The 57671-nt window shown below is 61.1% G+C and carries 46 protein-coding genes and 1 pseudogene (1 of these 47 running past the window's edge); 7 read left to right on the top strand and 40 right to left on the bottom strand.

The genetic code is table 11. From position 1 onward, the window contains the following. The 21 genes from yvcK to pyrR form a co-directional block, all read right to left on the bottom strand. Positions 1 to 413, bottom strand: the 5' end (the start) of a protein-coding gene (gene yvcK / locus NQ050_RS08005; RefSeq protein ID WP_257038767.1) for a uridine diphosphate-N-acetylglucosamine-binding protein YvcK. It extends 586 nt beyond the left edge of the window; 413 of the gene's 999 nt are visible here — the first part of the coding sequence; its start codon is at positions 411 to 413; its stop codon lies beyond the left edge, outside the window. Between the two features lie 13 nt (positions 414 to 426). Continuing rightward, on the bottom strand, positions 427 to 1338 hold the full coding sequence (gene rapZ / locus NQ050_RS08000) for an RNase adapter RapZ (protein WP_257038766.1): 912 nt from the start codon (positions 1336 to 1338) through the stop codon (positions 427 to 429). Between the two features lie 73 nt (positions 1339 to 1411). Next, the gene (uvrC, locus tag NQ050_RS07995) at positions 1412 to 3463 is read right to left on the bottom strand and encodes an excinuclease ABC subunit UvrC (protein ID WP_257038765.1); all 2052 of its coding nucleotides are present in this window, start codon (positions 3461 to 3463) and stop codon (positions 1412 to 1414) included. A gap of 66 nt (positions 3464 to 3529) precedes the next feature. After that, positions 3530 to 4105, bottom strand: a complete 576-nt coding sequence (locus NQ050_RS07990; RefSeq protein WP_257038764.1) for a PH domain-containing protein — start codon at positions 4103 to 4105, stop codon at positions 3530 to 3532. Positions 4106 to 4259: 154 nt separating this feature from the next. After that, positions 4260 to 4919: a ribulose-phosphate 3-epimerase gene (gene rpe / locus NQ050_RS07985; RefSeq protein ID WP_257038763.1), complete on the bottom strand. Its 660-nt coding sequence runs from the start codon at positions 4917 to 4919 to the stop codon at positions 4260 to 4262. A 96-nt stretch (positions 4920 to 5015) separates the two neighbouring features. Further along, complete coding sequence (locus NQ050_RS07980; protein WP_257038762.1) at positions 5016 to 6557, bottom strand: RsmB/NOP family class I SAM-dependent RNA methyltransferase; 1542 nt, start codon at positions 6555 to 6557, stop codon at positions 5016 to 5018. Further along, entirely contained in the window at positions 6554 to 7486 is a 933-nt protein-coding gene (fmt, locus tag NQ050_RS07975; protein ID WP_257038761.1) for a methionyl-tRNA formyltransferase, read from the bottom strand. Before fmt ends, NQ050_RS07980 begins: the two co-directional genes overlap by 4 nt. Before the next feature lie 40 nt (positions 7487 to 7526). Then, complete coding sequence (gene def / locus NQ050_RS07970; protein ID WP_257038760.1) at positions 7527 to 8033, bottom strand: peptide deformylase; 507 nt, start codon at positions 8031 to 8033, stop codon at positions 7527 to 7529. 112 nt (positions 8034 to 8145) lie between these two features. After that, positions 8146 to 10209, bottom strand: coding sequence for a primosomal protein N' (locus NQ050_RS07965; RefSeq protein ID WP_257038759.1), 2064 nt, complete (start codon positions 10207 to 10209; stop codon positions 8146 to 8148). Between the two features lie 65 nt (positions 10210 to 10274). Further along, positions 10275 to 10880 (bottom strand): riboflavin synthase, encoded by a 606-nt coding sequence (locus tag NQ050_RS07960; RefSeq protein ID WP_257038758.1) that lies wholly within the window; start codon positions 10878 to 10880, stop codon positions 10275 to 10277. A 110-nt stretch (positions 10881 to 10990) separates the two neighbouring features. After that, positions 10991 to 12217: a methionine adenosyltransferase gene (gene metK, locus NQ050_RS07955; protein ID WP_257061370.1), complete on the bottom strand. Its 1227-nt coding sequence runs from the start codon at positions 12215 to 12217 to the stop codon at positions 10991 to 10993. 69 nt (positions 12218 to 12286) lie between these two features. Then, positions 12287 to 13543, bottom strand: coding sequence for a bifunctional phosphopantothenoylcysteine decarboxylase/phosphopantothenate--cysteine ligase CoaBC (coaBC, locus tag NQ050_RS07950; protein WP_257038756.1), 1257 nt, complete (start codon positions 13541 to 13543; stop codon positions 12287 to 12289). A gap of 131 nt (positions 13544 to 13674) precedes the next feature. Then, on the bottom strand, positions 13675 to 13953 hold the full coding sequence (gene rpoZ, locus NQ050_RS07945) for a DNA-directed RNA polymerase subunit omega (RefSeq protein ID WP_257038755.1): 279 nt from the start codon (positions 13951 to 13953) through the stop codon (positions 13675 to 13677). A gap of 67 nt (positions 13954 to 14020) precedes the next feature. Next, entirely contained in the window at positions 14021 to 14599 is a 579-nt protein-coding gene (gene gmk / locus NQ050_RS07940; RefSeq protein WP_257038753.1) for a guanylate kinase, read from the bottom strand. A gap of 3 nt (positions 14600 to 14602) precedes the next feature. Next, a complete protein-coding gene (mihF, locus tag NQ050_RS07935; protein ID WP_257038752.1) occupies positions 14603 to 14926 on the bottom strand; it encodes an integration host factor, actinobacterial type in 324 nt (107 codons plus the stop codon). 572 nt (positions 14927 to 15498) lie between these two features. Continuing rightward, positions 15499 to 16341: an orotidine-5'-phosphate decarboxylase gene (gene pyrF / locus NQ050_RS07930; protein WP_257038751.1), complete on the bottom strand. Its 843-nt coding sequence runs from the start codon at positions 16339 to 16341 to the stop codon at positions 15499 to 15501. 5 nt (positions 16342 to 16346) lie between these two features. Next, complete coding sequence (gene carB, locus NQ050_RS07925; protein WP_257038750.1) at positions 16347 to 19700, bottom strand: carbamoyl-phosphate synthase large subunit; 3354 nt, start codon at positions 19698 to 19700, stop codon at positions 16347 to 16349. A gap of 26 nt (positions 19701 to 19726) precedes the next feature. Further along, complete coding sequence (carA, locus tag NQ050_RS07920; RefSeq protein WP_257038749.1) at positions 19727 to 20881, bottom strand: glutamine-hydrolyzing carbamoyl-phosphate synthase small subunit; 1155 nt, start codon at positions 20879 to 20881, stop codon at positions 19727 to 19729. A gap of 54 nt (positions 20882 to 20935) precedes the next feature. Then, positions 20936 to 22333, bottom strand: coding sequence for a dihydroorotase (locus NQ050_RS07915; RefSeq protein ID WP_257038748.1), 1398 nt, complete (start codon positions 22331 to 22333; stop codon positions 20936 to 20938). Positions 22334 to 22361: 28 nt separating this feature from the next. Beyond that, positions 22362 to 23303, bottom strand: a complete 942-nt coding sequence (locus tag NQ050_RS07910; RefSeq protein WP_257038747.1) for an aspartate carbamoyltransferase catalytic subunit — start codon at positions 23301 to 23303, stop codon at positions 22362 to 22364. A gap of 3 nt (positions 23304 to 23306) precedes the next feature. Further along, positions 23307 to 23897 (bottom strand): bifunctional pyr operon transcriptional regulator/uracil phosphoribosyltransferase PyrR, encoded by a 591-nt coding sequence (pyrR, locus tag NQ050_RS07905; RefSeq protein ID WP_257038746.1) that lies wholly within the window; start codon positions 23895 to 23897, stop codon positions 23307 to 23309. 427 nt (positions 23898 to 24324) lie between these two features. On the opposite strand from pyrR, the gene NQ050_RS07900 reads away from it, so the two are divergent. Genes NQ050_RS07900 through NQ050_RS07890 form a run of 3 tightly spaced genes read left to right on the top strand, consistent with a single transcriptional unit; the run spans position 24325 to position 26777 of the window. Continuing rightward, entirely contained in the window at positions 24325 to 25806 is a 1482-nt protein-coding gene (locus NQ050_RS07900) for a TIGR01777 family oxidoreductase (RefSeq protein WP_257038744.1), read from the top strand. 12 nt (positions 25807 to 25818) lie between these two features. Further along, a complete protein-coding gene (locus NQ050_RS07895) occupies positions 25819 to 26346 on the top strand; it encodes a YbjN domain-containing protein (RefSeq protein ID WP_257038743.1) in 528 nt (175 codons plus the stop codon). Beyond that, positions 26343 to 26777 (top strand): hypothetical protein, encoded by a 435-nt coding sequence (locus tag NQ050_RS07890; RefSeq protein WP_257038742.1) that lies wholly within the window; start codon positions 26343 to 26345, stop codon positions 26775 to 26777. Before NQ050_RS07895 ends, NQ050_RS07890 begins: the two co-directional genes overlap by 4 nt. A 285-nt stretch (positions 26778 to 27062) precedes the next feature. Here the strand turns inward: NQ050_RS07890 and nusB are convergent. From nusB to NQ050_RS07805, 17 genes and pseudogenes are all read right to left on the bottom strand, one after another. Further along, a pseudogene (gene nusB, locus NQ050_RS07885) lies at positions 27063 to 27656 on the bottom strand (transcription antitermination factor NusB); the annotation flags it as partial. Between the two features lie 83 nt (positions 27657 to 27739). Continuing rightward, complete coding sequence (efp, locus tag NQ050_RS07880) at positions 27740 to 28303, bottom strand: elongation factor P (RefSeq protein WP_257038741.1); 564 nt, start codon at positions 28301 to 28303, stop codon at positions 27740 to 27742. A gap of 169 nt (positions 28304 to 28472) precedes the next feature. Further along, a complete protein-coding gene (locus NQ050_RS07875) occupies positions 28473 to 29567 on the bottom strand; it encodes an aminopeptidase P family protein (protein ID WP_257038740.1) in 1095 nt (364 codons plus the stop codon). Positions 29568 to 29819: 252 nt separating this feature from the next. Then, positions 29820 to 30284: a type II 3-dehydroquinate dehydratase gene (aroQ, locus tag NQ050_RS07870; RefSeq protein ID WP_257038739.1), complete on the bottom strand. Its 465-nt coding sequence runs from the start codon at positions 30282 to 30284 to the stop codon at positions 29820 to 29822. Beyond that, positions 30265 to 31356 (bottom strand): 3-dehydroquinate synthase, encoded by a 1092-nt coding sequence (gene aroB, locus NQ050_RS07865; protein ID WP_257038738.1) that lies wholly within the window; start codon positions 31354 to 31356, stop codon positions 30265 to 30267. The genes aroQ and aroB overlap by 20 nt, the downstream gene beginning before the upstream one ends. Before the next feature lie 60 nt (positions 31357 to 31416). Further along, positions 31417 to 31983, bottom strand: a complete 567-nt coding sequence (locus NQ050_RS07860) for a shikimate kinase (RefSeq protein ID WP_373456411.1) — start codon at positions 31981 to 31983, stop codon at positions 31417 to 31419. Between the two features lie 297 nt (positions 31984 to 32280). Beyond that, positions 32281 to 33510: a chorismate synthase gene (aroC, locus tag NQ050_RS07855; protein ID WP_257038737.1), complete on the bottom strand. Its 1230-nt coding sequence runs from the start codon at positions 33508 to 33510 to the stop codon at positions 32281 to 32283. A gap of 28 nt (positions 33511 to 33538) precedes the next feature. Next, positions 33539 to 33967, bottom strand: coding sequence for an A24 family peptidase (locus tag NQ050_RS07850; RefSeq protein WP_257038736.1), 429 nt, complete (start codon positions 33965 to 33967; stop codon positions 33539 to 33541). A gap of 137 nt (positions 33968 to 34104) precedes the next feature. Further along, positions 34105 to 34947: a shikimate dehydrogenase gene (locus tag NQ050_RS07845; RefSeq protein WP_257038735.1), complete on the bottom strand. Its 843-nt coding sequence runs from the start codon at positions 34945 to 34947 to the stop codon at positions 34105 to 34107. 55 nt (positions 34948 to 35002) lie between these two features. Beyond that, the gene (mltG, locus tag NQ050_RS07840; RefSeq protein WP_257038734.1) at positions 35003 to 36151 is read right to left on the bottom strand and encodes an endolytic transglycosylase MltG; all 1149 of its coding nucleotides are present in this window, start codon (positions 36149 to 36151) and stop codon (positions 35003 to 35005) included. 261 nt (positions 36152 to 36412) lie between these two features. Then, entirely contained in the window at positions 36413 to 37003 is a 591-nt protein-coding gene (ruvX, locus tag NQ050_RS07835; RefSeq protein WP_257038733.1) for a Holliday junction resolvase RuvX, read from the bottom strand. Positions 37004 to 37086: 83 nt separating this feature from the next. After that, on the bottom strand, positions 37087 to 39753 hold the full coding sequence (alaS, locus tag NQ050_RS07830) for an alanine--tRNA ligase (RefSeq protein ID WP_257038732.1): 2667 nt from the start codon (positions 39751 to 39753) through the stop codon (positions 37087 to 37089). A 52-nt stretch (positions 39754 to 39805) separates the two neighbouring features. Beyond that, positions 39806 to 41119 (bottom strand): replication-associated recombination protein A, encoded by a 1314-nt coding sequence (locus NQ050_RS07825; protein WP_257038775.1) that lies wholly within the window; start codon positions 41117 to 41119, stop codon positions 39806 to 39808. A gap of 119 nt (positions 41120 to 41238) precedes the next feature. Further along, entirely contained in the window at positions 41239 to 42579 is a 1341-nt protein-coding gene (locus tag NQ050_RS07820) for a phosphotransferase (RefSeq protein ID WP_257038731.1), read from the bottom strand. A 353-nt stretch (positions 42580 to 42932) separates the two neighbouring features. Then, entirely contained in the window at positions 42933 to 44762 is a 1830-nt protein-coding gene (gene aspS, locus NQ050_RS07815; RefSeq protein ID WP_257038774.1) for an aspartate--tRNA ligase, read from the bottom strand. A gap of 291 nt (positions 44763 to 45053) precedes the next feature. Next, on the bottom strand, positions 45054 to 47141 hold the full coding sequence (locus tag NQ050_RS07810) for a bifunctional UDP-sugar hydrolase/5'-nucleotidase (RefSeq protein WP_257038730.1): 2088 nt from the start codon (positions 47139 to 47141) through the stop codon (positions 45054 to 45056). A 196-nt stretch (positions 47142 to 47337) separates the two neighbouring features. Continuing rightward, positions 47338 to 47865, bottom strand: coding sequence for a GNAT family N-acetyltransferase (locus NQ050_RS07805; RefSeq protein WP_257038729.1), 528 nt, complete (start codon positions 47863 to 47865; stop codon positions 47338 to 47340). A gap of 371 nt (positions 47866 to 48236) precedes the next feature. Here NQ050_RS07805 and NQ050_RS07800 point away from each other — a divergent pair, with 371 nt between their 5' ends. The 4 genes from NQ050_RS07800 (at position 48237) to NQ050_RS07790 (ending at position 52293) form a co-directional block, all read left to right on the top strand. Then, positions 48237 to 49127: a neutral zinc metallopeptidase gene (locus NQ050_RS07800; RefSeq protein ID WP_257038728.1), complete on the top strand. Its 891-nt coding sequence runs from the start codon at positions 48237 to 48239 to the stop codon at positions 49125 to 49127. Positions 49128 to 49479: 352 nt separating this feature from the next. Continuing rightward, the gene (locus tag NQ050_RS07795) at positions 49480 to 50691 is read left to right on the top strand and encodes an IS110 family transposase (protein ID WP_257038726.1); all 1212 of its coding nucleotides are present in this window, start codon (positions 49480 to 49482) and stop codon (positions 50689 to 50691) included. A 131-nt stretch (positions 50692 to 50822) separates the two neighbouring features. After that, entirely contained in the window at positions 50823 to 51056 is a 234-nt protein-coding gene (locus NQ050_RS11210; protein ID WP_306428369.1) for a hypothetical protein, read from the top strand. 235 nt (positions 51057 to 51291) lie between these two features. Continuing rightward, positions 51292 to 52293, top strand: a complete 1002-nt coding sequence (locus NQ050_RS07790; protein WP_368734668.1) for a GNAT family N-acetyltransferase — start codon at positions 51292 to 51294, stop codon at positions 52291 to 52293. A gap of 70 nt (positions 52294 to 52363) precedes the next feature. Here the strand turns inward: NQ050_RS07790 and NQ050_RS07785 are convergent, their stop codons facing one another. Together NQ050_RS07785 and NQ050_RS07780 are read right to left on the bottom strand one after the other, a co-directional pair. After that, on the bottom strand, positions 52364 to 54688 hold the full coding sequence (locus NQ050_RS07785) for a YhgE/Pip domain-containing protein (RefSeq protein WP_257038725.1): 2325 nt from the start codon (positions 54686 to 54688) through the stop codon (positions 52364 to 52366). After that, positions 54688 to 57345, bottom strand: a complete 2658-nt coding sequence (locus NQ050_RS07780; protein WP_257038724.1) for a YhgE/Pip domain-containing protein — start codon at positions 57343 to 57345, stop codon at positions 54688 to 54690. The genes NQ050_RS07785 and NQ050_RS07780 overlap by 1 nt, the downstream gene beginning before the upstream one ends. Positions 57346 to 57671 lie beyond the last annotated feature (326 nt).

The raw sequence follows: 57671 nt of genomic DNA, 5'->3' as shown, positions 1-57671 counted from the left end.
GCCTCGTTGCACACTGGTAGCACCCTGCCCTCAGTGCGCATGAGTTTGGCCACCATGTCCAGGGACTGCAGCTCGGAGCCGGTGATCTCCACCAGGCCGGCGATGAGCAGGTTGCCCACCGCGTGGCCGGCAAGCGCCCCGTGCCCGCTGAAACGATGCTGGAGAGCCTGCTCCCAAAGGGCGCCTTCTTCGTCGAAAGGCGCGAGAGCCGCGAGAGCCATTCGCAGGTCCCCTGGGGGGATTTGGCCGAGCTCGCGGCGGATGCGGCCGGAGGAGCCGCCGTCATCGGCAACGGTCACCACCGCGTTGATGGAGGCGGGTTTGAGCAGTCGCACAGCGCGCAGCGTTTGGAACAACCCGTGGCCACCGCCAAGGCTCACCACATTCGGCTGGGAACAATCTGTCTGGTTCATCTGCGCCCTTGCCTTAGTTCCGGGAAATGTCGCGGTGATTGACGGTGACGTCGAGGTCGCCGCGTTCCCGAAGGCGCGCGCCGATCTCCTCAGCGATTGCCACGCTGCGGTGATGCCCGCCGGTGCACCCCACGGACACGGTAATGAAGTTCTTGCCCTCATGGATAAAGCCCGAGCGCATGTTGTCAAACATCGCGATGAAGTTGTTCAGGAACTCCTCGGTGTGCTCCTGGGAGAGCACATAATCACTCACTGGCTTGTCCACGCCGCGGAAGGGGCGCAGCTCCGGTACCCAGAAGGGGTTAGGCAAGAAGCGCACGTCCAGCATGATGTCCGTATCGCGCGGCGAGCCATGCTTGAAGCCAAAGGACTGGATGGTCACGTGCGGCGCCTTGGTGGCAATCGAGGAGAAGTTGGACTCAATGGCACGGCGGAGATCGTGCACCGAAAGGTCAGAGGTATCAATGATCACATCGGCGTTTTCCCTCAGGGTGGACATGATTTCTCGTTCCCGCTCGATCCCCACAAGCAGGGTGCCGTTGCCCTGCAGCGGGTGGGTGCGGCGCACGTTGTCAAAGCGTTTGATCAACACGTCGTCGCGGGCATCCATGAACAGCACCAGGGGCTGATTGCCCTTTGAGGCAAGCGTAGAAATCACCTGCTCAAGATTGCCGGCAAAGGCCAGGGAGCGCACGTCGGACACTACGGCGATCCGCTCCACTGGTGATGTTGCGGTGCGGGCCATCTCCACCAATTCCGTGACCATCACCGCCGGGATGTTCTGGGCCACGAACCAGCCCATATCCTCCAGCACCCTGCCCGCAGAGCTCAGGCCGGCGCCGGACAGCCCGGTGATCAAAATCGGCGGAATCTGGGCTTGGTCTTGGCCTTGTCCGTTGGTTAGTTCCTCAGCGTGCGCACTCATGGCCGCCATTCTACTTCCAAATAACGCCCGCGCCGCGCGCTTTCCGCCTGCCACCGGCGAAACTCCTGTACCGCTAGCTTTGCGGATGCAGCGCGTCAAACACGTTTTGCGCGAGCGCCGGGCCAAACCCCTTTACCGCTGCAATTTCCTCCACGCTGGCCTGCTTGAGCTGCTTCAGCGAGCCAAAGTGGCGCACCAGCTCCCTGCGGCGCACCTGGCCCAGGCCCTTCACATTGTCCAGCTCAGAGGCCTTCATGCGCTTGGAGCGCTGCTGGCGGTGGAATTGGATGGCAACCCGGTGGGCTTCGTCACGGATCTGTTGAATCAGGAACAATGCCTGCGAATTTCGCGGCAGGATTACGGGATAGGGGTCGTTCGGCAGCCAGACCTCCTCCAAGCGTTTAGCTATGCCAATCAGGGTGACGTCGGAAATCTCCAGCTCATCGAGCACTGCCTGCGCCGCCTGGACCTGCGGCTGCCCACCGTCGACGATGAAGAGCTGCGGAGGATACGCAAAACGACGTTTCCCGGTGGGCTGATCTTCCGTTTGGGTATCAGTGAACTCGGTTTCCTCCGGGACCGCCATCTTGTCCTCGTGATAGCGCGCAAAGCGCCTGCGGGTGACCTCGGCAATGGAACCAACGTCATTGCTGCGGCCTTCGCCTGCGGCTTCCTTGATGTGGTAGCGCCGGTAGTCCTGCTTCTTCGGCAGCCCATCCTCAAAGACCACCAGTGAGGCCACCACGTCCGTGCCCTGGATGTGCGAGATATCCGTGCACTCGATGCGCAGCGGCACCTGGTCCATTTCCAGGTACTCCTGAATGTCTGCGAGCGCCTGGGAACGCGCACTGAGGTCCCCCACACGCTTCAGTTTGTGCTGCTTCAACGTCTCCTGAGCATTCCGTGCAACAGTGTCCATTAGGGTGCGTTTGTCCCCGCGCTGCGGCACCCGCACATCCACCTGGGCACCGCGCAACTTGGAAAGCACCTCGGCCGTCGCCGCAACATCCGTTGGCTCGATACCCACCAACACTTCCTTGGGGATCACAGTTCCAGCACCAGATCGCGCAGCCGATCCCCTGCCAGCGCCGGTGCCGTCGGCAAGTGCCTGCAGGGATTCTTTGTCCACGCCGCGCCGCGCGACCTTTGCCTCGCGCTGCTGGGTGTGGGCTTCCTGGTCAACGAGGTCGGTGTAGAAAGTCACTAGGAAGGTTTGGAGCTGCTCGGCAAGGTCCTCGGCGCGATCGCTGGTGCGCTCGATGATCCAGCCACGCTGGCCTTTCACCCTGCCCTGGCGGACGTGGAAGAGCTGGATAGCTGCCTCCAACTCGTCTGCGGCCACGGCGAAGACGTCGGCGTCCGTCCCGTCACCGAGCACGATGGCCTGTTGCTCAGTGATTTTTTGCACGGCCTGCAGGTCATCGCGCAGCCGGGCAGCCTTCTCAAAGTCCAGCTCGTCTGCAGCTTGGTTCATCTGCTCGGTGAGGCTGCGCACCACCTCATTGGTATGGCCGGCCATGAAGGAGCAAAACCCGTCCACGATCTCGCGGTGCTCTGCCTCGCTCACGCGGCCCACGCAGGGCGCCGCGCACTTATCGATGTAACCCATCAGGCAGGGCCGCCCCAGTGCCTCATGGCGGCGGAACACCCCGGATGCACAGGTGCGCATGGGGAAGACTTTGGTGAGGACGTCGATTGTTTCCCGCACTGCCCAGGCGTGGGAGTACGGGCCGAAGTACCGCACGCCCTTGCGCTGGGCACCGCGATAGAAGAACGCCCTGGGAAAGCGCTCCCCCACAGTAACCGCCAGCACCGGATAGGACTTATCATCGCGATACTTCACGTTGAAGCGCGGATCGTACTTCTTGATCCACGTGTACTCCAACTGCAGCGCCTCTACCTCGCTACCCACCACTGTCCAAGCCACTGAGGAGGCGGTGGTCACCATCTGGCGGGTGCGCGGGTGCAGTTGGCTCAGGTCCTGGAAGTAGTTGGAGAGCCTGGCCCGCAGATTTTTGGCTTTGCCAACGTAAATCACCGTGCCGCTTGGGTCACGGAACATGTAGACGCCCGGCTGTGTAGGGATGCTCCCTGGGGCCGGGCGGTAGGTGGTGGGATCTGCCACAGTGGCGGGAAACCTTCCTTAAGCTGGAACCTGCTTGGAACTGCAGGCTTGAAAGCTGTGTTGAGGCTAGTCCTCCGGCATGTACTGAGCTTCAAGTGTGCGGAAGGCCTCTACGGCCCGAAGGCAGTCCACGCCATCCGCCGCCTGCAGCGCCCACAGGGGCACATATTCAAACTCCGGCAGCTCCAGGCGGGCAACCTTGGCGCCCTCTGGGAAGTTCAGGCCGTAAATCACGCTCCACGGATAGAAACGGCTGCCAATGAAGTTCTGCACCTGCACCCCGTCTTCATTTGCCCGCAGTCGCGGACGGCGCAACGCTACAAACGCCAGTGCCGCAAACAACACGCCCACCAGGAAGTAACCCCACTGGTCCACCAGGGTCACGGTGGTTCCGGTGTCGCCGATCGCCACCACAATGGCCAGGAAGATGTGCACCGCCAAGATCACCACTGCGGCAATAATCGCGAGTGTATTCATGCGTCGCGACGCCACCTCCAGGCGCCACGGCCGGGTGGTCGTCAGCGCCGCGTCGGCGGCAACGTAGCGCTGGACTTCTGCGTCACTGAGAACTTTGCTCCCCTGGCCAGCTCGGCGCTGGTCGGGGGTCGGCGCCTCGTCGGCAGAATGTGCATGGGGTTCCATTGTCGAGCTTCCTCTTCCCTGCTGCGGGTGAACATCTAGTGGGGTGCTGTGGCGCACTGGCAAACAGCGCCCAAACAGCACCCCCAAACAGCACCATTGTGCCACTGCACGCGGCGGAGTGCGAACAGCCAACCGGCGGTTTCCGCGCTGTGCGTTAAAGGCTGGCGAGCTTGCGCAGCTCATCCACCGCCTGCGCGGGGCTTGGCTTGCCGTACACGGCGGAACCCGCCACGAAGGCGTCACAACCGGCCTCGGCGGCCTGGGCGATGGTGTCTGCGGAGATGCCGCCGTCGATCTCAATGATGACGTCCAAGCCACGTTCATCGATCGCGTTGCGCAGCGTGCGCACCTTGGCAAGCTGATTCGGCATGAAGGACTGGCCACCAAAGCCCGGCTCCACGCTCATTACCAGCACTTCATCGAACTCCTCCAGCATGTCCAGGTAGGGCTCGATGGGCGTGCCGGGCTTCACGGAGAACCCTGCGCGCACTCCAGCGCCGCGCAGTGTGCGGGCCAGGGCCACTGGATTATCCGTGGCTTCCACATGGAAAATCACGCAGTGCGCACCGGCGTCTACGTAGTGCTGCACCCACTTCTCCGGAGCCTCAATCATCAGGTGCACATCCAACGGCAAAGAGGTGGACTTGTGCACCGCTTTGGTCACATCCGGGCCAAAGGACAGGTTGGGGACAAAGTGCCCATCCATGATGTCCACGTGGATCCAGTCGGCATTGCTCACCGCCTCTACCTCGGCGCCGAGCTTGCTAAAGTCCGCCGCCAAGATTGATGGCGCGATAATTGGTTTGCGTTGCATATTGTCCACCTTCACCATTTGAACTTGAGCACCGGAGCGCCTCAAGAAGCAACCTGCACTTCCACCAGGGTACAACCGAGCCGATCTTTAGTGCATTTACTGTGTGACTTTCGGGGAGCGCTTGAGCACCGCGAAGAACATCGCGTCGGTACCGTGGCGGTGCGGCCACATCTGCACAGACAGCTCCTCGCCGGTGTCCTCCATCCTGGCGGCAAGGGGGCGGGCGGGAAGTTCGTGCACGTCCGCGAATTCGGGGTTGGCCATCACATGGCTCAATACTTCCCTCGTTTCCCGCAGATCCGGCGAGCAGGTGGAGTAGACCACCACGCCACCGGGGCGTACCAGACGCAACGCGGAGCTCAACAGCTCTTGCTGCAGGCTTTGCAGCGGGAGGATGTCTTCCTCCTGCTTCTTCCAGCGGGCCTCTGGCCTGCGGCGCAAGGCACCGAGGCCGCTACACGGGGCGTCCACGAGAATGCGGTCAAAGCTGGCGGCTGGAAAATCGAGGTTCCGGCCGTCAGCGGCATGCACCACCACGGGCAGATCCCCCACTGCCTTTTGGATGAGTTGGGCGCGGTGCGGGGAGACCTCCACCGCGTCCACCGTGGCGCCCTCCATTCGGGCAAGCGCCCCCAAAAGCGCGGCCTTTCCACCGGGACCCGCACAAAGATCAAGCCACTTACCTTGATCATCGCCGTCGATCGGTGCCGTTGCCAATGCCCGGGCGATGATTTGGGAGCCCTCATCCTGGACGCCCGCCAAACCCTGGCGCACGGGCTCAACATCACTCGGGGAACCACCCTCCAGGTACACGGCATAGGGGGAATACTTGCCTTGCTCACCACCCGTGATCAGCGCCAGCTCCTCTGCGGTGATCTCGCCCGGCCGCGCTACCAGGTGCACGCTTGGGCGTTGTGAATCCGCCTCGAGCGCCTGCTGTAGCTCCCCGATGCCCACCACCTTGGAGAAGCTGTGCGCAATCCACTCCGGGTGGGCGTAGCGAAATGCCAGCGCCGCTACCTCACCAGCAGGGGTGAGCTTGTCCAGCCACTGCTCGCGGGAGCTGCGGGAAATCGTACGCAGGATGCCGTTGACAAACCCTTTGGCCCGCTCCTGGCCCAAACCTTCCACGATCCTCACTGAGGTATCTACCGCAGCGTAGCGATCCACCCTGGTGTACAGCAGTTGGTACGCACCAAGGCGCAGAGACGCCGCCACCTCGGGCGCCATCTGCGCAACAAGGCGCGAGGCGCAGTTGTTGATCACCGCGTCCAGCACCCCCTGCTGGCGCAGCGTGCCATAGGTGAGTTCCGTGGCAAAGGCGGCATCTCGCCCCTTCACACGGGCTGAGCGCAGCAGCGCTGGGAGGGTGAGGTTAGCGTAAGCGCCTTCCTGAGCCACTCGAAGCAGCACCTCCACCGCCACGCAGCGCGGGATGTCCACCCCGGGAATGCGCTGGAAGTCGCCCCGGCGCTGGCTGCTTCCCTCCCCGCGGGAGCGTGTGATCTTGCCGGGCGCTGCCTGGCGTTGGGATTGCGGCGCTTGGCGACGTCGGGAAGGCTCCCTCCGCTCGCCGTTGCTTGCGCCTTGCGGACCCTGGTCAGACGTGCGTGCCCGCGAACGAAAACCGCCGCTCATGCAAACCTCTCTTCAACGTGGCCAACGCCGCGACCCCACGCTGCAGCATCCATCATTTTCTTGCCCTGGGGCTGCAGGGTGGTGAGGCGGACGTCGTAGCTCCCGGTTCCTACAACTACCTGTTGTTTTTCAATGCGCATTGCGCCTGCTTCGAGGGTGGCCTCCTCCAACAGAAGTACCGGTCCGAGCTTGAAGCGGGCCTCGCCGAGCATCGCCCATGCGCCTGGCGCCGGGGTGACGGAACGGATGAGGCGGTCGATTTCCTCGGCGGGTGCGGAGAAGTCCACGTGTGCGTCGGCGGGAAGGATCTTTGGTGCGTAGGTCCCTTCCGCCGGTTGGGGTTGCGGGGTGAGCGAGCCGTTTTCAAGGCCATCCATGGTGCGCACCAGCAACTCAGCGCCACTGAAGGCGAGCCTGGTGAGCAGGTCATCTGCGGTATCTAGTGGCTGGATCTCTTCTTGGAGCGTGGCCAAGATGGGGCCGGTATCAAGGCCCTCATCGATCCGGAAGGTGGTGGCACCAGTGAGCGAATCACCCGCGCGAATCGCTGCTTGCACTGGCGCGGCGCCACGCCAAGAAGGGAGCAGCGAAAAGTGCAGGTTCACCCAGCCGTGCGGCACCGCTTCCAGCAAGTCCGGGGTGACAAGGTTGCCATAGGCCACCACTGGGATGCAGTCCGGGGCGATGTCTGCGAGTGCCACTCGGAACTGCTCGCCGTCTGGAGTGCCGGGTTTAATCGTGGCGGGCTTCAGCGTGGCAATCCCGTGCTCACGGGCCAGGGCCGCAACCGGGGATTCCACAAGTTTCCGGCCGCGCCCCTTTGGCGCATCCGGGCGGGTGAGCACCGCTGCAACCTCGTGCTCACTGCGCAGCAGGGCCTGGAGGGCAACCACTGCCGGTTCGGGTGTTCCTGCAAAAAGTAGGCGCATCTTCATCACTCCCCAAAAAGTCTGCGGATCAACCGCGCGGCTACTGGTTCCACTCGGCGTTACGCAGCTCAGCCATGGCCTCTTTGCGCAGCTCAGGACTCAGGCGCTTGAGGAACAAAATGCCATCGAGGTGGTCCGTCTCATGCTGGATGCAGCGCGCCATCAACCCGCTGGCCACCATGGATACTGGATTGCCGTCCTTATCCTGGCCGCTGACCTTCACCGTCTGGAAACGCTCGGTGTCTTTTTGCACACCTGGGATGGACAGGCAGCCTTCCTGGTCGATCTGGGTTTCCTCACCGATTGCTTCCCACACGGGGTTGACGATGTGCCCCCGCAGCCCCTCTTCAATATGGGAGCAGTCGTACACGAACACCCGCTTGGTCACACCAACCTGGTTCGCGGCAAGGCCAACGCCGCCGGCTTCATCCATCGTCTCCAGCATGTCATCAATCAGGTGCTCAAGTGCGGCGTCGAACTCCGTCACCTCCTGCGCACGGGTACGAAGAACCGGATCACCGAACATGCGGATTGGGCGGGTTGCCATATGGAAACAGCTTTCCTTTCAACAAACAATTGGGGCAGGCGCGGGCGAGCCATGCACTCGTGAGCGTGCTGTGTGGCATCCAGCGCGGCACCTGCGAAGAAACACTGCAATCCTACCCCACCTTGATGGGGTCTACTTGGATGCGCAGTGGAAGGTCCTGCTTGCGCATCGCCCGCGCCATCGAAGCCGCCCGCAGTGCCGAGCCCAAGTCATTGCGGTGGCGCAGCGGACTGCGGATAAGGAGGCGCATTGGTGGGCCGGCTACCTGCTCGTTGTACTGCCCAGGCAGGCGCACCCCTGGGGGCAGGTCCACCGGCCCGAGTACCTCCGCGTGTTCGGGCAAATCCACCAGTTCCAGGAACTCTTCGAGAGCGGCTGATGGCCCGTCCACCGCCGCCATGTGCGCCGCCGGGGGGAAGTGTACTTCTTTGCGTTGCGCGAGCTCTCGCTGCGCGGCGCCCACCATGTCCCAGCGAATCAACGCCTGCACGGCGGGCAGGCCAGGGTCTGCCACCACAATCACCTCCCCGCCTTTGCGGCCGGGTTCCACCATGCTCGCCGCATGCGCCCACTGGGCCAGGGTGAGTTCGGTGGCGCGGAGATCCTGGCGGCCAAGCAACGCCCAAGTGTCCAGCAACACCACGGCACCATAGGTTCCCTTGGGTTCCCCGCCGGGGGTGGCAACCACGATGCCAGGGCCGGGGGCGAGTTCCTTCGGCAGTGCATCCACGATGCGCTGGCCACCGGAAACGATCACCCTCTGTTGCGGAAACGCCCTGCCCAGCTCCTCGGCGGTGCGTTGCCCACCCAAAACCACCGCGCGGATCTTGTCTGAGCCGCACTGACCGCAACGCATGTGGGCGTCGGGACGACCGCACCATCTGCACGTCGGTAGGGCGGGAGTTTCCCCGCCGGCGCCACCGATTCCCGTGTTCGCGCCTGGTTCCGACGCCGCGGGCAGCCCCATCGGCCCTGCGCAGGTTCGGCAGCGTGCTGGGGCACGGCACACTCCGCAGGCAAGGGATGGAACATAGCCTTTCCGTGGCACTTGGAAGAGCACGGGCATTCCTCGCTCGAGGGCGCTGCGTGCAGCGGCAAACGCCCTGGCGGGGATACGCGCTTGGCGTGCCATGGGGTCCCGTTCCAGCTCGCGGTCGGTTTCCCCCACCGCGTGGATTGCGGGTTGCCTGGTGCGGACCGTATCCCTGGAGCCCACCAGATCGTGCGCCCACCCGGATTCCACCAGCAGTTGGGCCTCCGCGGTGCGCGAGTAGGAACCGATCACCAGGGAGCACCCCTCGATGGAACTGCGGGTAGTGAGCACCTCACGGGCGTGCTGATAGGGCGCGCGGGGCTCCACCAGGTTTTCGTCCCCATCATCTTTCATGCACACCAGCCCCAAGTTGTGCACCGGGGCGAAGGCGGCGTTGCGAGTGCCAATCACAATGCGGGCCTGGCCGCGCAGCACACTCAAGTAGCGCCGGTAGCGAGCTTGAGGGCCCAAGGACGCCTGCAGGACCGTTACTTGCTTGGCGCTCACATGGGCGCGCAAGGCTGCTTCCAGGAGATCCAGGTCCCGCTGGTCAGGGACCACAATGAGCACACCGGCACCCCCAAGCGCCACCTTGACCGCGATTGCCGCGTAGGCCTGCGCCCACTGCTCCCCTGGCAGAAATTGCATCACGGCGCGCGCGGTGTGTTTGGCCAGTACCGCGTCCACAAAGCTCGTGCCGTGCTGGTAGGAGGCCCACTGGGAGAGGTCGGGCTCCTGGGCGGTGCCGAGCTCTTCCCAGGGTTGGCTGAAATCCACCTGCTCTACGCTGGCGTGGCGCGGCGGAATGGCCGCGCGTAGCAGGTCAGCCGTGGTGCCGGCGTAGCGCTGCTTCAAGGACTCCACTAGCTTCTGCAGCACCGGGGGATACACGCGATCCTCCGAGATCACGCGGTCAATCCAGCTCAGGGTGCCCGGATGGTCACTTTCCGCGAGGCGTTCCATCACGATCGCGTCCACCAGGCGCCCATTGAAGCGAATCCTCACGCGCACGCCAGGGTTGCACGCCTCCGAGGAGGCTTCATCCACCAGGTAGTCAAAGGTACGATCCAGGTTACTCACCTGCAGCAACGGAAGCACACGAGCCACCGGAAGGTGCTCTGCGATGCTGCGGGTGTTAGTCATGTGCGTGATTCTAAACCGTGGCTCGGACACGCCGCTACCAAGCGTGAATCTCCTGCGCTTAACCCCTAAAGAACCTGGCCCACGCCTGCCTGCAGCATATTCTCCACATACTTGGCGAGCACGTCCACTTCCACATTCACAAGCTCTCCCACCTGCAGCTTGCCGAAGGTGGTCACCTCCAAAGTGGTGGGAATCAGGGAGACTTCCACCCAGCCCTCACCGACTCCACTCACGGTCAGGGAGGTGCCATTGAGTGCAATCGAGCCCTTCTCCACCACATAACGCTGCAACTTCGCAGGCAAAGAGAGGCGCAGGACGTCCCAGTGCTCGCTTGGGTTGCGGGAAAGCAGCGTTGCTACACCATCGACGTGACCTTGTACGATGTGCCCGTCCAGCCGGCTGCCAACCTTCACCGCACGCTCCAAATTCACTTGGGCGCCAACGCCTCGGCTCCCCAAAGCGGAGCGGTTCAGGGTCTCCTGCATAACGTCCACCTCAAAGCTGTGGGCGTTGTAGGCCACAACCGTGAGGCACACGCCGTCTACTGCAATTGAGTCGCCGTGACCCACGGCTTCCAACACCGCCCGGCCCGTGATCCTCAAACGCAGAGAATCTTCAAGCTGGGTGATCGCCTCAATGGCGCCTACTTCCTCCACAATCCCGGTAAACATGACGTCCTTTCCAAACAACGGCAAGTGCTGAGGCAGAATTGCTTCCGCCTCGATGGACGCCATGCTACGCGCGAGCAGGAAGCGCGCCCCGACTGCCTAGCCCCGGCTGCCTAGAGGCCGAGGGCTTTGCGCAGCGCCTCTGCCCGATCAGTGTTCTCCCAGGGCAGATCCAGGTCATCGCGTCCGAAGTGACCATACGCCGCGGTGCCCGCATAGATGGGACGCAGGAGATCAAGCTCACGAATAATAGCGGCGGGGCGAAGATCGAACACCTCCAAGACAGCCTGCTGGATGGCTTCATCGTTGAGTCCGTGAAGGGCGGTGCCGAAAGTCTCCACGTACAGGCCAACCGGCTTTGCGCGGCCAATCGCGTAGGCCACCTGCACCTCAGCGCGCTCGGCGAGGCCCGCGGCCACAATGTTCTTGGCAACCCAGCGCATCGCGTATGCACCGGAACGGTCCACCTTCGAGGGGTCCTTACCGGAGAAGGCGCCACCGCCGTGGCGGGCCATACCGCCATAGGTGTCCACAATGATCTTGCGCCCGGTCAGCCCGGCGTCACCCATGGGCCCGCCGACGATGAAGCTTCCCGAAGGATTCACCAGCAAGTTGTATGGCTGGGCAGCGAGGGTGTTGCTGAGGCCCGCCTGTTCCAGCACCCAGTCCACTACATGCTCCTTGATTTGGGCGTGCAGCCATTCTTGGGTGACCTCTGGGTCATGTTGGGTGGACACCACCACGGTATCCAGGTACACAGGCTTGCCCTCCTTGTTGTAGGCCAAGGTCACCTGGGTCTTGCCGTCGGGGCGAAGGTGGTCCACGATCCCCTCTTTGCGCACCTGGGTGAGGCGGCGGGCGAGCGCGTGGGCAAGGTCAATAGGCAGCGGCATGAGGTTGGCCGTCTCATTGGTGGCGTAGCCAAACATCAGGCCCTGGTCTCCCGCGCCCGCCTGGTCCAGATCATCGGTCTGCTCACCGGAACGAACCTCATGGGAGTTGTCCACGCCAGAACCGATCTCCGCAGACTGTTCACCAATGGACACACTCACGCCACAGGTGGTGCCGTCAAAGCCAACGTCTGAGGAAACAAAACCGATCTCACGCAGCTTGTTACGCACCAGCTTGGGGATCTCCACGTAGCCCTTGGTACGCACTTCGCCAACGACGTGCACAATGCCCGTTGTGGTCACCGTTTCCACGGCAACTCGCGCCTGTGGGTCCACGGCGAGCAAAGCGTCCAGGATGGTGTCCGAGATGGCATCGCAGATCTTGTCTGGGTGACCCTCGGTTACGGACTCGCTGGTAAACAGGCGGTACTGCCCTGCTTGGTGTGCCAGTTCTTCTGCGCTCACAGCCATTTCCTTTGCTTGGTGGTTCAATCTCCAAGCAAATATAGACCAAGCTGTCTAATTTGGCAACGTAGCTGGATTCACGGTGTCCAGTAGCTCCCGGGTTCGATCGAGGATCGCCGAGGCCACCTCGAACTTACTGCCGTCAGGCACCTCCATCACTGCCCCATCCTTTTGCAGGAGGTAGCCGCGGTTGCGGTCCTGGCCAAACACTTTGCCTTCCGAGACCTCATTGAGCATCAGCAGATCACAGCCCTTCTTGGCCAACTTCGCGTGCGCAAAATCCAGCGCGCTGTGCTGCTCATCGCCTGTTTCTGCGGCAAACCCCACGATCACGGGGCGCGGATCCATCTGCGCAGCCGCCTCCACGGCGCCGCGCAAGATGTCCGGGTTTTCCATAAGGGAAAGCGCCATCAGGTTGGCGTCGTCAGTGCCCTTCTTGAGCTTGGACCCAGCCTCGGTTGTGGGGCGGAAATCCGCTACCGCCGCCGCCATGATGAGAACATCGTGGTGGGAAAGCTCTTCCTGAACCGCCTGCTGCATCTCCCGAGCGGTGTGTACTCGCTGTACTTTGGCGCCCACTGGAGTGTCCAGCGCGTCGGTGTGCGCGGCGATGAGCGTGACCTGGGCGCCGCGGTGTGCGGCTACCTCGGCGAGCGCAAACCCCTGCCTGCCTGAGGAGTGGTTGCCCAGGAAGCGCACCGGGTCAAGCGGTTCCTGCGTGCCGCCTGCGGTGATGAGCACTTTCCGGCCCTCGAGGTCGCGCGGAAGCTTCCGCAGGGCGTGAAGCGTATTCGCCATGTCCACGATCTGCTGCGGCTCGGCGAGCCTGCCTGGGCCGGTGTCCGTACCGGTGAGCCTGCCATGGGCGGGTTCCAGGACGGTCATGCCGAAGCTGCGCAGGCGCTCCACATTTGCCTGGGTAGCGGCATGCTCCCACATTTCGGTATGCATTGCGGGGGCAAACACCACCGGGCAGGTGGCAACGAGCAGGGTTGCACAGAGGAGGTCATCCGCACGGCCGCCGGCTGCCCGCGCCATAAGGTCTGCGGTTGCGGGGGCGATCACTACAAGGTCAGCCTCCTTGCCCACCCGGACGTGGCGCACCTCATCTACCGCATCAAACACGGTGGTGGACACGGGGTTGCCGGAAAGCGCCTCAAAGGTAGCCTTACCCACGAACCGCAGGGCAGACTCAGTGGGCACCACGATCACGTTGTCCCCAGACTCCTTGAACAGGCGGATGATATGGCACGCCTTGTAAGCTGCGATTCCGCCGCCTACGCCTACCACCACTTTGCGTTGTTGCTGCACAGGGCTGGACCTTTCAGTTTGATGGGTGCGGTTTTGCGTCTTTGGGACCGGAGAACCGAGGTACCGGAAATGCCAGGACCCCCATAACCATACTGGGTTATGGGGGCGTCATGGGTGCTCGGAAGGTTGAATTAGCCCTCTTCGTGGTCGAGCAAACCGGCTTCAATCTCTCGCAATGCGATGGAAAGTGGCTTCTCCTGAGACTCTGGGGTTACCAGCGGTCCGATGAACTCAAACACGCCTTCACCAGCCTGCTGGTAGAAGCTGTTGATCTGGCGCGCACGCTTCGCCGCGAAAATCACCAAGGCGTACTTGGAGGATACGCGCTTGAGCAGCTCATCGATCGGTGGTGCGGTGATACCAACTGGGGTATCAAAAACGCCATCATTGTTCTCGGTCACGTTGCTCACAGTAGTTACTGCCACCTTCTTGTTTCACACATTCTTCAGGCCCGATAGCCCGTATAAAGCTACCATCTTAGGCCATGTTGCCGAGGAGAATCGAGGCGATCTCCGCTACGGCATCATCCACATCATGGTTGACCACAATATGGCCAAACTCATGTTGGTGATCCAACTCGTACTTGGCGGTTTCCAAGCGGCGAGTAATCACCTCTTCAGTTTCCGTACCGCGCCCGGTGAGGCGCTCCACCAAGGTATCCCAGGATGGGGGCGCGAGGAAGACCAGGTGGGCGTCGGGTTGTTGCTGTGCAACGCTGCGAGCACCTGCCAGGTCCACCTCAAGAAGTACGGGGCGCCCTTCCTCCATTGCCTGGCGCACCGGGCCCGCTGGGGTGCCGGAGCGTTGGAGGCCACCGTGGATGTCTGCCCATTCCAGCATCTCCCCACGGTCAATCTTGGCTTGGAACTCCTCTGGGGTTACAAAGAAATAGTCCCGCCCCTCTACTTCACCTGGGCGCGGGGCCCGGGTGGTCATGGAGACTGAAAAGTAAAGGTTTGGAACCTCTTCGCGCAGGCGACGAACTACGGTGGACTTACCCACTCCGGCGGGACCGGAGAGCACTACCAAATGGCCGTTGTTCTGTTCGCCTTGCACTGATTAGTCCTCGAGGAAGCCGAAGCGCTCAAGCAGGGCACGACGCTGACGGTCACCAAGGCCACGCAGACGGCGGGTCTGAGCGATCTCCAGCTCGTCCATGATCTCCTTAGCCTTCACCTTGCCAACCTTTGGCAGGGACTCCAGAAGCGCAGAAACCTTGGTCTTGCCAATGATTTCGTCAGAAGAGGCCTTGTCCAGGACCTCCTTCAGGGTAACGTCGCCGCGCTTGAGCTGCTCCTTGAGCTCTGCACGAGCCTTGCGTGCCTCTGCTGCCTTTGCGAGGGCTTCCTTGCGCTGCTCGTCAGTCAACTGTGGAAGGGCCACGGGTTCCTCCGATTCGAAAAAAATTCACATGTACGTTTGTTCATTCCTCCAGCACATTGCTGAAGGTGCTTGGTGATCATATCCCACCTTTGGGCACAGCCCGGCTAAACGGCCGCAGTGTTGCCTCGGCGAGTTACAACTCCCATCCAGCCAACCTCACAATCGTTGAGATCATTGAGATCTCGCACCACCTTAGCCGCTTTTGCCAACCACTCAAACTGTTTGCACAGTGATAATGAAAGCTGCAGCGATGCAGTGTTGGGAGCGCGAGCTTCCGAGCTCGCCACCAGGCAAACCTGAGGGCAAAGCCTGATGAAATCTCAGCGATGTAACGTTGTTGCCGCCCTAGTGTAACACCAAAGTATAAAACCGTAGGTAATCGGCCTTTTTGAAACACAAAACCGCAGGTGAGCTACTTGCCCACCCGCGGTTCACACTACGGCCCTGACCTGCTACTTTACCGTAGCGTTACCTTAAGCCTTCTCCTCACAGCGCCCTGTTTTGCAGCACTAGGTCGCGCACATCGAACTGGCACGCTCGCTGGACCTGCTCAACAAAAGCACGCTGGGTGCTTAGCTTCCCAACTCTTCAGCCACCGCCAGCGCAGCCCGACGCAAGGCCGCCACATCGGGACCGGCGGCAAGCACGGCACGCGACACGTTGGCAAAGGAGAGCTCCTCTACGCCTGCGGTGATTCGAGCCACATCTTCAGGGCCAGCGCCCTGCGCTCCGACCCCTGGGAGCAGCACGGGGCCTTGCAGTGCAGACAACTCCGGCGGCTTCGCCAGAGTCGCCCCCACCACCACGCCAATGTTGCCCACCCGGCTCCCTGCAGCAACCTGGGCGGCGTTACGCTGCGCCGCGGCATCCACCATTTGCTGGCTAATGCTTACACCCTGGGGGTTGCGCTGGTCCTGAAGCTCACGTGCCTCTGGGTTGGAGGTCGCGGCGAGTACAAACAGGCCCTTGCCATGCTCCTCGGCCAACTCAATGGCCGGCGCCAAAGACCCAAACCCGAGGTACGGGGACACCGTCACGGCATCACATTCCAAAGGTGAACCCGACTCAAGCCAAGCCTGGGCATAGCCAGCCATGGTGGAGCCGATGTCACCACGTTTGGCGTCGGCGAGCACCAGCGTGCCGGCCTCGCGCAGGGCCGCGATGCACTCTTCTAGCACCTCGTACCCCTGAGAACCGAATGCCTCGAAGAAGGCCACCTGGGGCTTGACCAGCGCAACGTGCCCAGCAAAAGCCTCCACGCAAGCCTGAGTGAAGGTACGCAAGCCGGAAATATCTGCCTGCAAACCCCAGGCCTCAAGCAGGCCGCGGTGAGGGTCAATCCCTACGCAGAGCCTGCCGTGGGCCTTGCCCGCGGCTAGGAGCTGCTCACCGAATGCGCTGTGCTGTCGCTCCATCTGGATTAAGCCTTCGCACCAGTAGAGGGAGCGTGTTCAAGCTCTTGCAGCGCCAGAACGCCGAGCTCACCCGCCTGCAGCGCCTCAATGCCCTGTACGGCTGCGGTGACGCCCTGCACGGTGGTGATCAGCGGTACACCCACGTTCACGGCAGCGGCACGGATCTCGTAGCCGTCGTGGCGCGCACCAGAAGAACCCGCAGGGGTGTTGAGGATCAGGTCCACTTCACCATCGCGGATCAGCTCTACGATGGAGCGATCGTTCGCATCTGGGCCGGCCTCGGAGCGCTTTAACACCGTTTCACAAGGCACACCGTTGCGGCGCAGCATGCCGGCGGTGCCGGCGGTGGCCAGAATACGGAAGCCCAGGGAGGCCAGGCGCTGAATTGGGAAGATCAGGGTGCGCTTGTCCCGGTTTGCCACGGACACAAACACGGTGCCTTCGGTGGGCAACTTGCCAAACGCGCCTTCCTCGGCCTTCGCGTAGGCTGCGCCAAAGTTATCGGCCAAGCCCATCACCTCACCGGTGGACTTCATCTCCGGGCTGAGCAGGGTGTCCAGCATGGTGCCGTCTGGGCGGCGGAAGCGGTTAAACGGAAGCACTGCCTCCTTCACGGCGATTGGGGCGTCCAATGGCAGCGAGCCTCCGTCGTAATCGGAGGGGATCATCCCTTCTGACTTGAGCTCGGCAATCGTGGAGCCCGTCATGATGCGAGAGGCTGCCTTGGCCAGGTGCACGCCGGTTGCCTTGGACACAAACGGCACGGTGCGCGATGCGCGGGGGTTGGCCTCGATCACGTAGAGGATGTCATCCTTCAGCGCGAACTGCACGTTCATGAGACCGCGCACGCCAATGCCGTGTGCCAGCGCCTCTGTGGAACGACGCACCTTCTCGATGTCCTCGTAGCCCAAGGTCATTGGCGGCAGGGCGCAGGAGGAGTCACCGGAGTGGATACCTGCCTCCTCGATGTGCTCCATCACGCCGGCCAGGTACACCTCCTCGCCGTCACAGAGCGCGTCAACATCGATCTCAATCGCGGAGTCCAGGAAGCGGTCCACCAGCACCGGGTGGTCGGTGGTGATTTCCGTGGCACGGTTGATGTAATCCTTGAGGGCCTCTTCCTCGTAGACGATTTCCATGCCGCGGCCGCCCAGCACATAGGAAGGCCGCACCAGCACTGGGTAGCCGATGGACTGAGCCACGCTCTTGGCTTCCTCGAAGGAGGTTGCGGTACCGAAAGCCGGCGCTGGGAGCTCTGCCTTGCGCAGCACTTCACCGAACTCGCCGCGGTCCTCAGCCAGGTCGATGGCCTCTGGGCTGGTTCCGATCACTGGCACGCCGGCGTCACGCAGACGCTCTGCCAACCCGAGCGGAGTCTGGCCGCCAAGCTGCACAATCACGCCCGCAACGGTGCCGGACTGACTCTCGGCGTGGTAGACCTCCATCACATCTTCAAAGGTCAAAGGCTCAAAATAGAGGCGATCTGCGGTGTCATAGTCCGTGGAAACGGTCTCCGGGTTGCAGTTCACCATCACCGTTTCATAGCCCACGCGTGACAGCTCAAGCGCCGCGTGCACACAGGAGTAGTCAAACTCGATGCCTTGACCAATGCGGTTCGGGCCGGAACCCAAGATGATGATCTTTTCCTTATCCTTCTGCTCGCGCACCTCGGACTCAGCGGCAGGATCCAGCTCGTATGCTGAGTAGTGATACGGAGTGGTGGCCTCGAACTCGGCCGCACAGGTATCCACGGTCTTGAACACCGGGCGGATGCCCAGGGACCAGCGCAAACGACGCACGCCGTCCTCACCTGCGAATTCTGGGCGCAGCGCGGCGATCTGCTTGTCCGAAAGGCCAAAGAACTTCGCGCGGCGCAGCAGCTCCTCATCCAGCACAGGAGCTTCCACAAGCTCAGCGCGGAATTCGACGAGCGCCTGCAGCTCCGCAAGGAACCAAGGATCGATGCCGGAGGCTTCAAAGACTTCGTCTACCGACGCGCCCAGGCGCAGCGCGAGCTCGGCGTCATACATGCGCCCCGAGGTAGGCCGCTTGAGATCCTCCAACACGGCAGCCACGTCACGGGCGCGCTCGCCGGCAAAGAATTCATCGGTGGTGGTCCAGAACCCGGCCTGCTTCTCCTCCAGGGAGCGCATGACCTTGTTGAGGGCTGCGATGTAGTTGCGGCCCAGGCTCATGGCTTCACCCACGGACTTCATGGTGGTGGTCAGGGTGTCGTCGGCACCGGGGAACTTCTCAAAGGCAAAGCGTGGTGCCTTGACCACAACGTAGTCCAGGGTGGGCTCGAAGGCCGCGGGGGTCACGCCTGTGATGTCGTTGGTGATCTCATCCAGGGTGTATCCGATGGCCAGCTTGGCGGCGATCTTCGCAATTGGGAAGCCGGTAGCCTTGGACGCCAGCGCCGAGGATCGGGAAACGCGGGGGTTCATCTCAATGGTGATGATGCGCCCGTCGTTTGGGTTGATGGCGAACTGGATGTTGCAGCCGCCGGTGTCCACGCCAACCTCGCGGATGATGGCGATACCTAGGGAACGCAGCTTCTGGTATTCACGGTCGGTGAGCGTCATGGAAGGTGCCACCGTCACGGAGTCACCGGTGTGCACGCCAAGGGCATCCACGTTTTCGATGGAGCAGATCACCACTACGTTGTCTGCGCCGTCACGCATGAGCTCGAGCTCAAATTCTTTCCAGCCCAGGATGGACTCTTCAATGAGCACGTTTGCCTCAGGCGAGGCGGCGAGGCCACCGCCAGCAATGCGGTCCAGATCCTCGCGGGTGTATGCAAGTCCCGAGCCCAAGCCACCCATGGTGAAGGAGGGGCGCACCACCACTGGCAGGCCGAGTTCCTCAACGGTCTCATAGACCTCTTCCATGTTGTGGCACACGCGCGAGCGGGCGGATTCGCCGCCGACCTTTGCCACGATGTCCTTGAACTTTTGGCGGTCCTCGCCACGCTCAATTGCATCGATATCTGCACCGATGAGCTCCACGCCGTACTTTTCCAGCGATCCCCTGCGGTCCAGCGCAATTGCAGCGTTGAGCGCGGTTTGGCCGCCAAGGGTTGCCAGCACCGCGTCAATCGGGTGGCCCTGGGCGATTTCGCGCTCGAAAATCTTTTCAATGTATTCCGGCTGGATTGGTTCCACATATGTGTGGTCCGCGAACTCTGGGTCCGTCATGATGGTTGCCGGGTTGGAGTTGATGAGGGTGACCCTCAGGCCCTCCTCTTTGAGTACGCGGCACGCCTGGGTGCCGGAGTAGTCAAACTCACAGGCCTGCCCGATCACGATCGGGCCGGAGCCGATCACCAGGACGTGCTTGAGGTCATTGCGCTTTGGCATGAATAGGTTTCCTTTCCTGGTGGGGGTTATTTGGCGCGGGATTCGAGCAGTTCAAAGAACTGATCGAACAGCGGGTTGGCGTCGTGCGGGCCGGCGGCGGCTTCGGGGTGGTATTGCACTGAGAAGGCCGAGCCATCCAACAGGGCCACACCTTCTACGGTGCCGTCGTTCAGGCATGTGTGGGTGACTTGTGCGTCGCCGAACGGGGTGCTGAACACCTTGCCTGCCTCGCCTTCCAGGGCAAAGCCGTGGTTTTGGGAGGTGATGTCGATCTTTCCGGTGACGTGGTTAAGCACAGGTACGTTGATGCCTCGGTGGCCGAACTTCAGCTTGTAGGTCTTCAGCCCAAACGCGCGGCCCAGAATCTGGTTGCCAAAGCAGATGCCGAACAGTGGGATGCCGGCGCGGATAATATCGCCGACGATACCAACCATGATGTCTGCCGTGGCAGGGTCACCAGGGCCGTTGGAGATGAACACGCCGTCCGGGTTGTATTGGGTGATCTGCTCGTACGGGGTGTTCGCTGGAACCACCACGGTGCGGATACCGCGCTGCGCAAAGTTGCGTGGTGTGTTGGTCTTAATGCCCATGTCATAGGCCACCACGGTGAAACGCTGCTCCCCCTCTGCCTCCACTACGTAGGGCTCCGGGGTGCTCACCTGCTCAGCCAGGTCCAAGCCCTCCATCACGGGCTGCTGCTTGACCAGTTGCACCAACTCTTCAACTGGCGCGCTTGCCTGTTCACCAGAGAAGATGCCCGCGGAGACGGAACCGAAGTTGCGCAGGTGGCGCACGATTGCGCGGGTATCCACACCGGCGATGCCCACGATGCCCTGGGCAATCATCTCATCTTCCAGCGTGCGCTCAGCGCGCCAGTTGGACACGCGGTTTGCCAGGTCACGGATCACCAAACCGGCAACCCAGATCTTGGCACCGTGGGACTCGTTGTCCTCATCGTTCCAGCCCGTGTTGCCGATCTGCGGGGCGGTAGCCACCACGATCTGCCGGTGGTAGGAGGGGTCCGTCATGGTCTCTTGGTAGCCGGTCATGGCTGTGGTGAACACCGCTTCACCGTAGGTGGTGCCGGTGGCACCAAAGCTTTGGCCGTAAAAGGCGCGGCCGTCGGCAAGCACGAGCACTGCCTTGGTGGGGGTTGGGGTTGCTGTGGAATCTGCGAGCAAGGTCTTGCCTTTCAAAGAAGATTTCAGATCAATCTGTGCAATAGCGTTTTGGGTTTATGCGTTGCGTGGTGCGCTGGGCACTCCATCGCGGCAGGTCACATGCCCGCGGAGCATGGTGGTTGCCACCTTGGTGGAAAACTCCATCCCCTCATACGGGGTGTTTTGGGCCTTGGAGGCCATCTGCTCACCGTGAGCAGTCCACGGGGAATCGGTTTCCACCAGCACCAGGTTGGCGGGCTCCCCTACCGCAATCGGGCGGCCGTGGCCTGGGAGCTTCAAGATTTCCGCGGGGCGCTCAGACATCACCTTGGCCACAAAGCGCCAATCGGCCAGCCCGGATTCCACGAAGATCTTGGCCACGATTGGCAGGGATGTTTCAAGGCCGAGCATGCCGGGCTTGGCGTGTTCGAACTCGCAGCACTTGTCTTCAGAGCCATGCGGCGCGTGGTCGGTGGCGATGACGTCGATAATGCCCTCCAGCAGTGCTTCGCGCAGCGCTACCGTGTCTCGTTCTTCGCGCAGCGGTGGGTTCACGCGGTTCACGCCGTCGTAGGTTTCCAGGCGCTCGTCGGTGAGCAGGAGGTGATGTGGGGTCACTTCCGCGGTGATGGGGATGTTTTGGCTCTTTGCCCATTTGAGGAGCTCAACGGTGCCTTCGGTGGAGGCGTGGCAGATGTGGACGCGGTTGCCGTAGTCGCGGGCCAAAATGGCGTCACGGGCCACCACGGATTCCTCGGCAACGCGGGGCCAGCCACGCAAACCCAGCTTGGCTGCAGTTTCACCTTCGTGGGCAACCGCGCCTTCGGTGAGCCGTGGGTCCTCGCAGTGCTGCGCCAACAGCACATCCAGCCCCTTGGCGTACTCCACGGCGCGGCGCATGAGCAGTGGATTGTCTACGCACTTGCCGTCGTCGGAAAACATCCTCACCTTGGCTTCAGAGCGAGCCATCATGCCGAACTCGGTGAGCTGCTCGCCTTGAAGCCCCTTGGTAATGGAACCCACGGGGTGCACGTCGCACAGGCCCACCTGCTGCCCCTTGAACCAGACCGACTCCGCAATCACCGGTTGATCCATCACCGGCTGGGTATTGGCCATGGTAAATACCGCGGTGAAGCCACCCTTCGCCGCAGCTGCAGAACCAGTGGCAATTGTTTCGGTGTCCTCGCGACCGGGCTCGCGCAGGTGGACGTGCATGTCCACCAGGCCTGGGAGCAGAACAGCCCCCTTGCCGTCGATCACTTCCACGCCTTCAGTGTCAGACTCAACGCCGGAACCGGCGGCAGCGTCAGCGCCAATCGCCGCGATGCTGCCCTCCTCGATGAGCACATTCACCGGCTCCCCCTCGCCATAGGGGCGCACGTTGGTGAGCAGCAACCGGCCTTGCGCAGGAGCCGCCAGCGTGCCAGTGGGTGGGAACTCGGTGTGCTTTTGTTGATCTGCTTGATCGTTCATTCTTTTCTCCTTACAACACCCTGGTTCCCTAGAACCCCGGGGACTCCGTACCAGCAATGAGGGTGAACAGCACCGCCATGCGCGCGTGCACACCGTTATTGACCTGCTGCAACACGGCAGATGCAGGTAGATCCGCAACGGCGTAGTTGATTTCCATGCCGCGCAGCATCGGCCCTGGGTGCATGATCACCGTGTGTTCCTGCAGCCGCGCCGCGCGGTCCTTGGAAAGCCCGTAGAGCGTTGCGTATTCGCGGTGGGAAGGGAAGAACCCGCCGTGCATGCGCTCTTGCTGTACGCGCAGCATCATCACAACGTCGGCATCGGAAATCTCAGCGTCCATGTCCACATTCGTGCGCACAGGCCAGTGCTCAACGCCGGTGGGCAACAGCGTTGGTGGCGCCACGAGCACCACCTCCGCGCCCAAGGTGGAAAGCAGGTCAACGTTGGATCGCACCACGCGGGAGTGCAGGCAATCACCGACGATCACCACTTTGCGCCCATCCAAATTCCCCAGGCGCTGGCGCATCGTAACTGCATCGAGCAGTGCCTGCGTAGGGTGTTGGTGGGAGCCATCGCCCGCGTTGATCACGCTTGGACCATTACCACCTGGGGCAACCCACTGCGCAAGTTGCTGCGCCGCACCGGAGGAAGAGTGGCGCATGATGATCGCATCCGCGCCGATGGCGGAAAGGGTAAGGCCGGTGTCTTTGAGTGACTCGCCCTTCTTTACCGAGGAAGAAGACGCCGAAATGTTGATCACGTCCGCGCTCATCCACTTTCCGGCAGTTTCAAAAGAGGAGCGGGTACGAGTGGAGTTCTCATAGAACAGGGTGAAGATGGTGCGCCCGCGCAGTGTGGGCAGCTTCTTCACCTCCCGGTCCAGCAAGGCCTCGCGGAATCTATCGGCCTCATCCATCAGGCCAAGAATTTCATCGCGGGAAAGATCCGCGATGGAAAGCAGGTGCTTCATCTTTTAGGCTCCAGTTTCTTCTTGCCGCGCGGCTTTGGGGCGGGTGAGCAGTACGGCGTCGCGCCCGTCGATAGGCTCTAGCAGCACTTTCACCCCTTCCCCTGCTGCGGTGGGCAGATTTTTGCCAACGTAGTCTGCGCGGATGGGCAGCTCGCGGTGACCGCGATCCACCAGAACCGCAAGCTGAACGACGCCCGCCCGCCCGATGTCACGCAGCGCGTCTAGTGCGGCGCGGATGGTGCGGCCGGAATAGAGGACGTCATCCACCAGCACCACTGTTGCCCCCTCAATGCCGCCGGTGGGGATGCGGGTGGGTTGGAGTGCTCGGTGTGGGTTCGAGCGCAGGTCGTCGCGGTACAAGGTCACATCAAGGGATCCGACGGGAACCGTCACCCCTGTGAACTCCTCAATCCGGGTGGCCAAGCTCTCTGCGAGTGGCACGCCGCCGGAGGGAATACCGAGCAACATCACCTTTGACGCCTGGGGTGAATCAAGCGCCGTCTTTTCAATAATCTGGTGCGCGATGCGTGCGATAGTGCGCGAGACTTCTTGGCTGCTGAGCAGCTCAACCGTCTCGTTTCCTACTGAACTCATCGTGACCTCCTTTCCCGCCTCTCTGTGCGGCCCTTAAAGGATGCCCAATGGACTCAATTGTGTGTTCAGCTCCCGGCATGGAATGCAGCATTGAATTCAGCGCGGAATCGAGCATGAAAGCCAGCGGAAGCCATTGGCTCAAATATTACAACTTCGCAACCATTTTGACTAGCAGCGCTCACCCCCTCCGCGCGCCCAACTTGGTGGCGGGAAAAGTTTCTCCGCAAAACTTCTGTAGGCTGTTGCAAGAATCCTCTCGAGCTTTCCCCCCGCTGAGCCAAACGCCTTCGGGAGGCGCCGTACCGCAACACCCAAGAACACTTTGTGAGCTGCGGACTTGGTGGCGTCGTTCGTGCTTGTGGCGGTGCACATGCTCGCGGGGCTGCTTCCGAGTGTTGCTTTGTACCGAGTAGTGAAAGGCTGGCCCATGGCATTTCATGCAGCGCATATCATCCCCGCGCCGCTGGACTTGGTGTGGGATTGGCACACCAGGCCGGGTGCAGTCGCGCGCCTCTCCCCAAGTTTTCTGCCCATGACTCCGGTTGCTCAGGCGGAATCGCTGGCGCGTGGCACCACCACTTTTGCGCTGCCGGCGGGGCTGACTTGGCAGGCGAAGCACGACCTCTCCGGCTACATTCCGGGCCGCCAATTCACCGACGTCTGCGTGACCGCCCCCGTGCGAGCACTCGCGAATTGGCGCCATGTCCACTCTTTCGCGCCGGTCACCGGGGCAGTTCCGGGTCTTGATGCCGGCACGGCGGAAGCTACCGTTATCACCGATGAGGTGTTCACCCGCGTCCCCGGCCAAAGCCTGGTGTCATTATTTGCCTACCGCCAGCACCAGCTCCTCGGCGACATACAGCGCCTACTGAGCCTCCAGCCGCTGCTCAATTCCCCCACGGATGCCACATCCGAAGGCGGCAACGGCAAGATTCGCACTGTGGCCATGACCGGCTCCCGCGGGCTCGTTGGACGCGCGCTCACCGCACAACTGCAGACCCTCGGCATCACCGTGGTGCAGCTCGTGCGCTCCAAACCCAAAGACCAGCAACGCCTCTGGAATCCTGACTCCCCTCACCCCGAGCTTCTTCAGGGGGTTGATGCACTCATTCACCTGGCCGGGGAGCCCATTTTTGGGCGCTTTCACGACGCCCACAAGGCCGCAATCAGGGACTCGCGCACGGGGCCCACCGCTGCTTTGGCAAAACTCGCTGCGGAGACCAAAGAATGCAAGGTGATGATTAGTGCCTCGGCGATCGGCTGGTACGGTCACGACCGCGGCGACGAGATCCTCCAGGAATCTTCCGGCAACGGCGAAGGCTTTTTGGCGCAGGTGGTCAAAGAGTGGGAGGCGGCAACCCAGGCAGCCACAGATGGCGGTGTGCGCACAGCCCAAATCCGTACCGGTGTGGTGCTGAGCGGCCGGGGCGGTCTCCTTCCGGTGTATAAAGGCCTGTTCAACGTGGGCTTGGGAGGTTCGTTTGCGAAGCGCAGCCCATGGCTTTCCTGGATCAGCATTGATGACCTCACGGACATCTACGTCCAGGCGCTGCTTGATCCCGCGCTTTCGGGGCCGATCAATGCGGTGGCGCCCAATCCGGTGAGCAATACGGACTTTGCTACAGCACTGGGTAAGGTGCTCAAGCGACCGTCGATTATTCCCCTCCCCTCCATCGCTCCGAAGCTCATCTTGGGTGCCCAGGGCGCCGACGAACTCGCCTTTGCCAATCAGCGCGTACAACCACAGGTGTTGAAGATGCACGGTTTCCAGTTCCGCCACAGCACCATCAACCAGGCGCTTGCCCACGAACTTGGCGGCGAGGAACTGCTGCCCGACCCCACGAAGGCTGAACAACCCGAGGAGGCAAGGGGCGGGCACGATCAGGCGCTGGATGAAGCGCTGGATTAAGGTTGAGTCACTATGGATTTCATGCGAAACCTCAAAGAGGTGATCCCCGCATCTCTCGACACGATCGCAGAGGTGCTGGATGAAGAAATGCTCATCTACCAGCGCACCACCAGCGAAGGTTTGGAAGTCCTCGTGGTGGAGTTTGAAAGCCACACCGTCACCTTTGCGATGGACGAAGGCACGCTGATGGCCAATGCGTATTGGCGTGGCACTCCCACGTGGGAAGACCACGTCACGGTCATGATCCACGTCAACGACTGGAACGCATCCATGATGTATCCAAAAATGACCTACGTTGAGCAGGCCTCGCTTTTCCCGAACTCCCCAGAAAGTGAGGCGGTTGCCAACAACCTGAAGATTTCCGTCTCCCGCTGGCTCGATGTCCGCGCCGGATTGAGTTTTATGCAAGCGGGGGCATTTGTAGTGACCAGTATTGATTCCTTTGTACGCAGTATGAACTGGTTGGACGAGCAATTCCCGGAGCTCGTGCAGTGGGAAAGCGGCGACGCCACTGAGCAGCAGGAAGGCGGCGAGCAATGAGCACGAATGAAGTTTTCCATGTCACAATGGAGCGCTTCCTGGCCGAACACGCCGAATATGGCATGACCTTGACGCAGATCGACGAGCACCGGGCTGCCTTCCGTGTTGGCCCCGTGGTGGGTGATTTCTTGGTGTTTCCCTCAACCATTGTGGTGCGCGCTGACCACCCAACCACCCGGTCCCCTGAGCTTCCCTTCCCCGAGGCGATGGTGGTGGCCAACGAGCTCAACCTAGAAGCACCACTCACCAGGGCGTCCGTGGTGTACTCAGGTCCCACGGTGGTGTTGCGGGTGGAATCTGAGTTCATGGTTGCCGCAGGTATGACCAAAGAGCAGCTCTCCAACCATGTGAAGCGCAGCGTGGAGGCCCTCCTGCACACCCTGAATCAGTTTGCCAGGCGCACGCAGCCCCCAACTACGCTGCCAAGGTAGTTTGCCCTAGGAGTTTCAGGGAATTTGAGATATGCCGAAAGGCGGGATCGCTTGCAATCCCGCCTTTCCCAGCAATACTTCCCTGCTGGTGTTTCAGCGCGTCAGCCCGCTCGCTTAGTGAGCCTACTCAGTGGCTTCTGGTTCCGCAGTTTCCGCTACTACATCCGGTTGATCTTCCCGTTCATCTACCGGGTTGTCGAGGTGACTTTCGGCCTCGCCGGAAACTGGGTCCGTGTGATCGTCGCCGTGATCGATCTCGATCTCGATCTCAGTATCGGCATCAGCTTCGGCATCGGCATCCAATTCAGCATCCACTTCGGCAGCCTGATGAACCTCTTCCTCTGCCTCGGTGGCCAGGAATGAGACGCCGGCGCGGGCGTCGTCGATCTTTTGCACCACTGAGTCCAGCAGCGCGTGGATGTATGCCGGGGCGTCGTCCGTGGAGTACTCGCTGGAGATTTCCACTGCCTCCACCATGGCCGTGACCACGGGAACTTCCTCGTTGAACAGCAACTCCCACACCGCAACGCGCAGAACAGCGCGGTCCACCGCAGAGATTCGGCTCAGCGTCCAGTCCTCGGCGAGATGCGCCGCGATAACCTCATCGATGCGGTCCAACTCCTCGGCTGCCCCTGCCACGATCTGCTTGGTGTAGGGGTTTACCGGGGCAACTCCGTTGGTGTCATTGTGGGAAAGCATGACGCGATCTTCCACAATTGCTACCGGGTCGATGTCGCGGGCCTCTGCCTCAAAGAGGATGTCCACTGCGCGGCGCCGCGCGCGGTAGCGCGAACCGTGGCGCTTGAAACCCACCCGCGGCCGAGGCTGAGCTTGGCTGCGCTGGCGCGCTGCCTCTACTTCTGCCTCTGGCGTTTCCACCGCCTCTGGAATACTCGGAGACTCTGGCTTGCCTGCCGCGTCGGGATCTTGCGATTGAGACTGCCTGTGTTCAGAAGGTTCCATTAGTTGTTTACTCGGGAGAGGTAGGAGCCGTCACGGGTGTCTACCTTGACCACGTTGCCGGTCTCGATGAACAACGGCACCTGGATCTCTGCGCCGGTTTCCAGGGTGGCTGGCTTGGTGCCGCCGGTGGAGCGGTCGCCCTGCAGACCCGGATCGGTGTGCTCAACGCGCAGATCAAGGGAGATTGGAAGCTCAGCGAACAGTGGCTCGCCCTCGTGGAAGGAAACCTGGATGGTGGTGTTTTCCAGCAGGAAGCGGGCGCCATCGCCGATGATGTGTGGAGCGAGCTCGATCTGCTCGTAGTCCTTTTCATCCATAACGATGTAGGAGGTGCCGTCGTTGTAGAGGTAGGTCATGTCGCGGCGGTCAACAGTTGCGGTTTCCACTTTGACGCCTGCGTTGAAGGTCTTGTCCGTCACCTTGCCGGAAACAACGTCCTTCAGCTTGGTACGCACGAAGGCCGGGCCCTTGCCTGGCTTAACGTGCTGGAACTCCACGATCTGCTGGAGCTTGTTGTCGATCTTCAGCACAAGGCCGTTCTTGAAATCTGCGGTAGTTGCCACGAAAGGTTCCTTACGGTGGATCAGGGGAGATCTTTTGATCTTGAGTTATGAAAAAACTGTGCAATGCAAATGGGGCGGAAGGCGAGTTGTTCGCCCACTCACGCCCCAAGAACATCACACAGCATACATGAGCAGCGCGGTTGTTTCTAGCAACGCCATGCCTTTGGGTCTAGAGGACCTGGAGCTCCTTGGGCAGGCCGCGAGTCAAGTTCTTTGGCACACCCTCGGTAATCACTAAAGTGTCCTCAATGCGCACGCCACCTTTGCCCGGCACATAGATGCCCGGCTCAATGGTGAGGGTCATGCCAGGCGCAAGCACTCCGGTGCCAGTAGTTGCAGCGTAGGGTGCCTCGTGGAGATCCAGCCCCACACCATGCCCCGTTGAGTGGACAAAGTACTCACCGTACCCCGCCGCGGTGATCACGTCCCTGCAAGCCTTGTCGACGTCGGCAAGCGCCGCACCGGGCACCGCTGCTTCCACGCCCTTAAGCTGGGCCTCAAGGACCACCTGGTAGATCTCTTTGGCAAAGTCGCTGGCCTCGCCGATCACAAAGGTGCGGGTGGTGTCTGAGTTGAAGCCGCGGTCATGCGCGCCGAAGTCGATGGTGACTAAATCGCCGTGCTCGATAATGCGGTCAGAAGCGCCGTGGTGTGGTTTGGCGGAGTTCGGTCCGGAGGCGACGATGGTGTCAAAGCTCGGGCGTTCGGCACCCTTCATGCGCATCCGGTATTCCAAATCTGCCGCAACCTGCTTTTCGCTGATTCCTGCGCGCAGGCCGCCTTCCGCAATGAGTTCTGCCAGGGAAGAATTCGCCAGATCTGCAACCAAGCCCAGGCGTTCCAGCTCAAGTGGGTCCTTTGTAAGGCGGATTTCCTCAATCACCCCGGAAATAGGGACCAAGGTGATCTCCTCCCCCGCGGCTTCCTTGAGCTGCTCCAAGGCGGAGACGGAAACGAAGTCCGCCTCAAAGCCTACGCGGCGTGGGCCTTCCACCTGCTTGAGCAAGCTCACACCTGGGTTGCGGCCCTCCACCATCTCGATGTCTGGCACTTCCTCCGCGATTTGGGTGAAGTAGCGGCCATCAGTGGAGATCTTTGCTGAGAGATCCTTGTTCACCAGCACCGCACCATTGGAGCCTGAGAAACCAGAAAGGTAGCGCACGTGGATGAGGTGAGTCACCAGCATGGTGTCCACGCGCTGGCTAGCCAACTTTGCGGCCAGTGCACGGCGGCGGTTGCTAAAGCGGGTATCGGAAAGCGCCATGGTGAATGCCTTTCAAAATCACGTCAATTTCACGCGCGCACGGGGGTTGCCCCTTTGGCGCTGGTAGCAATGCTCCCAACGGTGCGCGCAATTACACAACTGCGCACATCTTTGGATGCTGCAGGCGCGTATGCGCCTTGGGAAAGTGTAACGCAGCCGCGAACGCAAACAGGAGAAGTGCGGCATGCCGTACCCCCTCCTGGTCGGACGTCTGCCGGCGCTGTGGTTCAAGTTACACCCGACGAGGGGCCTTTAGGAGGGATCCACCAGCGCTTCTAAAGCCAGAACGTAGCCTTTCACGCCCAGGCCCGCGATGACGCCACGGGCAATTGGGGAAAGGTAGCTGTGAGCTCGGAAAGGCTCCCTGGCGTGCACGTTGGAAATGTGCACCTCAATGAAGCCTGGCCCGTCCGCTACCTCCGCCAGCGCATCGCGCAAGGCCACCGAGGTATGGGTCAATCCCCCGGGGTTGATAATTACCGGCCAGGAGTTGTCTGCGGCCTCATGCACCCAGTCGATTAATTCACCTTCATGGTTGGACTGTTTACAAATCACCTCAACGCCAACGCCGCGCCCATGTTCTTTGAGCACCTCTTCAACATCGGCCAAGGTGGTGGCGCCGTAGATTTCCGGTTGCCGCTTGCCCAGGCGATTCAAGTTGGGGCCGTTGAGCACCAACACGGTACTGATGTTGGAACTAGCTGCTGATTGCGGCATACGCTGCCTCCAATTCCTCGGTGGTGGGCCCTGTGATCCTGGTGGTCTGGCCTACCTCGGTGATCGCCACAAAACGAATGTTGCCGCCGCGGTTCTTCTTATCCACCGTCATGGCCTTGTAGAGTTCCTCAAAGTGCCCTGCGGCGTAGCGGGTAGGCAGGCCAACGGAAGCAAGGATGCTTTCGTGGCGTTGCAGCAGTTCCTCGGTGATCATGCCGCGTTGGTGCGCGAGGTTGGCCACGAACATCATGCCCACGGCCACGGCGCTGCCGTGGCGCCACGTGTAGTTTTCCCGCAACTCAATGGCATGGCCGAAGGTGTGCCCATAGTTCAGGATCTCGCGGAGGCTGGATTCTTTGAGGTCCTGGCCCACCACGTTGGCCTTCACGGCAACGGAACGTGAGATGAGCTCCGGCAGGAAGCCTTGAGGGTCCAAAGCCTTCTCTGGGTCCTGCTCGAACAGCTCCAGAATCACCGGGTCTGCAATGAACCCGGTCTTGATGATCTCAGCGGAACCGGCAACCAGCTCATCGTGTGGCAATGTGGCCAGGAGGTCTAGGTCAATAAACACTGCTGCGGGCTCATGGAACGCGCCTACCAGGTTTTTACCTGCCTTGGTGTTGATGCCGGTCTTCCCACCCACCGCAGCATCCACCATTGCCAACAACGTGGTAGGGACCTGCACCACCTTGATGCCGCGCATCCATGAGGCGGCCACAAAGCCAGCCAGGTCCGTCGCAGCCCCACCGCCGAGACCAATGATGAGGTCGCCCCGGCTAAAGGCCTGCTCGCCCAGCACGTCCCAGCACTCCCCCAGCACGTCCAGGGTTTTGCCAAACTCCGCGTCCGGCACCTCGATCGGGGTCACCTTGAGGCCCTGCGCCTCCAACGCGGCGGTGAGCCGCTGTGAGTAGTCACGCAGGGTTGGTTGGCGCACCAAGCCCACCTGCTGAGCACCGGTGGATGCCGCGAACTTGGCAATCGCCTCAATGTTGCCGTGGCCAATACGCACCTCGTAGGGCGCCTGGCCGTTGACTGCAATCGTGGAGGCAAATGCTGGTGACGTGCTCACAGTGGCTTCCTTTACTTTGTTTGTTATGGTTTCGCGCGCAGCGATTGCGCACAGCCAACACTATTCCGAGGACTCCAAGAAGCCCAGGATATCTGCTACGACTTGCTGGGGACTGCGGCCGTCGGTACGCGCCCTGTAATCCGCGACCTCCCGATACAGCGGCGCGCGAGTGTTGATGAGCTGGGTGTAGTGCGCAACGGGGTCCTCTGCGTGGAGAACAGGGCGCGTGGACTCCCCGGCGGTGCGGCGTGCGCCTTCCTCAGCGGAAACATCCACCCACACCACTAGGTGTTCCGCCAGCAGCTCGCGGGTGGAATCGGTGATCACGGCGCCGCCACCGAGGCTCACTACCGCGCGTTCTTGCAGTGCCGACGCCACGTGCTCGGCCTCAAGCTCGCGGAACGCTGGCTCACCGAGTTCAGTGAACACCTCGCCACAGGATTTACCCGTGGCCTGCTCAATGAGATGATCGGAATCCACCAGGGGTGCGTTGAGTGCGCGCGCGAGCCTACGGCCAATCGTGGACTTTCCGGCACCCGGCGGACCGACCAACACCACGATGGTCCGGCTGGAGGGTGCGGTGTGCTTTTCCTCGCGCTCAAGGGATTCATCGAGGGCCTCACACAGCACCTCGTTTGCGCGCGCCTGATCGTCTGCAGCCAGGGCGTCTTGCTCCAGGTCCAGCGGTGCGGCCGGAATTTCATCCAACGAACGTTCGGTGGAAGGACTCAACGTCATAGGATTCCTTAGGGTCGTTGCACAGGTACAGGCACTGTTTCGCGGGGTCGTCGCGATGCGTGCACCCTGAGCACTTTCTCAGCTTCGATCTAATTTAGTCCTTTTGGCGCCAGCAACCTAGCTTTTGCCAAAGTGACGCACCCTACCCAAGTGTGCCGTCCTAGGTAGTGGTGCCGCTTAAGCCGCTTAAGCCTCTTGCGCGTCCGCGTCCTGCTCAAAACGCAGGCGCTGTGCGATTCGCTCCTGGTATGCGGCTATGTTGCGCTTGGTCTCCTCCAGCGAATCACCACCGAACTTTTGCAGCACCGCCCGGGCCAGCACCAATGCCACCATTGCCTCTGCCACAACGCCTGCGGCAGGCACCGCGCAGACGTCGGAACGCTGGTGGATGCCGGTGGCAGGTTTGCCCGTGACCATGTCTACGGTCTTGAGCGCGCGGGGAACGGTGGAAATTGGCTTCATAGCGGCGCGTACTCGCAGGGCCTCTCCGTTGGTCATGCCACCTTCCAAGCCGCCAGCGCGGTTGCTCAGGCGGTGAGTGCCATGCTCGTCGCGCCCCATCTCGTCGTGCGCTTCGCTTCCGCGGCGGCGGGCTTCCTTGAAGCCGTCGCCAACCTCAACGCCCTTGATCGCCTGGATACCCATGAGGGCGGCGGCGAGCTGGGCATCCAGGCGGTCCTCGCCGGACACATGCGAGCCAAGACCAATCGGCAGGCCCTCAACGATCACCTCTACTACGCCGCCGAGGGTGTCGCCGGCCTTCTTTGCCGCTTCGATTTCAGCGATCATCTGCTGCTCAGAATCTTGGTTAAATGCGCGCACTGGGGAGGCGTCGATGGCTTCCAGATCCGCAAAGGTTGGCTGCTCCCCTTCGTACTCGGGGGCGGCGCCGATGCTGATCACATGCGAGAACACCTCCACACCCAAGGTTTCGCGGAGGAAGTTACGCGCAACGGTCGCGGCGGCCACGCGCGCGGCTGTCTCCCTGGCGGAGGAACGCTCGAGGATCGGGCGGACCTCGTCCAAGTCATACTTGAGCATGCCGGCAAAATCAGCGTGTCCAGGCCGTGGGCGAGTGAGCTTGGCGCCGCGACCGGAGGTCATGGCTGCTGCCACTTCCTCATCGCTCAGGTCGATAGGGTCGGCGGACATGATGGTGGTCCACTTTGGCCACTCGGTATTGCCAATCATGATGGCGATCGGGCTACCGAGGGTGAGCCCGTGGCGGATGCCGGAAAGCAAGGTCAGCTCGTCTTGCTCAAACTTCATTCGGGCACCGCGGCCGTAGCCGAGGCGGCGGCGAGCAAGCTGAAAAGAAATGTCCTCGCGGGTCACGGGGACGCCGGCGGGCATGTGTTCAATGAGGGCGACCAGTGCCTGGCCGTGGGATTCTCCAGCGGTAGTCCATCGAAGCATGCCCACGATTATGGCACGCCACGCGCAGTCAAAGGAAAACGAAACTCCCCGCACTACCCCAGTTCACAGCCGCAGCCAACGCAACCGCAGTCCCCAACACCATGGGCGGGCCGTGTGCCACCACCTGCCGCCGCGCCGCCACCAGCGCCAGCAACGTACTGACCTGCGCAATAGCCATCGCCCCCAGCACCGGCAAGATCCCCCAAAACCCCAACACAGCACCGAGAGTGACAGCTAACTTCACGTCCCCACCGCCGATCGCACCTTTCGCCCCAGGCAACACCCGCTGCGAAGCGTACAAACCACTCCACAGGGCAGCGCCACACAGTGCCGCAGGATGTACGACGAGCCCAAGGCCCAACACAGCAGCCGCCGCGGGCAGCGTGAGGACGTTTGGCAGCCGGTGTTCCCGCACATCCCACCAGCACAACGCACTGGCCCATCCCCAAAACAGCACAAGACACACCCCGAACCACACGATTGTTCGCCTCCCCCTCTGTAGCCCGTCCCTACCGGTGTACTCAATTGTGCCGGGATTGCGGGAAGGCTGCCACCGCTCAGTGTTGCGGCAGGCTCGGCTCGGCTCAGTGCGGTTTATGCCAGCGCTTGCTGCAACGCCTCGAGCATTGCTTCCTTGGGCGCCGGGGTGCCGGTGATCGCCTCAAATTGGGTGAATGCCTGATGTGCCAGCATTATATGGCCTCCCACCGTAGGAAGGTTGCGTTCCTGAGCGCGCTGCACCAGCGGGGTTGGCCAGGGATCATAGATCACGTCAAATACTGGGGCCTGCGCGAGCTCATCAAGAATGTGCGCGATACCTGCGGAGGGAACAGTAGACACCACCAAGAGAGAATCCTGGGCTGCACGGGAGACACCTTGGGGATCAGCGGCCGGCTGGTACTCCAATTGCGTGGCAGTTCCGGCCACGAGGTCTTTCAATTCCATCAGGCGGTCCGAACGGTTGATCACGCGAATGCTGGCAGCACCGAGTTGGGCAAGCGTCCACACCACGGTTCGGGCTGTGCCTCCGGAGCCTGTCACAGCTACTTGTGCCCCGCGAATAGCCGCCAAGGCATCGCCTTCAGCCTCGGGGAGGAGCTGCGCGAGCGCCCCGCGGACGCCGTCAACGTCGGTATTGTCCGCCGCCCACAAAGTGCCGTCTTCCGAGCGAACCAGGGTGTTGGCCACGCCCAATGCAAGCGCCCGCTCACTGTGAGTATCCGCGGCACGAAACGCCGCAAACTTGCAGGGCATGGTGACTGCGAAGCCAGCGTATTGCTCCCCTGCTTCAGCCAGAAACTCGGCGAAGGTTTCTTCGGTGACCTCGGCCCTTTCAAAACTCCAGCCCTCAAGACCAGCGGCGCGGTAGCCGGCGTTGTGGAGCACTGGGGAAAGAGAATGCCCAATTGGGCTACCGAGGACTGCAGCTTTGGGCATTGAGGGCGCTCCTTCTGTGGCTCAGGGCAGTGGCTGAGAGCTGTGGGCTGTGGGCTTAGCGGTTGGAATCCAAGATGCCGTTGTTCAGCGCATCCTGGGTTGCGGCCTGGTGCTCTTCAAAGGTGTTGGTGAACACGGTGGTGCCTTGGGCGTCGATTGTGACGAAGAACAGCCAGTCACCCTCAGCCGGATTCTCAATCGCCTCGATTGCCTCGATGGAAGGAGCAGCAATTGGCGTTGCTGGCAGTCCGTCCATGGCGTAGGTGTTCCACGGTGTGACGGTTGCTCGGTCCTCATCGGTGGTGGCCACTTCTTGGTCAGCCAGGCCGTAGTTCACGGTGGAGTCAAACTCCAGGCGCATCGGCACCGCCAAACGGTTAAGGATCACCCTGGCAACTCGGTTGAAGTCACCCGCCGGCGCTTCACGCTCCACCAAAGAGGCAGCGGTGAGCAGCTCATAGGGGCTCAGGCCCAGTGCTTGGGCACGTTCGACGATACCGGTATTGGTGTAAGCAGTAGCGGAACGAGTCACCAGATCCGTGAGCACCTCGGTGGCATCCGCACCAGGGTTCACAACGTACTGCCCGGGCACAATGAGACCTTCTAAGCGCTTCGGGTCATCGCCGCGTGCGAGCACCTGCTCGCGGGCCCACTCCGGCACGCCAAGATCTGCCGGATTGGTGGAGGCAGCAACGGACTGCAGTTGCTCCACAGTGATGCAATCACCAGGAGACTCTTCACAGGAGACCTGGGAAATCAAGGAATAGATGCCCGGCGTGGTGCTACCGCCCACAACGGTGACGTCCATGAGGGTGGCACCTCCTGGAATGTCCAACATGGAAACCTGATTTTCCGGGTTGAGTAGTGCGCTCACCGCTGCCTCAGCACTCATTTCCTCCTGGAGTCGGTAGAAGCCTGGGGTCACGCTGGAGGCCTGCGGGTTGGAAAGCGCTGCGGTTTGGAAAGCGGCGTCAGAGGCAACCACGCCCAACTCCACCAGTTCAGGACCCAGGGCGGAGATGGAGGAACCTTCTTGAATCTCCACCAGCTTTACTACCCCGTTGCCCTGGCCTTCAAAATCGGCAGGCCCACTGGAGCGATTCACACCGATATACACCACGGCTCCCACAACCAAAATGAGTGTAGTAATCAATACGGCAAGGCCGCGCTGGCGGCGCTTGACGTAGGTTGGTTCCATGCGCATGTAAGTTCCTGTCTTGTTAGTTCGCCCAGCACATGCCAGGAAGCGGTTGGCTGTGCTGCACAATGGTGTAGCTGTTCCACGCACTACAGAAGGCACGCAAGACAACAGAAGTTTCCATAAGCCTAAGGCAAACCGTGCAGAAGATCTGCAGGCGCGGGCAAAAACGGCCAAGGTTTTTCAATCAGCAGCAATCCTGCGCCAGGTGCTCGCTGGAACACGGCCAAAAGCACCGGAAAACACCGGAACTCTGCAATGCTCGGACTATTCCGGGCTATCGAGCCATTCAGTTTGTTCGGCCTGTTCAGCCTCAAAAGCCAGGCGAGCGAGGGTGCGCGAGCGCCCGTCGAGCCACTGCTGCAAAATGTTCACCGCCGCGATCTGGTCCACTACCTTGCGGCCCTTCTTCTGGCTCAGGCCAGTGGCCTTCATCGTTTGGTGTGCCATGACGGTGGTGAGCCGCTCGTCGGCAAAGCGCACGGGTACCTCCGGCGAGCGTTGGGAAAGCTGCAGCTCTAGGCGCCGCGCGATGTCTTGAGCATGGCGGACACTCGAGGAACCGGAACCGTCGAGGTTTCGGGGCAACCCAACCACCACTTCTACGATCTGGTGCTCCCGGACCAGCTCGAGGATGCGCTGGATGTCGCTGCCGTCCGGGTCCTGAAACTTGGTGGTGCGTTGCACCGTTTCCAATGGATTGGCAAGCACCGCGGCGCGATCCGAATATGCAACGCCGATGCGCACCGTACCCACGTCGAGCGCGAGCCTCCGGCCCGTTCCGGGGTCGTTTTCTCCCGGGGTGTCGGGGCGTATGTCGGACTGCTCGTGTTGGCTCTGTGGTGTGTGTTCTACCATGGTGTGCTCCAAAGGAAGGGAAACGAAGCGCCGAGCAGCACGCATGGTGACTGCTCGGCTCTCCTCAGATCAGATCGGTTTGGCTAGGCGTTTTGGATAGCCGCCCGCAGTGCCTGGGCACCGGATTCAAAACCGCCGATTTCGCTGCCAGCGCCTTGGACCATGTCTGGCTTACCGCCGCCGTGGCCCTTGATGTAGCTGCCAAATTGCGCAGCCAAATCCTTAGCGCTGAGCCCCGCCTCAACCGCTTCCTTGGAGGCAGCAATCACGAAAGGCACCTTGCCGTCGGTCTCCGAAACCAGCGCAACCACGGCGGGCCTGCCGGAGAGCTTGCCGCGGACGTCGTTGGCAATATTGCGCAAATCACCAACGTTGGCACCGGCATCCAGGCGCTTAATCACCACGGAGACGCCGCCAAGTAGCTCTGCCTCAGCGGCAATCTGGCCGGACTGCTGGGCCATCTGCTGGCGACGCATGCGCTCAAGCTGCTTTTCCGTTTCCTTCAGCTTCTGCGTCAGTGCTGCGATTCGCTCAGGGAGGTCGTCAGTCTTAGCTTTCAGGCTGCTCGCGATCCCCTCCGCCAGCGCGCGCTCCTTGCTGAGGTAGTGGAAGGAATCCAGGCCGGAGTAGGCCTCGATGCGGCGCGCCCCGGAACCAATAGAGGATTCACCCAGGATGGACACGGGGCCAATCTGGGAGGAGTGGCTCACGTGAGTACCACCACAAAGTTCGATGGAGAACGGGCCGCCGATTTCCACCACGCGCACCACGTCACCGTAGTTCTCGCCGAACAACGCCATCGCACCCATGGCCTTTGCCTCAGCCAAGGACGTTTCAATGGTGTTCACTGCCCAGTCGTTGTCCACGGCCAGGTTGGTGATGCTCTCAATTTCCTTGAGCTGCTCCGGGGTGAGCTGTTCGGTGTAGTTGAAGTCAAAGCGCAGGTAGCCGGGCTGGTTCATGGAACCGGCCTGCACAGCGGTTGGTCCGAGCACCTGGCGCAGTGCACCGTGGATGAGGTGCGTTGCGGAGTGAGACTGGCGAGCCGCGTGGCGCCACTGCTCATTGACCTGTGCGGTGACCTCTTCACCCACGCCCAGGGCGCCGCGGGTGACGGTTGCGCGGTGGACCCACAGCTTCTTGCCAATCTTTTGCACATCGTTGACGTCCAGAACGACGTCGCCGCGGGTGATGGTGCCGCGGTCACCCAACTGGCCACCGGACTCTGCGTACAGCGGCGAGGCATCCAGGATCACCTCTACCTCTTGCCCCTCGGCAACCTCGGAGACCTTCTGGCCACCGGAGATCAGGCCCAGGACCTTGACGCTGCTGCTGAGCTCATCGAAACCAGTAAACACCGTTGGGTGCTCGTCCACCCATTCACGGTAGATGGAGAGGTCGGCGTGACCGTGCTTCTTGGCTTGGTTATCTGCCTTCGCGCGGGCGCGCTGCTCGGCCATCAGGGACTCAAAGCCCTCGGTGTCCACCTCAAGACCGGCCTCAGCGGCCATCTCCAGGGTGAGGTCAATTGGGAAGCCGTAGGTATCGTGCAGCGCAAACGCATCAGCGCCGGATACGCTGGAGCTACCCTTGGACTTCACTGCAGCGGCCGCCTCCTCGAAGCGCTCGGTGCCGGATTCCAGGGTCTTCAGGAACGCAGCTTCCTCCGTGATGGAAACGCGCAAGATGCGCTCGCGGTTGTCTGCAATCTCGGGGTAGGAAGGGGTCATGGTGTCCATGATGGTGTTCATGAACTCTTCCAAGGTGGTGCCGGTTGCGCCGAGCAGGCGTGCGGAACGAATGATGCGGCGCAACAGGCGGCGCAGGATGTAGCCGCGGCCCTCATTGGATGGGGTGACGCCATCGAGGATCAGCATCATACCGGTACGGCAGTGGTCCGCGATCACGCGGAAGCGGATGTCATCTTCCTGTTTCGCACCGTACTTGGTGCCGGAAAGACGCTCTGCAACCGCGATCACGGGCGCCAGCAAATCCGTTTCATAGACGTTATCCACACCCTGGAGGATGCAGGCCACGCGCTCCACGCCGAGGCCGGTGTCAATATTCTTCTTTGGTAGTGGGCCGAGGATCTCAAAGTTGTCCTTGCCAATGCCTTCTCCGCGCTCATTTTCCATGAACACGAGATTCCAAATCTCCAGGTAGCGGTTGTCATCTGCAATCGGGCCACCCTCTTTGCCGTATTCCGGGCCGCGATCGTAGTAGATCTCCGAGCACGGACCACAAGGACCTGGAACACCCATGGACCAGTAGTTATCCGCCATACCCAAGCGCTGGATACGCTCACGCGGGATGCCTACCTTCTCATGCCAGATGTCCGCTGCTTCATCGTCATCCAGGTAGACGGTCACCCACAGGCGCTCGGGGTCCAACCCGTAGCCACCCTCAGCAACGGGGTTCGTCAGCAGCGCCCAAGCATAGGTGATCGCACCTTCCTTGAAATACTGGCCAAAGGAAAAGTTGCCAGCCATTTGGAAGAACGTGTTGTGGCGGGTGGTGATGCCCACCTCTTCAATATCAAGGGTGCGCACGCACTTTTGGATGCTGGTTGCGGTGCCGTTGGGGAAAGGAGGGTTCTGCTGCCCCAGGAAGTATGGCTTGAACGGCACCATGCCGGCGTTGACGAACAGCAGGTTGGGGTCGTCCAAAATCAGCGAAGCGCTGGGGACTTCTTGGTGCCCAGCCTTGGTGAAGTGGTTGATAAAGCGTTCCCGAATTTCGTGGGTCTGCACTAGGGGTTTCCTACTTTCCTTCTCGCATTCGCGTTACTGCAACCAATCTAGTCTACTTGCTGCCGCGAACAATACGGCGCAGCTTGCCAACAAGATCATAGAGCGGGCGCTCGGATCCGTGTGGGGTGGGTTGGTAGTACACTGCCGCGTCCAGGTCCTCTGGGATGTAGCGCTGCTTGACGACGCCCCGTGGGTCATCATGGGGGTACAGGTATCCCTGGGCGTTGCCGAGGTCCTTGGCTCCCTTGTAATGCCCATCCCGAAGGTGCGCTGGGACCGGCGACGTGCGGCCCTTGCGGACGTCGGAAATTGCCAGGTCAATTGCCTGGATTACCGCGTTGGATTTGGGTGCGGTGGCCAAGTGGATGGTTGCCTGCGCAAGGGCTAATCGGGCCTCTGGCATGCCGATAAACTGCACGGCCTGCGCGGCGGCAGTGGCGGTTTGGAGGGCGGTGGGGTCGGCCATGCCGATGTCCTCGCTCGCGTGGATCACGAGCCTGCGGGCGATGAACCTGGGGTCCTCCCCCGCCTCGATCATGCGGGCCAGGTAATGCAGGGCGGCGTCCACGTCCGAGCCGCGAATGGATTTGATGAAGGCGCTGGTGACGTCATAGTGCTGATCGCCATCGCGGTCGTAGCGCACCACTGCCCTGTCAATGTTGCTCGCCAGAATCTCCGCAGTCAGGTCCTCACCGTCTGCCACCGCCTCCGCGGCTGCTTCCAGGTAGGTCAGCGCCCGGCGGGCGTCGCCACCTGCGAGTACCGCGAGCTGCTCCAACGCCTCAGGGCTGACTGTGATCCTGCCGCCCAGCCCGCGTTCGTCGGACACCGCCCTGGAAATGAGTAATTTGATGTCCTCATGAGAAAGCGGCTCCAATTTGAGCAACAGCGAGCGGGAAAGCAACGGCGCTACAACCGAGAAGCTGGGGTTTTCCGTGGTCGCCGCAACCAAGAGGACCGTGCGGTTTTCCACCGCTGCCAGCAACGCGTCCTGCTGCGTTTTGGAAAAGCGATGGACCTCATCAATGAACAAGGTGGTGCGCACACCGCGGGCGAGATCCTGGCGGGCCTGGGTGATCACCGCGCGAACTTCCTTCACCCCGGCCGAAAGCGCGGATAGGCCAACGAAGCGGTGCCCCGTTGCCTGCGAAATCAGAGAGGCAATGGTGGTTTTGCCGGTTCCAGGCGGCCCATAGAGGATCACTGAGGCATCGCCGGAGCCGTGGATTAGGCGGTGCAGCGGCTTGCCCGGGGCCAGCAAGTGCTGCTGCCCGAACACCTCATCAATACTGCGCGGGCGCATTCGGGCGGCCAGCGGTGAATGGGACCCCGCAGCAAACACTTCAGGTGTTTCTACTGGGCGCATGGAGGAAAAGAGGCCGTCGCCAAGGCCCAAATCTCCGTGTCCCACGCTGCTCATTGCCCTGAATCCTCTCGGAAAACTTTGCTCGCTTTTGTCCTTGGCTGTCCTTGGTCCGGCGCAGCCTATACCAGGCGCTCAACCACCGTCTGCGCGAATACTTGCACCTCTGGGAAGCGGCTATCACTATTACGCGCGGCAAAGCGTGCCAACGCCTCGAAGGTTTCCGAAAGGTCCTTTCGGGCAAGTTTAATAGTGTCCTCATCTACACCCGTTGGCAGGTTGAGCATCTCCTTGGTTGCAAGCAGCGGGGTGGAGTGCCCCACCAGGGTAAGCAATTGCGAAACATCCAGCGGAGCCGCATCATTTTGCAGCACCAAGGTGTAGAGCTTTTCAAACGCCTCCGCATCAGTGCTGAAATGCATCAGCGCTATGGAGGCAAAAGACCACCCCACCAGCGCCGTCAGCACGCGGGCGTGCAGGCGATTCAGGTTGTTCACATTGGGCCACAGGCGGGAGACTTGGTGCGTCCACGCCTCGATGAACACGTCTGCCTCATCATCACTGATTGGCTCTGTGAACAGGAATTGTGGGAACCCAGCTACCACGCAAGCGAGGTCAAAGGCGGCGTCGCGGAAACCTGCCCACTCGTAATCCAAGAAATGGGTGGTGGAGGAAACAATGATGTTATCTGGGGAAAGGTCAAAGGGGGTGAATGCCCGGTGATGCCCCGAGGAAAGCCTGCGGTTGGCATCCATCGCAAAGTCACGGACGGTTTCTTGCACCGCAATGCCGGAGTGCTCCACCAGCTCCATCCCGAGCAAAATCGAAGCACGCAGCAGGCGCTCGCGGAAGTGCATGGTCTTTGCGATCTCAGGGTACTTGGCGGCCATGCGGTGCATCAGGATCTCAAAATGAGGCTCCTTCATTGCGGTGCCCGCGTGCATCCGCCCGATAGCCTCACCGAGGTTACGCAAAATTTCTTGGCGCATCTGCGGATTGTGAGTGCGAAGCAGCTCCGCAAAGGTGTCACCGTCACCCGAGTCAGAGATGACGAGGAGGTGCTCATCCATGTCATGGGCCAACAGGATTGGCCCTGGGCGCACATCCTCGCTCAACGAGGTGGTGAACTGGTAGGCAACGATCTCCCGCAACAGCCCAGACTCATCAAAATCCGCACCGGTTGGTGGGGTGTACTTAATGATCACGGAGCGCTGCTGCAAAAACGGTGAAGGTGCAACCCGGGCACGCAACACCAAGGCCACGCCGGAACCATTCAGGCGCTGCACGTCCTGCAGGCTCTGCATGCCTCCGTAGCGTCGAGACAGCAGCTCCTCAGCACTGGCAACCACCTTCTCAGTGAGTTCGGCAAGAGAAGCTGCGTCATTTTCAAATTGCTCGCGCAGCTCAGCAACCCCGTTGAGGCCGCTCATACCCAAGGGGTGATCGGGAACTTGTCCACCCATAATCCTGTTGTACCTTTCTGCCGTGCCACCCAAACAGCCGTGGGCAACACCGTTGTGCTCCTCCGCGCAGCACCCGTGCAACGTTTCATGCCGTTTGCGCAGGGCGCGCTCCAGGTTGCATCTACCTGCAGGAGCCCGATGATCAGCCTCGAAGCGCTAGCTTCCGCTCTGCCGACCTTATCCACACACCACCATACTTGAACACCGCCCAAGCGCACCGTCAAAGTAGCAGGATTGCTTGGGTTCCTTCCTTCGGTGTCCGTGGGTGTGCGAGCCCATGAACCACCGCCCCGTTCCATGCAACAGCCCCGCGACGGCCAGTGCCAGCGCGGGGCGGTTGCAAGCAATCCAGCTTAGGCTTGGCCGGCTTCTGCCTCTGCTGCCTTTTCAGCCTTTTCAGCCTTTTCAGCCTTTGGCTTGAAATCCACACCGGTCTCCTTGCGCTGCTGCGCAGGGATCGGGGCGGGAGCGTCGGTGAGTGGGTCCACGCCACCACCGGACTTCGGGAACGCAATCACGTCACGGATGGAGTCAAAACCGCCGAGCAGGGACACAATGCGGTCCCAACCGAAAGCAATGCCGCCGTGTGGTGGTGCGCCAAAGGCGAATGCGTCCAAGAGGAAGCCGAACTTCTCCTGCGCCTCTTCCTCGCTGATGCCCATCACTTCAAAGACGCGTTGCTGCACATCGCGCTGGTGGATACGGATGGAACCGCCACCGATCTCATTGCCGTTGCACACGATGTCATAGGCATATGCGGTTGCTTCGCCAGGGTTCTGATCAAAGTTGTCAATCCACTCTGGCTTCGGCGAGGTGAACGCGTGGTGCACAGCGGTCCACTTGGAGTGTCCAAGTGCAACATCACCGCTAGCGGTGGCGTCGGCAGCGGGCTCGAACAGCGGTGCATCCACAACCCAAGTGAAGGCCCAGTCGCCATCCTTGATCAGGTCCAGCTTGCGGGCAATTTCGCTGCGTGCTGCGCCAAGCAACGCGCGTGAGCTCTTGGTCTCACCGGCGGCGAAGAAGATCGCGTCTCCTGGGGCGGCGCCGACGTGCGCAGCAATACCCTCACGCTCAGCTTCCGTGATGTTCTTTGCCACTGGGCCAGAAAGCTCTCCGTCCTCACCCACGAGGATATACGCGAGGCCCTTCGCGCCGCGCTGCTTTGCCCACTCCTGCCAAGCATCCAACTGGCGGCGAGGCTGGGAAGCACCACCCTTCATCACCACAGCGCCAACGTACTCATTTTGGAACACACGGAAGGTGGTGTCCTTGAAGAACTCGGTGCATTCCACAAGCTGAATGTCAAAACGCAGGTCTGGCTTGTCGGAACCGTAGAGACGCATCGCGTCCGCATAGGTCATCCGTGGGATCGGGGTGGTGATCTCATAGCCGATGAGCTTCCACAGCTCCACCAGGATTTCCTCAGCCAAGGCGATGATGTCATCTTGGTCCACAAAGCTCATCTCAACATCGAGCTGAGTGAACTCCGGCTGGCGGTCCGCGCGGAAATCCTCGTCGCGGTAGCAGCGAGCGATCTGGTAGTAGCGCTCCATGCCAGCCACCATGAGCAATTGCTTGAACAACTGCGGGGACTGTGGAAGGGCATACCAGGAACCTGGCTTCAGGCGAGCTGGAACCAGGAAATCTCGGGCACCTTCAGGGGTGGAACGGGTCAGCGTTGGGGTTTCGATTTCCACGAAGTCGTGGCGGTCCAGTACCCGGCGCGCTGCCTGGTTTGCCTTAGAGCGCAGGCGCAGCGCCCAACCCTGTTGTGGGCGTCGCAAGTCCAGGTAGCGGTACTTCAGCCGGGCTTCCTCGCCTACTTCGCCGCCTTGCGCTGCGTCGTCAATCTGGAATGGGAGCGCCGCAGACTCGTTGAGAACCTCAAGCTCGGAGACGTTGACCTCGATGGCGCCGGATGCCAAGTTGGCGTTCTCGGAGCCCTCGGGGCGTGGCTCCACCACACCAGTGACCTTTACGCAGTATTCGCTGCGGAGGTGGTGAGCACGCTGTGCAACTTCACTCTCGCGGAACACCACCTGCGCAATACCGGATGAGTCACGCAAGTCAATGAAGATCACGCCGCCGTGGTCGCGCCGGCGCGACACCCAACCGGTAAGTGTAACTTCCTGACCTGCAGTCTCTTTACGCAGCTCGCCCGCGAAATGTGTACGCAACACGTGCAACTCTTCCTTTCCTCGTGGGTTTCTCTTGATGAGCACCAGCGCAGACTCGCAGCCCACCACCACCCGCACGGGGCCGTGGCGTTGGGCCATGAGGTTGGGCACTTGGCAAATGCCTCAAGTCTAAGTGAAATATCTTACTCGCAGGGCGTTCCAAATTGCACACTGCACACTCTGGCACTACCACGGGCACCAAAGCGCATCGACCCGCTGGGATGCGCGGAGACGGGCCCCACCTTGCTTTGGTGAGCCCGTCTGATTGTGGCGGCATGAGCGCGCGGGATTGAATTAATTCGCTGAACTGCTGGCGAGCAGTGCCTGGAGTGGTGCGAACCAAGCGCTCAACACGGATCCAACTGCATTGTTCGCTGCAGAGAACAACAATGCGATCAGTGCGAACAGGCCAAAGAAGCCGAAGCCTGTGGAGCTTCCCACCGGTGCGGGGTCCTCAGAGGGATCCTGTGACGCTGGGTTCTCAGAAGCGCCCTCAGCTTCCATAACGCCCCCAAGTGCGCCGAGCTCGAAGCTTAAGCGGGTGCCAGCGTCGGTGGTGATGGTGACCATATCCGTGGCCTTCACGCTGCCGGGAACGGTGAGCTTCAGCGATGCGGTTCCGGCCTCGCCGAAGTTGGCTGGACCGAAATCACGGGCGATGTCTGCGGTGGCAATGGTCTCGCCTACAGAGAGCGTCACGGTGGATGCGCTATCGCCGACGGTGTAGAGCAGGGAGCTGAGGTCAAAGGTCACCTCGGCGCCGGGGGCAAGATCGCCGCTCACCTGCATGCCCACGGCTGACTGGCCGCCGCGTGGAGTGAGCGTGGGGTTGTTTGCAAGGAACTCGGTGAATGCAGTTACGTCCATCAGCCCCGTGTTGGTTAGTTTGCTACCGTTTGCCAGCGCCGGGAAGCCATCGCCGCCTTCAAGCAGGAAGGTAGAACCCGCAACCACGTATAAGGCGGCGGGATCGAGCGGCTGGCCGTCGATGGTGCCCGCGATGAAACGCTTTCCAGCTTCAGCCTGTGGGTTGTAGGTGTAGGTGAAGTTATCGGACCAGCCAAGTGCCAGTACTGGGCGGGATGCGGATGGGTCCTTCCACTGCTGCTCGATGGCGTTGATGATGTCCTGGCCAGTGAGCGAGGTGTACGTGATCTCATTGCCGAATGGTTGTACTGCGAAGGCCTCCTGGTAGGTCACTTCACCTTCGAGCAAGTCTGCGCGCACGCCGCCAGCGTTCATCACACCGAGGTCTGCCGTGATTGAGGTGTTGTTGGTGATTGCATCCTTGGCCGCTTGTGCAAGCGCGTTGGAGAGGGTGGACTCCACGCCGCGGTTGGAACCGGAGCTTGTCGCGCTGTCCTCGTTTGCGCCTCGGTAGAAGCTTGCGGCGGCGGTGGCCACTACCCTGTTGCCCGCAACTTCGGAATCCTGCATTGCCTGCTCAACGATTGCGGCAACAGCCAGGTCTGGGGTGTTGCCTACAGCGGCCATCATCTGCGCGGTGTCGTACACCGTGCTCGTGATGTCGGTGACCTTGCCAGATTGCTTGTCAAAGGTGAAGTCCATGTCTGCCAAGGCCTTGCCGTATTCGTAGGCCTGGGCCACGGCGAACGCGGAGCCGTCGGCACGCTTGATTACCTGGGACTCGGTTTCGTGAGTGTCGCCTGCGAACACAGCATCGACGTTCGCATTGAACGCATTCGGGTCCTCAACACCCTCATGGAACAGCGCCACAACGACGTCGGCTTGGTTGGTGGCGGTGATTTCGTCAGCGAGCGCATTAGTGGCCGCGATAGGGTCGTCGAAGTCGATGCCCACGATGCCCGCCGGGGACACCTTGTTTTTGGTGGTTTCCGTGACCGAGCCGATCAGCGCCACACGCACACCAGCGACTTCCTTTACCACGTAGGGCTTCAGCGCGGGCGTGCCTCCGGTGACGTTTGCGCCCAGGTAATCGAAGTTGGAGAAGGGCTGGATGCGCCCGGTGAGATCGTCGTAGCCTTTGTCGAACTCGTGGTTGCCCACGGCGGAAGCGTGCAGTCCCATCTGGTTCAGCACGGCGAGCGTTGGCTCGTCATCCAGCACGGCGGAGAGGAAGGCGGAGCCACCCACGTTATCGCCGCTGCTGGTGAGTAGGTATTCCTGACCTGCATTGACGTGCTTGACCATGGAGGAAAGCACCGCCGCCCCAGGCTCGGTGACGTTTCCACCGCTTGCCACCTGGGCGATGTGCCCGTGCAGGTCAGTGAAGTTGCTGATGCTGAACGTGGCGATTTCCTGCGCGCTCGCGGTAGGCACCATTATGCCCAGAGACAGCGTGGCAGTGGTGGTAGCCAACGCAATCGCGCGATGGCTACGCCTGCGGGGGTGATACGTCATGTGAGGAGTCTCCTTGGGAAAAGCTATGCGTGGATTACTCCTTGTGTTGTAGCGTCCCGACGCCCGCACTGCAGTGCTTCACATTCCACACACCTGCGCATTTGCTGAAAGTTCCCAAGAGATTCACGCGCTTGTTAATGACGCATCAATTGGCGTTTCATTTCACGCCGATCCACTCCCCAGGCAAGTTGCGGCTCTACCCGCCAAATTGGGTAAGCGCGCCGCCGGTGAGCCGATAGGTGTCCCACTCCTCCATTGGGAACGCACCGATGCTGCGATAAAACTCGATTGATGGCGTGTTCCACTTCAATACGCTCCACTCAACCCGCTTGTACCCGCGCTCCACTGCGATGCTGGCCAGCTCCTTGAGCAATGCCTTCCCCGCGCCTTTACCGCGGTGTTCCGGATGTACGAACAAATCCTCGAGGTAGATGCCATGCGCACCTTCCCAGGTGGAGTAGTTCAAAAACCACAGGGCAAAACCAACGCTGGAGGCGCTGCCATCTGCGTCGATCTCTTCGGCTATGTGGGCAAAGATCGCCGGGTGTTCACCAAAGAGCTGCTGCTCGAGTGTGGCCTCGGTAAGAAGGACGGTGTCCAGCGGCTCCTTCTCGTACACGGCGAGGTCTTTGACAAACTGCACCATTGCGGCAGTGTCTTCCCTACGTGCGGGGCGTACTCGGATCGTCGGACTGCCTTGGACATTTGTGTTGTGCTGGCTCATGGGTTGTAAGTGTATCCACAGGAAACTAGCCGCTGCGGTTTTAGTACTCGGGCGGTTATCCAAGCAGGTCGAGCGGGATCGCAACGTTGCCGTCGGGGCGCCGGATTACCACTTCAGCCGCGGTGGACCGTTGCAAAATCGAGGCCACACTCTGACTCCCTCGCAACCATCATGACCAACATGCTTGCGGCTCAACACATCGTGCTCAACCTCCAACATCGATCGTGAAGGACCCTTTGACCTGCCCAGCAACGTTGAATCGGGATTTCTCCAATCGCGTTTCAAGAAACTCCCCACCAAGTACTACCCACCAGCGGCACCTCGTGATGGGTTTGCCCATTTTGTCCTGCGGGTGTGAAAGAATCGGACGCATGACGTTCCGTGGTGGCATTCAAAAGACAGAGTCCCGTGCGCGTACCGGCGGAGGTGGCACCGGCCGTATGGTCGCTGGTGGCGGCATCGGCACCGTTCTTCTGGTTGGCCTTTTCCTCCTCATGGGTGGAAACCCGGCGCAGTTGGACGAATTCCTCGGCTCCCAGTCCGGAGCCGGCCAGCAACAAGTGGAAACCTCCGGCGGTTTGGATCACTGCCAGGTTTCGGACCAGGCGAACACCGAGGCGGACTGCCGTGTGGAGTTCACTGCGCTTTCTGTGGACCAGATGTGGCAGGAGATCCTGCCGCAACAGGCTGGCATTGAATACACGGAACCCGGATTGGTGGTGTTCACGAATGCCACCCAGTCTGGCTGTGGATACGCAAGCTCCAAGACCGGCCCCTTCTACTGCCCTGCGGACCAGTCCACGTACTTTGACGTGAGCTTCTTCGACCAACTCTCCCAATACGGCGGCGAAAACACCCCATTTGCCCAGCAGTACATTGTGGCCCATGAGTTCGGCCACCATATCCAGCAACTCGAGGGAACGCTGAGGCTATCCAATTACAATGACCCCGGTGCGGAATCCAATGCCGTGCTCATTGAGTTGCAAGCAGACTGCTACGCAGGCATGTGGGCGCACTACGCTGACCAAGGCGAAGATGCGTTCCTGGAGCCCATTACGGACGCTCAGGTGAACGACGCCATCACGGCCGCCCGCGCGGTGGGCGATGACAACATCCAGCAGCGCTCCACCGGCGAGGTCCGCCCCGACCTGTTCACCCACGGCACCTCCGAGCAGCGCCAGGAAGCATTCCTTACGGGTTACCGCACCGGCCAGATGAGTTCCTGTGACACCCTTGGCCGCGGCGTGTATCGCGACAGCTAAAGTACCCCCTCAACGTAGCAAGCCGTGAGCGAGGAATTTGGAGTTCAATCAATCTCCTTTCCCTGCTCACGGCTTTTAGCTTGTCCAACACAAGCCCCTGCCTCAGCCCGTTACCTTGTGGGTATCCCCGATAATGGGGATAGTCGCTGGTCCCGGTATGACTTATCTGCCCTGTAGTTTTCATGATCCGGGGGTGTTGCCACCGGGTGCTAGGACGTTCGATGACAGCTGATAGGGACACGGCCGGAATCTATATATCCAGGTCTCTTTGTAACGTGGGTGCTCACAACGAATGTCATGACGCCAGCGACTGGAACAACGACATATTCATCTCGTTTTCTAGGAGCTCACCATGTCGCAGGAACACTCCATCGACATATTCCTCGGCCTAGACGTAGGTAAGTCTGAACACCACGCCTGCGCTCTCGACCGCGACGGCAACAAGGTCTTCGACAAACCATTGCCTCAACTCGAGTCCGATCTAGCAAGCGTTTTCCATCAGCTTCAAGAGCATGGCTTTGTTCTCGTGGTCGTCGATCAACGCAATACCATCGGCGCACTACCGATTGCTGTAGCCCGTGTCTGCGGATGCGAAGTCGGATACCTACCAGGCCTAGCCATGCGCAAAGCTGCAGATCTCTATCCGGGCCGTGCGAAAACAGACAAACGCGACGCCTTCATCATCGCCGACACCGCCCGAACAATGCCTCACACGCTGCGTGCCGTCGACCGAAACAACGAAGTTCTATCAGCATTGAAAATGCTCTCCGGCTTCGATGACGGCATCGCCCGCGATTGCACCCGCACCGTCAACCGACTACGTAGCATCCTCACTCAGATCTACCCCAGACTGGAACGAGTTTTTGCTGGCTGCACCCTGACTCGCACCCCAATCCTGGACATGCTGATCCACTACAAAGGGCCCCAGGGGCTGAAACGAGCCGGATACCAACGAGTGCTTAACTGGATGATCAAGCACACACGAAAATACCCCACCCCACTGGTAGACGAGATTTTTGCAGCACTGAAAGCGCAAACAGTTATTGTGCCTGGAAGCGATGCCGCCGAGCTCGTCATTCCCCAACTAGCTGCAAACATCAAGGCGTTAAAAGAGCAGCGCGACACCATTGCTGAACAGGTTGAGGGGATGCTTGATGATTTCCCTCTTTGTGAGGTCTTGATGAGCATGCCCGGAGACGGCATCAAGACCGCAGCACAGATCCTCCTGGCGATCGGTGACGGCTCCGACTTCGATAGCGCCAGCCACCTGGCCGCTTACGCGGGCATCGCACCAGTGACACGACGATCAGGATCATCAATCAGAGGCGAATTCCCAGCACGATCAGACAATAAGCGACTGAAAAACGCTTTGTTCTACTCCGCATTTGCCCCGATCCGCAGCCACGGACCGTCACGACAGTACTACGAGCGTAAACGCGCTGAAGGTAAACGCCATAACGCGGCAGTTATCTGCCTGGCACGACGCCGATGCAACGTCATCTACGCAATGCTGAAAAACAAAGAGTTCTTCCGAGAAATCCCACCACACCCAGTCGCCGCATAATGTCTAAAGACGAAAACCGACCAGCACACGCTGGCCGGTTCCTAAGCACGCCTAAAAGCTACCCCCACATCTGTATTCGTCAGCGACAACCTAACACTTGACAAAAACATAGGGACACCCCCGGAGGCTGGGTGGAGCATTATATTCATGCAGGCGAGGCCGTAAACGATGCGGTCCGCCGCGTCCTTGACCATTATTGCGCTCCCTTCGCATCTCCTTCCTACCGCCTGTGTGCCATTGAGACGGTCACTGAGACCACCGTGATCATCGGCGTGGACCACTCGCACACAGACATGTGGTCGATGGTGGTGGTATTGCGCGATTTCCTTGCCGCCTTGGGTGAATACGTCATCGGGACCCCGTAACTTTCCGAGGTCGCCCCGTTTTCGCAGCACACCCAAAGCCTGCGCGAGCGCGAACAGGCGCCGGTGGAGATTCACCGGCGCTGGGCCGAGATCATCGACGCAAGCGGCGGGGGGCATGCCGCGCCTCCCGCTGCCGCTGGGCGAGCCGGGCCCGCACGTCGAGCGCGTGGAGGTCCGCGACGTTCTAGGCGTTGACGAGGCCGCCGCCTTTTCCGCGCAGGCCCGCGCCGATGGGGTGTCCTCGTTGTCGACGGTGGTGGCGGCGATGACGAAGGTCACCCGCCAACAGGCCAACGCCCCGCTGCGCGCAGTCTTTCCCGTGCATAGCCGCTATGACCACCAGCGGCACAACTCGGTGGGGTGGTTTATCACCAACTCCGTTCTCGAATCGACAGATCCCCGCCCCGCCGCCTGCGCCGACTCCGTCAAGGAGGCGGTACGCTTGGGTTCTTGGCCGCTGGAGGACATCATGAAGCCCTGGGGTGACATGCCGGAAACTCCCGGCATGTTCGCGATTTCCTGGCTCGATCTGCGCCGGCTTCCCGTGCGAGTGGACTCTGTGGGCCTGAAGGCGCAGTATGTGGGCGCAAGCATCCGCCCGGATGGGGTGATGGTGTGGTTTATTTTGGACGAGACGGGGTTGCATCTGCGCTGCCGCTACCCGGATACCCCGCAGGCGCGGCGCAATGTCGGCGGGTGGCTCGATGAGGTGGTAAGCGATATCCGGCAGCGGGCCCGCGAATCCGTCGGTGGTCTGCTCACCGTCGATGACAGGCAGTTTCGGGTACAGCGCGCGGTGCGCGGCGACGTCGCCGATATCGTCAATATGCTTTCCGACGACGAACATGGCGCACGCTTGGAAAGCGACGCCGTGCAAAAGGGCGAGCACCCGGCCTACGACGATGCCTTCACGATTCTTGCCAGGGACCCCAACCAGTTCCTGGCGGTGATCAAAGACGACGCCGGGGCCACGGTGGGCACCATGCAGCTGTCCATCCTGCCCGAGCTTTCCCGCGGCGGCGCCACCCGCCTGCAGCTTCAGGCGGTTCGGATGGCCGCCCAGGTACGCGGGATCGGGCTTACCTCCGCGATGATCGAATGGGCCCACGAATACGGGCGCGCCCGTGGTGCGAAAATGGCACAGGTCAGCGTGGATGAGACCCATGAGCGCGCGCTCGACTTCTACAAGCGGCTGGGATATCACCCTAGCCACGTGGGATTCAAGCGCGCGCTATAGGCCCCGGCCGCCGGCGGCGCGGGCGGCGTCGGCAAGCAAGGGCGCGTGTGACGTTAACCCGCAGCGATTGCTACATCACCTTCGTGGACTCCAGATCCTCAGTCATGCTGTGAATACGGGCGGCGATCGCATGACGCAGCACCAGACCCACCAGCAGGGTGGGCAGCAGGAACAACAAGAGCATGCCCATGTTGGTGAGGTAGTCCCACTCGTAGATACCGGCGATGGCAGCACGCATCATGTTGATGGAATACGTTGCAGGCAGCCACGGGCTGATGTTTTGGAACCAGTGCGGAAGCACTTCCAGCGGATATGCGCCGCCAGCCGCGGATATCTGGAGCACCAGGAAGACCACCGCGACGGCCTTGCCGGCGTTGGAGAGCGAGAGCACCAGCGTGTAGATGATCAGCATGAATACAGAGGAGGTAATCCACCCGCTGATCATGAGCAGCCACGGATGCGCCGGCTCAATCTCAACGAAGACGATGAGGCCCAGCATCAAAAGCGTGGACTGTGCCATGCCGACGACCCAGAAAAGGAAGAAGCGACCGAAATACTCCTGTATGCCGGTAAAACCATCCCTGGCTTTGGTCTTTTCCATCACCCCTGCTTCATCCGCAGCGTCTTCGCCAGTCACGCCGGCACCCTGAGCGACGTTGTCGTCTCCGTCTGTGCCGTCTGTGACACCTGTGCCGTCGCTATCGTCTTCCGCTGGGGCCGGCGGATTCGAGGCAAGATAGCGCAGGTACACGTTGCGCGAGACCACCGTGTGCAGGAAGGCAGAGCTCAACAGCGCGCCGACCCACAAGGCGATGGCGCTATACAGCGGCGTCATACCCACGCCGAAGCTGGCAACGGGGAAGATCTCGTTGCGCTCCACGTTGATGGGGGAGGCGATGAGCTTCGCCAGCCCCTCGGGATCGGTGCCGATGACGGCCGCGATGCGCTTGAGATCTCCGGACTCGCGGGCATCCGCCATCTCCTTGACGGCATCATCCAAGCGCTGCGCCCCGTTGGACATGTTGTCCGCGGAGATACCCAAGCTGGTCTGCGCATCCGTAAGCGTCTGCAGCAGCCCCTGGTCGGTGTCTGCGAAGCTGGCACGGATGTTATCCAGGTAGGAGCCGACCACCGCTAGGTTGTCCCTGGCATCGGCCATGTTGCTGCGCAGCTGCTCAAGCTGGGGCTGCAAGTTGGTGCGGTAGTTATCCCTGGCGTTTGCAATCGCTGTGGTCGCTTCATCGATCGCCTGCCGGGCCTGATCGCGGGCCTGCTGGTTGGTGGTCTGATCCGAGCGCAGGTCGGAAGCCAGCGTGTGCAGCCGCTGCGCGAGGGAATCCTGGCGCGCGATGGCCGCGTCGAGATCCGCGAGCAAACCCACCGCCGCAGGGGTGCCCCGCAGCTGGGACGGGATCGCATTGTTGAGCGAATCGCGAGTCTGGCGGAAGGCGGCAACCTGGTTATCAATGCCGGCGGCTGCGGAATCAATCGCATCCGCCTGGGAGTTCGCCCCCGTGGATGCCGAGTTGAGCACGGAGTCCAAACGGCTTTGTACTGCGCTGACGCTGTCCGCAGTGCGGTCGAGAGAATCTCCGAGCGCGCTGGTTGCGTCATCGAGGCCGGAATCCGAGCCATCGGATGACCCCGTCAATCCACTATCGGTGTTGAGCGAATCATCCAGGGAAACGGTCAGGTTCTGGGCGCTTTCCACCAGCGGAACCGAGGCGCTGACCAGCGATTGGAAAGAACTCACCGTATGGGAAGCGGACGTCAGCTGCGTTGATAATGATTCCAGCCGGACTTCCAAACGATCCAAGGTGGCTGCGGTTTCTTCGTCGTCGAGGAAGGAGGAGACGTCCAGCGCCAGCCCCATCGCCACCTCGCTGAGTACCTGGGTGAATGCGGCGTTGATCTGCGAGGTCACGCCCTGGGCACCCTGGTTGGAGATATTGGACGATAGCGCGTTCTTCTTCTCGTTGGTATACAGCGTGATGTCCGCAGGCGCCGCGCCACCAGCGTAGAAGGTAAACATCGAGGTGCTGAAGTTCTCCGGAAGCACGATGGCGGCGTAGTAGTCGCCCGAGCGCGTTCCCTCGAGCGCGGTGTCCTCGTCGGTGATGATCCAATCCAGGCTCTTGTTTCCGCGAAGCTGCGAGAGAACCTGGTCGCCGACGTTGACCTCGAGGTTGAGCACGTCGGTTTGGTACCCCTCGTCGGTGTTGGCCACCGCTATCTTGAGTCGATCGGAGTTGCCGAAGGGATCCCAACTAGCCAGCACGTTAAACCACGTAAACAGCAGCGGGAGGGCAACGAGCACGCTCATAAAGATCCCCATCATGACGTTGCCGCGGATTTGGCGGGCATCATCACGGATGATAAATCGGGTCGCGTTCATTATTTTCCTCCTTCCTGTGCCGGGAATTCAGTGGTCTCGGTCTTATCGTTCGTATCGGTAGCTTCGGTGACACCGGTTGCGAGCACCTTCTCGGCCGGCTGCGCCTCCGGGTCCGGCTCGTCGGTGGTTGCACTATGGATGGCGCGGTGTTGCCTGAGCGCTGCGACGAGATCATCCTCGCTTAGTGCCTCGAGCTCACTTGCATGCCGCAGGGACTGCTTCAAGCTTTCCGTGGTCACCAGCGCGCCGACGATGATCAGGCCCCACAGGGTGGCCACCGCCAAAAGACCCGGCTTGCTAATCGACGTCGCCCGCGACAAAATCCCCAGCACGAAAAGGCCGGCCAGGCCGATTATGGTCAGCACGCGCACCAGCATCGGATAAGACGCATCGAACTTCTCGCGCCTGCGGGTCAGTTCGCGGGAGAATTCGCCTCGGTTAGACAGAAGCGCAATGATGTGGCTGAGCCTATAGCCGGAGCCGAGGATCTCCACGTTTTCATTGATGACCAGTTCGGTGCGCGCGAGCTCGTTGTTGAATAGGCGCGTGAAATAGCCCAATTGTCGGCGCAGGATGAGGCCGAGGATCAGTGCGATGAGCCCCATCGCGCACACGATCGCCATGTAGTGCAGATATTGGTTGCCATAGAAGCCACCCACGGTCTCTCGCATGGCCTTGATGCTGTAGGAGAACGGCAAGACCGGGTAAATGGCACGGAAGAATCCCGGCATCAACTCGATCGGGTAGAGCCCGGATGCGCCGGGAATCTGCAGCACCACCAAAACCACAGCTATGGCCCGGCCTACGTGGCCGAAAGCTGCCGCGAGTGCATAGATAATGGCCAAATAGCTAAGGCCAATCACGACTGCCGTTGCAACGAAGGCGAAGGCGTTGACGGTCTGCACGCCGATAAGCAAGGTACCTACGCTGACGATGATTGCCTGCGCGATCGCGAGGACGCTGAGCAGCAGGAAGCGGCCGAAGTAGGCGTGCCGCAGGGCCAACGCGCGGAAGCCTTCCTTGTCCACCTCCACGCGGAAGATGATGATCAGGATGAAGGTGCCGATCCACAGCGAGAGGTTGATGAACATCGGCGACATCGCAGAACCATAGGAAGCAACCGGGAACAGCGCTTGCTTTTCAAATTCCACTGGTGAAGCCAGGTAGGTTCCGATGTTGTCGGCATCGAGTCCGGTGACGGTCTGCAGCGTACCCGACTGCAGCGCGGCCGCAAGCGCTGCGACATCGGCCTCGGAATTGCGGGCGAAGTCCTGGAGATCGGCCAGGTTGCCGTCGCTTGCCACCAGGATGTCCTGCGTGGACTGCAACTGGTCTTCCAAGCCATCGACCAAGGCGGTGATCTGCCCCAAGGAGCTTTGCGTCTGCGCTGCCTGACCGGCCAGCAGGCCGGCGCGCGCGGACAGGGCGGTCACCCGTGTAGTCAGCGAATTGACCGCCTCATTGGAAGTCGATCGCAGCGCACCGCTGCTGTCTTGGGCCCGGTCGATCAATGTCGCGAAGTCGTTGCCGAGGGCGTCTAATTGCCGAGAGGTCTCGGTGGCCGTGGAGGCTACCTGATTGAGCTGATCCACCACTGCCTGGGCTTGATCGAGCTGGGTGCGAACCCCCGCGAGGGTATCGCCGGCCAAAGGCTGCGAAACAGCACCCAACGCCGCCTCGGCGGCGGTCAGAGAATTCTCGGCGGCGGTAATGCCCTGGCTGAACCTGTCCGTACCGCCTTGGATTTGCGTGCCCACCTCGCCCAGCATCGCCGAGGTGGAGGTGAGCGCACTTCGGGCATTGGCGGTGGACACGCCCAGTGCTTCTTGTGCCTTCGCGCTGGCATCACCGGTGGACTGTGCAAAAACCTGCGCGTCGGTGATGACGGTATCCAAGATGGTCTGAATGTTGGTCAAGGAGGCGGCGACATCTCCCAGCGCCGGGTCGGCCGCCGCCAGCATGCCCTTGACGTCGCTTGCGGTCTGGCCGGAGTCGGCGAGCTGATTGGCGATATCTTGCACGTTGTCCCGTGTGGTGCCAAGCTGGGCTTCCAAGTCTTGCAATGTCTGGGTCGTTGTCGATTGCGTGTCTTGGATGCTCGAAGAAAAGTCAACGCCACGATCCCGCAGGGTCTCCGACACCGCCTTGCCGAGCTGCTCGCGGAAGGCGGAGGTGATCTTAATGTCAAGGGAGTTGGATCCCGCGTCGGTAATCTTCGGCGCGATGGCACCCTTTTTCTCATTGACGGAGTATTCGATGGTCGGCTGGGCGCGGCTGCCGCTGAAGATGTCCACGAGCTGCTGGCTGAACTCTTCGGGGATGGCAAAGGAGGCGTACACCTCGCCCCGATGGATCTTTTCATCAGCCTCGTCGGCTGAGAGGAATTCCCACCCCAGCTGGTCATTCTGCCGCAATTGATCAACTATTTGGTCCCCTACCTTAATCTCACCGGTGAGATCGGAGGTGGCCCCCTTATCTTCGTTGACCACCGCGATCGGAATCGCTTCGGTGTTGTTGTAGGGATCCCAAAACGCAGCGATATTCAGCCATGTGTATAACGCAGGGGTGATGAGGATACCAATGACAATGATGAATGCCTTAGGCACCGCCAAAATACGTTTGGCATCACGGACAAAGACGCGCCAGCTAGTTTTCACCCTGCGATCCTAACCTCGCCTTAACACAAAGGCCAACAAGATAACTACAGGTAGAGGTCTTGAATGCCGTTGCTTAACCTTGTTAATTTGCCTAACAAAAAAATGGGTTTCCCCTAGGCATGAAGAGTTTTACCTGCCTTATCTGTGGTTTTGTCCACAATTCGTCACCGCTCGGCGGAGGGGACGCTGCAGCCAAAGAGCCAGAAACTTTCACATTATGGACTTGATGTGCAAGTTTGCGAATCCCTCCACGCGCGACAGAATAAGTACCTTGCCCCACCGCACCCCCTGGCGGGGGCTTGACCCGCCCGTTCCCTCCCCAACTG

The organism is Corynebacterium sp. 122RC1, from assembly GCF_024580955.1.
GTDB lineage: Bacteria > Actinomycetota > Actinomycetes > Mycobacteriales > Mycobacteriaceae > Corynebacterium > Corynebacterium kozikiae.
The sequence above is the reverse complement of the archived record's forward strand: the minus strand, read 5'-3'. Positions and strand labels throughout refer to the sequence as shown.

Bases quoted from the DNA above. Each gene is read 5' to 3' on its own strand.
- pyrF (WP_257038751.1), bottom strand. From the start codon at position 16,341: ATGGAGCGACAGCACAGCGCATTCGGTGAGCAGCTCCTAGCCGCGGGC.
- NQ050_RS07990 (WP_257038764.1), bottom strand. From the start codon at position 4,105: ATGGAACCCCATGCACATTCTGCCGACGAGGCGCCGACCCCCGACCAG.
- NQ050_RS07915 (WP_257038748.1), bottom strand. From the start codon at position 22,333: ATGAACGATCAAGCAGATCAACAAAAGCACACCGAGTTCCCACCCACT.
- rpe (WP_257038763.1), bottom strand. From the start codon at position 4,919: ATGCAACGCAAACCAATTATCGCGCCATCAATCTTGGCGGCGGACTTT.
- rapZ (WP_257038766.1), bottom strand. From the start codon at position 1,338: ATGAGTGCGCACGCTGAGGAACTAACCAACGGACAAGGCCAAGACCAA.
- aroC (WP_257038737.1), bottom strand. From the start codon at position 33,510: ATGCTTCGATGGACTACCGCTGGAGAATCCCACGGCCAGGCACTGGTC.
- NQ050_RS07900 (WP_257038744.1), top strand. From the start codon at position 24,325: ATGGCATTTCATGCAGCGCATATCATCCCCGCGCCGCTGGACTTGGTG.
- pyrR (WP_257038746.1), bottom strand. From the start codon at position 23,897: ATGAGTTCAGTAGGAAACGAGACGGTTGAGCTGCTCAGCAGCCAAGAA.
- NQ050_RS07795 (WP_257038726.1), top strand. From the start codon at position 49,480: ATGTCGCAGGAACACTCCATCGACATATTCCTCGGCCTAGACGTAGGT.
- ruvX (WP_257038733.1), bottom strand. From the start codon at position 37,003: ATGGTAGAACACACACCACAGAGCCAACACGAGCAGTCCGACATACGC.
- NQ050_RS07800 (WP_257038728.1), top strand. From the start codon at position 48,237: ATGACGTTCCGTGGTGGCATTCAAAAGACAGAGTCCCGTGCGCGTACC.
- NQ050_RS07910 (WP_257038747.1), bottom strand. From the start codon at position 23,303: ATGAAGCACCTGCTTTCCATCGCGGATCTTTCCCGCGATGAAATTCTT.
- NQ050_RS07785 (WP_257038725.1), bottom strand. From the start codon at position 54,688: ATGAACGCGACCCGATTTATCATCCGTGATGATGCCCGCCAAATCCGC.
- NQ050_RS07820 (WP_257038731.1), bottom strand. From the start codon at position 42,579: ATGGGTGGACAAGTTCCCGATCACCCCTTGGGTATGAGCGGCCTCAAC.
- NQ050_RS07960 (WP_257038758.1), bottom strand. From the start codon at position 10,880: ATGTTTACCGGGATTGTGGAGGAAGTAGGCGCCATTGAGGCGATCACC.
- NQ050_RS07890 (WP_257038742.1), top strand. From the start codon at position 26,343: ATGAGCACGAATGAAGTTTTCCATGTCACAATGGAGCGCTTCCTGGCC.
- def (WP_257038760.1), bottom strand. From the start codon at position 8,033: ATGGCAACCCGCCCAATCCGCATGTTCGGTGATCCGGTTCTTCGTACC.
- NQ050_RS07980 (WP_257038762.1), bottom strand. From the start codon at position 6,557: ATGAGCGGCGGTTTTCGTTCGCGGGCACGCACGTCTGACCAGGGTCCG.
- NQ050_RS07875 (WP_257038740.1), bottom strand. From the start codon at position 29,567: ATGGCGCTTTCCGATACCCGCTTTAGCAACCGCCGCCGTGCACTGGCC.
- NQ050_RS07965 (WP_257038759.1), bottom strand. From the start codon at position 10,209: ATGACTAACACCCGCAGCATCGCAGAGCACCTTCCGGTGGCTCGTGTG.
- carB (WP_257038750.1), bottom strand. From the start codon at position 19,700: ATGCCAAAGCGCAATGACCTCAAGCACGTCCTGGTGATCGGCTCCGGC.
- NQ050_RS07845 (WP_257038735.1), bottom strand. From the start codon at position 34,947: ATGCCCAAAGCTGCAGTCCTCGGTAGCCCAATTGGGCATTCTCTTTCC.
- fmt (WP_257038761.1), bottom strand. From the start codon at position 7,486: ATGCGCCTACTTTTTGCAGGAACACCCGAACCGGCAGTGGTTGCCCTC.
- aroQ (WP_257038739.1), bottom strand. From the start codon at position 30,284: ATGCCGCAATCAGCAGCTAGTTCCAACATCAGTACCGTGTTGGTGCTC.
- NQ050_RS07895 (WP_257038743.1), top strand. From the start codon at position 25,819: ATGGATTTCATGCGAAACCTCAAAGAGGTGATCCCCGCATCTCTCGAC.
- mltG (WP_257038734.1), bottom strand. From the start codon at position 36,151: ATGCGCATGGAACCAACCTACGTCAAGCGCCGCCAGCGCGGCCTTGCC.
- NQ050_RS07805 (WP_257038729.1), bottom strand. From the start codon at position 47,865: ATGAGCCAGCACAACACAAATGTCCAAGGCAGTCCGACGATCCGAGTA.
- NQ050_RS07810 (WP_257038730.1), bottom strand. From the start codon at position 47,141: ATGACGTATCACCCCCGCAGGCGTAGCCATCGCGCGATTGCGTTGGCT.
- NQ050_RS07825 (WP_257038775.1), bottom strand. From the start codon at position 41,119: ATGCGCCCAGTAGAAACACCTGAAGTGTTTGCTGCGGGGTCCCATTCA.